The 49,976-nt window shown below is 73.2% G+C and carries 49 protein-coding genes and 1 pseudogene; 29 read left to right on the forward strand and 21 right to left on the reverse strand.

Translation table 11 applies throughout. From position 1 onward, the window contains the following. Nucleotides 1–356: 356 nt before the first annotated feature. The 4 genes from F8279_RS10590 to F8279_RS10605 all read right to left on the reverse strand — a co-directional run bounded on the left by F8279_RS10590 (nucleotide 357) and on the right by F8279_RS10605 (nucleotide 3,774). A complete protein-coding gene (locus F8279_RS10590; protein ID WP_091414281.1) occupies nucleotides 357–1,106 on the reverse strand; it encodes a ZIP family metal transporter in 750 nt (249 codons plus the stop codon). 39 nt (nucleotides 1,107–1,145) lie between these two features. Further along, nucleotides 1,146–2,345: an enhanced intracellular survival protein Eis gene (eis, locus tag F8279_RS10595; protein WP_151499812.1), complete on the reverse strand. Its 1,200-nt coding sequence runs from the start codon at nucleotides 2,343–2,345 to the stop codon at nucleotides 1,146–1,148. 52 nt (nucleotides 2,346–2,397) lie between these two features. After that, a complete protein-coding gene (locus F8279_RS10600) occupies nucleotides 2,398–3,117 on the reverse strand; it encodes a PP2C family serine/threonine-protein phosphatase (protein ID WP_091414285.1) in 720 nt (239 codons plus the stop codon). Between the two features lie 93 nt (nucleotides 3,118–3,210). Then, complete coding sequence (locus F8279_RS10605; RefSeq protein WP_151499813.1) at nucleotides 3,211–3,774, reverse strand: helix-turn-helix domain-containing protein; 564 nt, start codon at nucleotides 3,772–3,774, stop codon at nucleotides 3,211–3,213. Nucleotides 3,775–3,831: 57 nt separating this feature from the next. On the opposite strand from F8279_RS10605, the gene F8279_RS10610 reads away from it, so the two are divergent. Next, nucleotides 3,832–5,034 carry a benzoate/H(+) symporter BenE family transporter gene (locus tag F8279_RS10610; protein WP_151499814.1) on the forward strand — a complete coding sequence of 401 codons (1,203 nt, stop codon included), beginning with the start codon at nucleotides 3,832–3,834 and terminating at the stop codon, nucleotides 5,032–5,034. Between the two features lie 4 nt (nucleotides 5,035–5,038). On the opposite strand, the gene F8279_RS10615 is transcribed toward F8279_RS10610, so the two are convergent. The 4 genes from F8279_RS10615 to F8279_RS10630 all read right to left on the reverse strand — a co-directional run bounded on the left by F8279_RS10615 (nucleotide 5,039) and on the right by F8279_RS10630 (nucleotide 6,954). Continuing rightward, nucleotides 5,039–5,404: a hypothetical protein gene (locus F8279_RS10615; RefSeq protein ID WP_151499815.1), complete on the reverse strand. Its 366-nt coding sequence runs from the start codon at nucleotides 5,402–5,404 to the stop codon at nucleotides 5,039–5,041. A 29-nt stretch (nucleotides 5,405–5,433) separates the two neighbouring features. After that, nucleotides 5,434–5,682, reverse strand: a complete 249-nt coding sequence (locus F8279_RS10620) for a hypothetical protein (RefSeq protein WP_091414293.1) — start codon at nucleotides 5,680–5,682, stop codon at nucleotides 5,434–5,436. Between the two features lie 77 nt (nucleotides 5,683–5,759). Then, entirely contained in the window at nucleotides 5,760–6,230 is a 471-nt protein-coding gene (gene mscL / locus F8279_RS10625) for a large conductance mechanosensitive channel protein MscL (protein WP_091414295.1), read from the reverse strand. Nucleotides 6,231–6,270: 40 nt separating this feature from the next. Then, the gene (locus F8279_RS10630; protein WP_151499816.1) at nucleotides 6,271–6,954 is read right to left on the reverse strand and encodes a FadR/GntR family transcriptional regulator; all 684 of its coding nucleotides are present in this window, start codon (nucleotides 6,952–6,954) and stop codon (nucleotides 6,271–6,273) included. Between the two features lie 163 nt (nucleotides 6,955–7,117). Here F8279_RS10630 and F8279_RS10635 point away from each other — a divergent pair, with 163 nt between their 5' ends. Then, nucleotides 7,118–8,272 (forward strand): MFS transporter, encoded by a 1,155-nt coding sequence (locus F8279_RS10635; RefSeq protein ID WP_192580674.1) that lies wholly within the window; start codon nucleotides 7,118–7,120, stop codon nucleotides 8,270–8,272. A 10-nt stretch (nucleotides 8,273–8,282) separates the two neighbouring features. Here the strand turns inward: F8279_RS10635 and F8279_RS10640 are convergent, their stop codons facing one another. Continuing rightward, on the reverse strand, nucleotides 8,283–8,639 hold the full coding sequence (locus F8279_RS10640; protein ID WP_091414301.1) for an STAS domain-containing protein: 357 nt from the start codon (nucleotides 8,637–8,639) through the stop codon (nucleotides 8,283–8,285). Nucleotides 8,640–8,800: 161 nt separating this feature from the next. Here F8279_RS10640 and F8279_RS10645 point away from each other — a divergent pair, with 161 nt between their 5' ends. From F8279_RS10645 to F8279_RS10685, 9 genes are all read left to right on the forward strand, one after another. Further along, complete coding sequence (locus tag F8279_RS10645) at nucleotides 8,801–9,661, forward strand: STAS domain-containing protein (RefSeq protein WP_151499818.1); 861 nt, start codon at nucleotides 8,801–8,803, stop codon at nucleotides 9,659–9,661. Further along, entirely contained in the window at nucleotides 9,661–10,071 is a 411-nt protein-coding gene (locus F8279_RS10650; RefSeq protein WP_151499819.1) for an STAS domain-containing protein, read from the forward strand. Before F8279_RS10645 ends, F8279_RS10650 begins: the two co-directional genes overlap by 1 nt. After that, nucleotides 10,068–10,487 carry an ATP-binding protein gene (locus F8279_RS10655; RefSeq protein ID WP_151499820.1) on the forward strand — a complete coding sequence of 140 codons (420 nt, stop codon included), beginning with the start codon at nucleotides 10,068–10,070 and terminating at the stop codon, nucleotides 10,485–10,487. The genes F8279_RS10650 and F8279_RS10655 overlap by 4 nt, the downstream gene beginning before the upstream one ends. After that, nucleotides 10,484–11,497 (forward strand): SpoIIE family protein phosphatase, encoded by a 1,014-nt coding sequence (locus F8279_RS10660; protein WP_151499842.1) that lies wholly within the window; start codon nucleotides 10,484–10,486, stop codon nucleotides 11,495–11,497. The genes F8279_RS10655 and F8279_RS10660 overlap by 4 nt, the downstream gene beginning before the upstream one ends. Beyond that, a complete protein-coding gene (locus F8279_RS10665) occupies nucleotides 11,494–12,840 on the forward strand; it encodes a sensor histidine kinase (protein WP_151499821.1) in 1,347 nt (448 codons plus the stop codon). The genes F8279_RS10660 and F8279_RS10665 overlap by 4 nt, the downstream gene beginning before the upstream one ends. 2 nt (nucleotides 12,841–12,842) lie before the next feature. After that, the gene (locus F8279_RS10670) at nucleotides 12,843–14,381 is read left to right on the forward strand and encodes a SpoIIE family protein phosphatase (protein ID WP_151499822.1); all 1,539 of its coding nucleotides are present in this window, start codon (nucleotides 12,843–12,845) and stop codon (nucleotides 14,379–14,381) included. A 131-nt stretch (nucleotides 14,382–14,512) separates the two neighbouring features. After that, complete coding sequence (locus F8279_RS10675; RefSeq protein ID WP_151499823.1) at nucleotides 14,513–15,049, forward strand: PadR family transcriptional regulator; 537 nt, start codon at nucleotides 14,513–14,515, stop codon at nucleotides 15,047–15,049. Then, the gene (locus F8279_RS10680) at nucleotides 15,046–15,747 is read left to right on the forward strand and encodes an ABC transporter ATP-binding protein (protein WP_151499824.1); all 702 of its coding nucleotides are present in this window, start codon (nucleotides 15,046–15,048) and stop codon (nucleotides 15,745–15,747) included. Before F8279_RS10675 ends, F8279_RS10680 begins: the two co-directional genes overlap by 4 nt. Next, a complete protein-coding gene (locus F8279_RS10685) occupies nucleotides 15,744–17,255 on the forward strand; it encodes an FtsX-like permease family protein (protein ID WP_151499825.1) in 1,512 nt (503 codons plus the stop codon). Before F8279_RS10680 ends, F8279_RS10685 begins: the two co-directional genes overlap by 4 nt. 4 nt (nucleotides 17,256–17,259) lie before the next feature. Here F8279_RS10685 and F8279_RS30260 read toward each other — a convergent pair whose 3' ends face one another. Together F8279_RS30260 and F8279_RS10690 are read right to left on the reverse strand one after the other, a co-directional pair. Beyond that, nucleotides 17,260–17,403 (reverse strand): hypothetical protein, encoded by a 144-nt coding sequence (locus F8279_RS30260; RefSeq protein ID WP_192580673.1) that lies wholly within the window; start codon nucleotides 17,401–17,403, stop codon nucleotides 17,260–17,262. Between the two features lie 13 nt (nucleotides 17,404–17,416). Continuing rightward, a complete protein-coding gene (locus tag F8279_RS10690) occupies nucleotides 17,417–19,510 on the reverse strand; it encodes a S9 family peptidase (RefSeq protein WP_151499826.1) in 2,094 nt (697 codons plus the stop codon). 100 nt (nucleotides 19,511–19,610) lie between these two features. Between F8279_RS10690 and F8279_RS10695 the strand changes: the two genes are divergently transcribed. Beyond that, nucleotides 19,611–21,173 (forward strand): FAD-binding oxidoreductase, encoded by a 1,563-nt coding sequence (locus F8279_RS10695; protein ID WP_225853220.1) that lies wholly within the window; start codon nucleotides 19,611–19,613, stop codon nucleotides 21,171–21,173. A 157-nt stretch (nucleotides 21,174–21,330) separates the two neighbouring features. On the opposite strand, the gene F8279_RS10700 is transcribed toward F8279_RS10695, so the two are convergent. Further along, nucleotides 21,331–23,391, reverse strand: coding sequence for a SpoIIE family protein phosphatase (locus tag F8279_RS10700; protein WP_151499828.1), 2,061 nt, complete (start codon nucleotides 23,389–23,391; stop codon nucleotides 21,331–21,333). A gap of 170 nt (nucleotides 23,392–23,561) precedes the next feature. Between F8279_RS10700 and F8279_RS10705 the strand changes: the two genes are divergently transcribed. Beyond that, complete coding sequence (locus F8279_RS10705) at nucleotides 23,562–27,926, forward strand: HAMP domain-containing protein (RefSeq protein ID WP_151499829.1); 4,365 nt, start codon at nucleotides 23,562–23,564, stop codon at nucleotides 27,924–27,926. Further along, complete coding sequence (locus F8279_RS10710; RefSeq protein ID WP_013473514.1) at nucleotides 27,923–28,480, forward strand: two-component system response regulator; 558 nt, start codon at nucleotides 27,923–27,925, stop codon at nucleotides 28,478–28,480. The genes F8279_RS10705 and F8279_RS10710 overlap by 4 nt, the downstream gene beginning before the upstream one ends. A 4-nt stretch (nucleotides 28,481–28,484) precedes the next feature. Here F8279_RS10710 and F8279_RS10715 read toward each other — a convergent pair whose 3' ends face one another. Next, nucleotides 28,485–29,009, reverse strand: a complete 525-nt coding sequence (locus tag F8279_RS10715) for a GbsR/MarR family transcriptional regulator (protein WP_225853221.1) — start codon at nucleotides 29,007–29,009, stop codon at nucleotides 28,485–28,487. A 53-nt stretch (nucleotides 29,010–29,062) separates the two neighbouring features. On the opposite strand from F8279_RS10715, the gene F8279_RS10720 reads away from it, so the two are divergent. After that, nucleotides 29,063–29,956, forward strand: coding sequence for an ABC transporter ATP-binding protein (locus F8279_RS10720; protein WP_151499830.1), 894 nt, complete (start codon nucleotides 29,063–29,065; stop codon nucleotides 29,954–29,956). Continuing rightward, nucleotides 29,953–31,545, forward strand: coding sequence for an ABC transporter permease (locus F8279_RS10725; RefSeq protein WP_151499831.1), 1,593 nt, complete (start codon nucleotides 29,953–29,955; stop codon nucleotides 31,543–31,545). Before F8279_RS10720 ends, F8279_RS10725 begins: the two co-directional genes overlap by 4 nt. A gap of 93 nt (nucleotides 31,546–31,638) precedes the next feature. Here F8279_RS10725 and F8279_RS10730 read toward each other — a convergent pair whose 3' ends face one another. Then, nucleotides 31,639–31,971 (reverse strand): STAS domain-containing protein, encoded by a 333-nt coding sequence (locus tag F8279_RS10730; RefSeq protein ID WP_091414331.1) that lies wholly within the window; start codon nucleotides 31,969–31,971, stop codon nucleotides 31,639–31,641. 146 nt (nucleotides 31,972–32,117) lie between these two features. On the opposite strand from F8279_RS10730, the gene hemL reads away from it, so the two are divergent. The 6 genes from hemL to ccsB are packed head-to-tail and all read left to right on the forward strand — an operon-like array spanning nucleotide 32,118 to nucleotide 38,111. Next, complete coding sequence (hemL, locus tag F8279_RS10735) at nucleotides 32,118–33,455, forward strand: glutamate-1-semialdehyde 2,1-aminomutase (RefSeq protein WP_151499832.1); 1,338 nt, start codon at nucleotides 32,118–32,120, stop codon at nucleotides 33,453–33,455. 4 nt (nucleotides 33,456–33,459) lie between these two features. Continuing rightward, nucleotides 33,460–34,107: a histidine phosphatase family protein gene (locus F8279_RS10740; RefSeq protein ID WP_091414336.1), complete on the forward strand. Its 648-nt coding sequence runs from the start codon at nucleotides 33,460–33,462 to the stop codon at nucleotides 34,105–34,107. Then, the gene (locus F8279_RS10745; RefSeq protein WP_151499833.1) at nucleotides 34,107–34,682 is read left to right on the forward strand and encodes a TlpA disulfide reductase family protein; all 576 of its coding nucleotides are present in this window, start codon (nucleotides 34,107–34,109) and stop codon (nucleotides 34,680–34,682) included. The genes F8279_RS10740 and F8279_RS10745 overlap by 1 nt, the downstream gene beginning before the upstream one ends. Next, nucleotides 34,682–35,518, forward strand: a complete 837-nt coding sequence (locus F8279_RS10750) for a cytochrome c biogenesis CcdA family protein (RefSeq protein WP_151499834.1) — start codon at nucleotides 34,682–34,684, stop codon at nucleotides 35,516–35,518. Before F8279_RS10745 ends, F8279_RS10750 begins: the two co-directional genes overlap by 1 nt. Continuing rightward, a complete protein-coding gene (locus tag F8279_RS10755) occupies nucleotides 35,518–37,137 on the forward strand; it encodes a cytochrome c biogenesis protein ResB (protein ID WP_151499835.1) in 1,620 nt (539 codons plus the stop codon). Before F8279_RS10750 ends, F8279_RS10755 begins: the two co-directional genes overlap by 1 nt. After that, nucleotides 37,137–38,111 (forward strand): c-type cytochrome biogenesis protein CcsB, encoded by a 975-nt coding sequence (gene ccsB / locus F8279_RS10760; RefSeq protein ID WP_091414345.1) that lies wholly within the window; start codon nucleotides 37,137–37,139, stop codon nucleotides 38,109–38,111. Before F8279_RS10755 ends, ccsB begins: the two co-directional genes overlap by 1 nt. Here ccsB and F8279_RS10765 read toward each other — a convergent pair. Both F8279_RS10765 and F8279_RS10770 read right to left on the reverse strand, forming a co-directional pair. Continuing rightward, nucleotides 38,080–38,304, reverse strand: coding sequence for a hypothetical protein (locus F8279_RS10765; protein ID WP_151499836.1), 225 nt, complete (start codon nucleotides 38,302–38,304; stop codon nucleotides 38,080–38,082). The genes ccsB and F8279_RS10765 overlap by 32 nt on opposite strands. Before the next feature lie 44 nt (nucleotides 38,305–38,348). Continuing rightward, nucleotides 38,349–38,819, reverse strand: coding sequence for a MarR family winged helix-turn-helix transcriptional regulator (locus F8279_RS10770; protein WP_151499837.1), 471 nt, complete (start codon nucleotides 38,817–38,819; stop codon nucleotides 38,349–38,351). 63 nt (nucleotides 38,820–38,882) lie between these two features. Between F8279_RS10770 and F8279_RS10775 the strand changes: the two genes are divergently transcribed. From F8279_RS10775 to mqnP, 3 genes are read left to right on the forward strand one after another with little or no spacing between them, the layout of a single operon-like run. Beyond that, a complete protein-coding gene (locus F8279_RS10775) occupies nucleotides 38,883–39,440 on the forward strand; it encodes a carboxymuconolactone decarboxylase family protein (protein ID WP_151499838.1) in 558 nt (185 codons plus the stop codon). 47 nt (nucleotides 39,441–39,487) lie between these two features. Beyond that, on the forward strand, nucleotides 39,488–40,945 hold the full coding sequence (locus F8279_RS10780) for a menaquinone biosynthesis decarboxylase (RefSeq protein WP_091414353.1): 1,458 nt from the start codon (nucleotides 39,488–39,490) through the stop codon (nucleotides 40,943–40,945). Next, nucleotides 40,945–41,850 (forward strand): menaquinone biosynthesis prenyltransferase MqnP, encoded by a 906-nt coding sequence (gene mqnP, locus F8279_RS10785; RefSeq protein WP_091414355.1) that lies wholly within the window; start codon nucleotides 40,945–40,947, stop codon nucleotides 41,848–41,850. Before F8279_RS10780 ends, mqnP begins: the two co-directional genes overlap by 1 nt. 28 nt (nucleotides 41,851–41,878) lie before the next feature. Here mqnP and F8279_RS10790 read toward each other — a convergent pair whose 3' ends face one another. Then, complete coding sequence (locus tag F8279_RS10790) at nucleotides 41,879–42,844, reverse strand: terpene synthase (RefSeq protein ID WP_091414359.1); 966 nt, start codon at nucleotides 42,842–42,844, stop codon at nucleotides 41,879–41,881. 143 nt (nucleotides 42,845–42,987) lie between these two features. Here F8279_RS10790 and F8279_RS10795 point away from each other — a divergent pair, with 143 nt between their 5' ends. Further along, a complete protein-coding gene (locus F8279_RS10795; RefSeq protein WP_091414361.1) occupies nucleotides 42,988–43,632 on the forward strand; it encodes a UbiX family flavin prenyltransferase in 645 nt (214 codons plus the stop codon). A 57-nt stretch (nucleotides 43,633–43,689) separates the two neighbouring features. Here the strand turns inward: F8279_RS10795 and F8279_RS10800 are convergent, their stop codons facing one another. After that, on the reverse strand, nucleotides 43,690–43,956 hold the full coding sequence (locus F8279_RS10800; RefSeq protein ID WP_091414363.1) for a BldC family transcriptional regulator: 267 nt from the start codon (nucleotides 43,954–43,956) through the stop codon (nucleotides 43,690–43,692). A 257-nt stretch (nucleotides 43,957–44,213) separates the two neighbouring features. Between F8279_RS10800 and F8279_RS10805 the strand changes: the two genes are divergently transcribed. From F8279_RS10805 to F8279_RS10815, 3 genes are read left to right on the forward strand one after another with little or no spacing between them, the layout of a single operon-like run. Beyond that, a complete protein-coding gene (locus F8279_RS10805; RefSeq protein ID WP_018787850.1) occupies nucleotides 44,214–44,672 on the forward strand; it encodes an Lrp/AsnC family transcriptional regulator in 459 nt (152 codons plus the stop codon). Between the two features lie 42 nt (nucleotides 44,673–44,714). Then, nucleotides 44,715–45,557 carry an SDR family oxidoreductase gene (locus tag F8279_RS10810; protein WP_151499839.1) on the forward strand — a complete coding sequence of 281 codons (843 nt, stop codon included), beginning with the start codon at nucleotides 44,715–44,717 and terminating at the stop codon, nucleotides 45,555–45,557. 10 nt (nucleotides 45,558–45,567) lie between these two features. Beyond that, nucleotides 45,568–46,662 (forward strand): PLP-dependent cysteine synthase family protein, encoded by a 1,095-nt coding sequence (locus F8279_RS10815; RefSeq protein WP_151499840.1) that lies wholly within the window; start codon nucleotides 45,568–45,570, stop codon nucleotides 46,660–46,662. A gap of 15 nt (nucleotides 46,663–46,677) precedes the next feature. Here the strand turns inward: F8279_RS10815 and F8279_RS10820 are convergent, their stop codons facing one another. The 3 genes and pseudogenes from F8279_RS10820 to F8279_RS30560 form a co-directional block, all read right to left on the reverse strand. After that, nucleotides 46,678–47,298: a putative glycolipid-binding domain-containing protein gene (locus F8279_RS10820; protein WP_091414369.1), complete on the reverse strand. Its 621-nt coding sequence runs from the start codon at nucleotides 47,296–47,298 to the stop codon at nucleotides 46,678–46,680. A 98-nt stretch (nucleotides 47,299–47,396) separates the two neighbouring features. Then, nucleotides 47,397–49,286 carry a DEAD/DEAH box helicase gene (locus F8279_RS10825; protein ID WP_151499841.1) on the reverse strand — a complete coding sequence of 630 codons (1,890 nt, stop codon included), beginning with the start codon at nucleotides 49,284–49,286 and terminating at the stop codon, nucleotides 47,397–47,399. Between the two features lie 189 nt (nucleotides 49,287–49,475). Beyond that, nucleotides 49,476–49,976 (reverse strand): annotated as a pseudogene (locus F8279_RS30560) (hypothetical protein); the annotation flags it as partial.

Consider the following 49,976-nt stretch of genomic DNA (forward strand, 5'->3'; position numbering starts at 1 on the left):
GGCACGCCCGCTCGGGGTGGGCGACGGCGCGGCTGCCGCACTGGTCGACGAGCCGGCGTCGGCGGCGGGCGCGGGGGCGGGATCGTCGCCGCAGGCGGGCAGCGTCGCCGTCGCCAGGGCGAGGACGAGCAGTGTGACAGCCGACTTCACGCGCACCGCCCGATGCTAGGAGGACCGGCCGCCCCGGCACGACTCCACAGGCGATCCTTAACCCACCGCTAAGCCGCAGCCGCAGCCGCAGCCGCAGCCGCAGCCGCAGCCGCAGCCAGCACCGGCACCGGCACCGGCACCGGAGCCGCAGCCGGAGTCGGCGGCCGCGCGGCGGCAGGCAGCACCCTCGGCACCGCGTGCGACGGTCAGGCGTGCGAGAGCGCGAACGCGACCAGGAAACCGAGGACGGTGATCAGCCCGACGAGCAGGTGCGCGTCCGCGAACGCCTCTGGGACCATGGTGTCGGTGATCATCGCCAGGATCGCGCCGGCGGCGAGCGCGGTGATCGTCGCCAGCACCTCGGGCGGCGCGCCGCCGAGCAGCGTGTACCCGGCCAGCGACGCCGCCCCGGAGATCAACGCGATGGCCGTCCACAGCCCGAACACGTAGCGCCGGGTACGCCCGGCCTGCCGCATCCCGGCCGCGCTGGAGAGCCCTTCCGGCACGTTGCTGAGGAACACCGCGATGACAGTGACCAGGCTGACCGGGCCGCCGGCCAGCAGGCTCGCGCCGATCACCACCGATTCGGGTACGCCGTCGAGCAGCGCGCCGACAGCGATGGCCGAACCGGAGCCGGGCTGTTCCCGCTCGGAGGGCTGCTCGTCGCCGGAACGTTTGCGGTGCCGCGCGCCGTGCCGGGCCAGCAGCACGTTCGCCCCGGTGTACAGCAGCGCGCCGGCCGCCGCGCCGATCGCCACCGGCAGCAGACCGCCCTGCTCGTGCGCTTCGTCGATCAGCTCGAACGAGACGGCGGACAGCAGCACGCCCGCCCCGAACGCCATCACCGAGGCGGTCACCCGGCGCGGTACGCGCGCGAAGAACCCGACGGCCGCCCCGATCAGGAGGGCCGACCCGGCGAGCAGGCCCCAGAATCCCGCTTCCAGCCACTCCGGCACGCGCTGGACCCTACCCCCGGATCCGCGCCGCCAACCGGGTCAGAAGTCGGCGAACAGGTGCGGCAACTCGCGGGGGAACAGGCGGCGCAGCTCACCGGCCGCGTCCACCGGCACCTCACCCAGCCCGCGTACGACCACCTCGGCCGGGTCGAGCACGCCGTACGCCAGGGCGGACAGCCCGGCGGCGGTGAGCCGCGCGACCGGAACGCTGCCCTCGGCGGCGGTCTGCGCGGGCAGCACCGCGAGCTTGCCGGTGGTGCCGTCGAGCAGGTGGCGACCGGCGAGCCAGCGGTCACCGACCAGCTCGATGAGCACCCGGCCGACCCCGACCGGCTGCTCGGCCAACGCGTCCAGGCTGAGCAGCCGGGCCATCGGCGCGGTCGGGTCGGGCCGGGCCACCCGCGCCTCCACCTGCACGTCGAGGTCGGTGAGCCACAGCTCGGGCAGTTCGTCGGGGGTCACCTGGACGCTGATCCGGGCCACCTGGTCGACGTGCCGGGCGAGGAACTGGAGCACCGACGCGCGGGCGTACGCGTCGTCGACCAGCAGGTCGTCGACGAACAGCGTGCCGGCGTGGTCGTCGATGCGGTAGGTCACCGCGCCGACCGTCTCGCCGCCGCGCACCACGCTGACCAGCCAGCGGTCGTCCCGGTCGCGCAGCCCGACCGCCCGGAAGTCGGGGAAGACCGCGAAGCCGTGGCGCTCGCGCAGGCACCGCTCGGTGTACGCGCGCCACCGCGCGTACCCAGCGCCGATCCGCTCCCAGGCCAGCTCGTCCGGCAGCTCGGCCCGCAGCAGCGGCGCCAGGTCCGCCGGGTTGAAGATCGCGGTACGCCGCCGGGGCAGCCCGATGTAGCCGAAGCGCTCGTAGAACGAGGCGCGGAACGGGTGCAGCGCGGTGAGCTGGTGCCCCTCGTCGCGCATGCCGTCGAGGAGCTGCTGCATCAGCGTCCGGACGTGGCCGCGCCGGCGGGCCAGCGGATGGGTGGCCACGCCCGCGACACCGGCCATCGGCAGCACCGCTCCGCGCAGGTTCTGCCGCATGGGGATCGCCGAGGCCGCCGCCGCGGTGATCCCGTCCTCCTCGGCCACGAGCGTCGTGTTCCCCGCGTTGTACGGCAGGTAGGCGCGGAACTGGTCGGTCCGGGGGGCCGCCATCGGCGAGGCCTCGAAGGCGTACGCCTGGAGCGGGAAGCTGGTGGTCAGCCGTTCATCGGCGGCCAGCCGGCGGATGTGCATCCGTTCATCCCAACCGCACCGGGCGCGGTCCGCAACCGGAAAGGACGCCCGCTCACGCCTCGGTGACGTCCGAGATGACCACTGTCACGTTGTCCGGCGCGCCGGCCTGGTGGGCCAGTTTCACCAGTTGCTCGCCGCACTGCTGGCGGTCGCCGTAGGTGGCGAGCGCCGCCGCGATGGCGGCGTCCTCCACGTAGTCGGAGAGGCCGTCGCTGCACAGCAGCAACCGGTCGCCGGCGAAGACGGTGAGCGCCCCGACGGCGGGTGGCGCGTCGGAGCCCTGCACCGCGCGGGTGACGAGCGAGCGCTGCGGGTGGTGCCGGGCCTGGTCGCGGGAGAGCGCGCCCTGGTCGACGAGCGCCTGCACGAACGTGTCGTCGCGGGTGAGCTGGGTCAGCTCGTGGTCGCGCAGCAGGTAGCAGCGGGAGTCGCCGACCTGGGCCAGGACCAGGGTGTCGCCGGCGAGCAGGGCGGTGGTGAGCGTCGTGCCCATGCCGTCGCGGGCCGGGTCCACCGTGATGGCCGCGCGGATGCGCTGGTTCGCGGTGCTCACGACGGCGCGCAGCGCGTCGGCCGCCTCGTCGGCGCCGGTGGGCGGCGTCAGCTCGTCGAGGATCCGGATGACGATCTCGCTGGCCACCTCGCCGGCGGGGAGCCCGCCCATGCCGTCGGCCACCGCCACGAGGCGGTCACCGGCGAGGGCGGAGTCCTCGTTGTTGGTCCGGACGAGGCCGACGTCGTTGAGGATGGCCGAGCGGAGGATGAGCGTCATGAGGACAAGCTTGCCAAGAAGAACGGCTCCGCGTCTGCACGCGCTGGCGGGTCTGCTGAAAGAAATGTCATCAGCTTGCATCCTGGGTATGCGTCAACTGTCCAGTGTGGATGGACGAGGATAGCGCAGCAGGAGGCTCGCGTGGACCTCCTCCTCGCCCACGGCCGCGTAGGTGTGCGGCACGTCGGAGGTCCACCGCAGGTAGCCCCCCGGGCCGGCGGTCAGCGGGGCGTCGGCCGGGCCGGCGCGGAGTACGCCGGAGAAGACCGTCACGTGTTCGGTCACGCCGCCGGAGTGGGCGGGGGAGAGCTGCGCCGGGCCCGGACCGACCCACATCCGGTACAGCTCGTAGGTCGCCTCCCGGTCACCGAACACCTCCAGCAGGGTGGCCCCGACCGCGGCCCCGCGTACGGTCGGCGCCTCGCCGGGGGCGGAGAGCACGGCGGTCAGCGGTACGCCGAGCTGCGCGGTGATCGCGTACAGGGTCTCCAGCCGGGGGTTGCGCACACCGTTCTCCAGGCCGGAGAGCGTGGCCTTGCCGACGCCTGCGAGGCGGGCCAGTTCGGACAGGGAGAGGCCCCGCTCGGTGCGGAGCGAGCGGATGCGCCGGCCGACCTCCCGGGCGCCCCGGTCATCGGCTGGTGCGGCGGCTGTCATGGGGCTATGGTGCTACACCGTGCCGTTCCGTAAACGGAACGGTCGGAGGAGGAGGGCATGGGCGGTCGGCTCCAACCCGTTCTGGCCGGCGTGGTGACCGCCCTGGTCGGCTTCGCCAGCTCGTTCACAGTCGTCCTGGCCGGGCTGCGCGCGGTCGGCGCCGAACCGGACCAGGCCGCCTCCGGCCTGCTCGCGCTCTGCGTCGCCAGCGGCGCCTGCGCGGTCTGGCTCGGCCTGCGGCACCGGCTGCCGCTCGCCATCGCCTGGTCCACGCCGGGCGCGGCGCTGCTCGTGGCCACCGGGCCGGTCCCCGGCGGCTGGCCTGCCGCGGTCGGCGCCTTCCTGCTCACCGGGCTGCTGATCGTCGCGGCCGGGCTGATCCCCGCACTCGGTCGCGCGGTCGCCGCGATCCCCGCCCCGATCGCCTCCGCCATGCTCGCCGGGGTGCTGCTGCCGCTGTGTACGGCGCCGGTACGCGCCCTGGTCGAGGTGCCCCGGCTGGCCGGGCCGGTGGTGCTGGTCTGGCTGCTGCTGCACCGGTTCGCCCGCCGCTGGGCGGTGCCGGGCGCGCTCGCCGTCGCAGTGGTCGTGATCGCGCTGACCACGTCCGGGCCCGCCCGGCTGGACGCCGCGCCGGTCGTCGCGTTCACCGCGCCGGCCTGGACGCTGCCCGCCGTCGTCGGGCTCGCGCTGCCGCTGTTCCTGGTCACCATGGCAGCGCAGAACGTGCCCGGCACCGCGGTGCTCGCCGGGTACGGCTACCGGGCCCCACTGGGCTCGGCGCTGCGGGTGACCGGGCTCGCCACCACCCTCGGCGCACCGGCGGGCGCGCACGCGGTGAACCTCGCCGCGATCACCGCCGCGCTCGCCGCCGGCCCGGACGCCCACCCGGACCCGGAACGGCGCTGGATCGCCTCGGTCACCGCCGGGATCGGCCTGGCCCTGCTCGGCCTGGGCGCCGGTGTGGCCACCGCCCTGGTGCTGCTCTCCCCGCCGGTGCTGGTCGAGGCCGTCGCCGGGCTCGCCCTGCTCGGCGCGCTCGCCGGCGCGGTCACGGCAGCGGTCGCCCAGCCGGACGCGCGGGAGGCGGCCGTGGTGACGTTCGTGGTCACCGCCTCCGGGGTGAGCCTGCTCGGGGTGGGCGGCGCGTTCTGGGGGCTGGTCGCGGGCTGGCTGATGCTGCTGCTGTTCCGCCGCCGGGCCGCACCCGCGCCGGTCGAGCCGGATCCCGTCCCGTCCGTTCCCGCCCGGACCGGATGACCCGTCACTCCTCGGCGGGAAGCTCCGCGGCCGGGACGGTGAGGCGTACCGCGCCGTCGTTCACCGCGGCGATCCGGTCGGCGAGCACGTAGACCGCGCCGGTGCGGACCAGTTCGCTGGAGACCTTGAGGTAGCCGTCGCGCAGCAGCCGGGCGGCCAGGTCGGCCGGTACGTCCGGCTCCTCGGCCGCGGCCGACTCGATCAGCTCGTCCAGGCTGCTGCCCGGGTCGACCGGGGCGGGCGCCTGCACGGTCACCGCGGCCGGGTCGCCGCGCTGCACGAGATCGACTGTGCCCACCTCGACGCCTGCGGAGTCGACCACCCGCATGCCGGTGGTGACCCGGGAGACGGTGTCCTGCTGCTGGCTCATGCAGCAGCGGTTCCCGGGCCACGCGGGCGCTAAACGGTGGGGGCCCAGCCGCCCGGCGGCCGGGGGGACAGCTCGCGCCAGGTGTCGGTGCCGTCCAGCAGCGCCCGGACCGTATCCTCGGCCTCCTCGACGCTGGCGTGCTCGTAGAACCGGGAGACCCCTTCGGCGCCGCCGGCCCGCTGCTCCACGTGCCAGCGGTCGCCGTCGACCCGGAGGAAGACGTCACGCCGGGCGAGCCGTCCCCATTTCCCGTTCCACCAGTGCCTGCGCTGCTCCATGCCCGGACTCTATCGAACATGTGTTCGATACACGTCGGCCCCCGCGAGATTGCCGCGGGGGCCGATCGGTTATGGCGTCAGCGCGGCGCGGGCGGCTCCTGCCGGCGGCCGAGTACGTCGTCCAGGGCGCTGCGCTGGCCCGGCGTGCCGTGGTTGCCGGCGAGCAGCGCGTCCCGGATCTCGGTGAGCAGCTTGACCTCCTCGCTCGGGGCGGAGGGTGGCGGCTCCTCGCCGCGCTTGCGCCGCTCGGCGAGCCGGTTCATGGGGTAGACGACCAGGAAGTACAGCGCCGCCGCGGTGAGCGCGAACGTGATCGCCGCGTTGACGAACGCCACCCAGTCGAAGTCGACGCCGCGGAAGGACGGTGTCGAGCCGCCGATCCCGTCCTTGCTGCCGGTGATCAACACGATGACCACGCGTACCAGCGGTTCCAGGAACGACTTGGTGAGCTGGGTCACCACGCCTGTGAAAGCCGCGCCGATGACGACACCGACCGCCAGGTCGACGACGTTGCCGCGCATGATGAAGTCTTTGAAGCCCTTGAGCATCCGTACTCCCGTGCCCTGATGAGTCTGCGTCGGGGACAACCTATGCCCCGGCGGGCCCTTCGAGAAAAGCGCCGGCCTCGATCGCCGCCCGCTGCGGGTCGCCGGCCCGGATCGCCTCGACCAACCGGCCGTGGTCCACGTACCGCTCGGGGGTCAGTGTCTCGCCCATCGCCTGGGCCACGGTGCTGCGCAGCGCGGCGCCGACCGAGGCGTACAGCTCGGCGAGCATGGCGTTGTGCGCGGCCGCCACCACGACCGTGTGCAGCGCGGCGTCCGCCTCGACGAACTCGTCCACCCGGCCGGATCGCCACGCGGCCTCGCGGACCGCGAGCGCGCCGTCGAGCGCCGCCAGGTCCTCGGGGGTACGCCTCAGCGCGGCGAGCCGGGCGGCCTCCACCTCGAACGCGCGCCGGACCTCGATCACCTCGGTCATCCGGTCGTCGGTGAGCCGGCGGGCCACCACCGGCGCCAGCTCGTCGGTCGACACCACGTAGGTGCCGGAGCCCTGCCGGCACTCCAGCACCCCGGCGTGCACGAGCGCCCGGACCGCCTCGCGGACCGTGTTGCGCCCCACGCCGAGGGCGGCGACCAGCTGCGGCTCGGTGGGGATGCGCCCGCCCACCGGCCACTCGCCGCCGAGGATGCGCTCCCGCAGCTGTTCGATGGTCTGGCGGACCCGGTGACCGCGCGGCGGCACGGCGACGGAATCCACGGCGGGTGTCACGGGTTACACCTCGTGCCGAAATTCATCCCATGATTGTAGGTTCGAGGTCATGACTCCGCCACCTGCGCCCGCCGCGACCGTCCCCGCCCCGGGCGTCGCATCCGCGGGCACTCCCACCCCGGCGCCGCGCGCGGTGCGGGGTGGCCTGCTCGTCCTGGCCGGGATGCTGCTGGTCGCGCTGAACCTGCGGGCGGCGGTGACCAGCCTCGGCGCGCTGCTCGACGAGATCCGGGTCGGGCTGGGGCTGTCCGGCGCGATGGCCGGCCTGGTCACCACGCTGCCCACCATCGCGTTCGCCGGGCTGGGCGCGCTCACCCCGTGGCTGGTCCGCCGCTGGGCCGCGCCGCGGGTGCTGGTGCTGGCCATGCTGGCGCTCACCGTCGGGCAGGTGCTGCGCGCGGTCACCGGCTCGGCGGCGATCTTCGTGCTCACCAGCGCGCTCGCGCTCGCCGGCATCGCGGTGGCGAACATCCTGCTGCCGATGCTCGTCAAGCAGCACTTCCCGCACCGCACCGGACTGGTCACCGGGGCGTACACGATGGCCCTGACGGTGGGCACGACGGTGGCCGCCGCGGCCGCCGTGCCGGTGGCGCACGCGTTCGGCTCCTGGCGGGCCGGGCTCGGCATCTGGGCCGGGCTGGCCGCGCTGGCCGTACTCCCGTGGGTGCCGCTGGCGCTGCGGGCCCGCGCCGCGCGACGAGCCGCGCCCCCGGCGGTGGCGGTCGCCGCCCCGGCGCGGGTGCGGCCGGGCCGGACCCGGCTCGGCTGGGCCATGGCGGTCTACTTCGGGGCACAGTCGCTCAGCGGGTACGCGATCATGGGCTGGCTGGCGCAGCTCTTCCGGGACGCCGGATACCGGCCGGAGGCGGCCGGGCTGCTGCTCGCCGGCGTGACCGCGCTCGGGGTGCCGGTGGCGCTGATGATGCCGGCGCTGGCCGGCCGGCTGGCCACGCTCCGACCACTGGTGCTGTCACTCACCGTGTTCTCCGCTGCCGCGTACACCGGTCTGGCGCTGGCCCCGCGCGGCCTGGCGCCGCTGTGGGTGCTGCTGCTGGCGCTCGGCCAGGGCGCGTTCCCGCTCATCCTGACCACGATCGGGCTGCGCGCCCGGACCGCCGAGGGCACCGTGGCGTTGTCCGCGTTCGCGCAGAGCACCGGGTACGTGATCGCGGCGCTCGGGCCGCTGCTGGTGGGCATCCTCTACGAGGCGACCGGTGGCTGGACCGCACCGATCGGCTTCCTGCTGGTGGCGCTGGCCGTGCAGACGGCCGCGGGCATGGTGATCGCCCGTCCCCGCTACATCGAGGACGAGCGCTGAGCGGGACCGGTCAGGAGGAGGCCGGGGTGGGGTCGCCCGCGACGGCCTGCTCCACGGTCGGGTACGTGTGCAGCACCTCGACCAGTCCGCTGACCTCGAGGATGCGCAGCACGCCGCGCTGCGGGGCGGCCAGCCGGACGACGCCGCCGGCCTCGTCGCAGTTGTTCTTCGCCCGGACGAACACGGACAGGCCGGTGGAGTCGCAGAACGACACCTCGGCCAGGTCGAAGACCAGGCGGTTGCGCCCCTTGTCCAGCAGATCCGTGATCTGGTCCTGCAGTTGCGGTGCCGTGGCCATGTCCAGCTCGCCCGCGACCGACACGACGACCACGTCGCCGCGCTGTTCCGTGTGCACCGTCAAGGACATTCGTCGACCTCCTGTGTTCGGTGGAAACGGTATCCCACGTCGGGCCCGCCGCGCAGAACGGGAGCGGTCACAGGTGCGGGCGATCATTTCTTTGCTCCGCGACAAGTAGTCCGCCAGCCTCCGGTGATAGAGTCCGCCCGTCCAAATCAGGGAGGTCAACCATGGCGTTGAGCGCCGAACAGGGTGGTCGGCTCGCCCACCTGCTCACTGAGCACGCGGAGCGGTTGACCAGTCGCTGGACCGAGATCGTCGCCGGTTCGCTGCGCGGTCGTCTGAGCCGGGCCGAGCTGGCCCGCCAGGTGCAGGAGTTGCACCGCGCGCTGATCGACGCCGGCCGGCAGGGTGTCTCCGACCTGGCCGGCGAGCACGGCGGTGAGCTGCGCGCGGTGCTGTCCGAGCTGTCCACCAACCGGGCCCGGCAAGGGTTCTCCGCGACCGAGACCGCGATCAGCGTGTTCGCGTTGAAGGACTCGCTGCTGGAGCTGATGGAGGACGAGAAGGGCGACAACACCCTTCGTGACTTCGTCGCCTACTCCGCGCTCATCGACCAGATGGGCCTGTTCACCTTCGAGACGTTCGTCCGGGCTCGCGAGAGCCTGATCGCCGACCAGGCGGAGCAGTTGCTGGAGCTCTCCACCCCGGTGGTCAAGCTCTGGGAGGGCGTGGTCGCCGTCCCGCTGGTCGGGACGCTGGACTCGGCCCGTGCCCAGGTCGTGATGGAGCGGCTGCTCCAGACCCTGGTCGACACCGGGTCGCCGTACGCGATCATCGACATCACCGGCGTGCCGGCGGTGGACACGCAGGTCGCGCAGCACATCCTCAAGACCGTGGTGGCTGCCCGGCTGATGGGTGCCGACTGCATCATCTCCGGCATCCGCCCGCAGATCGCCCAGACGATCGTGGCCCTCGGCATCGAGTTCGGCGACATCGCCACCAAGGCGAGCCTCGCCGACGCGCTGCGCCACGTGCTGCGCATGACCGGGGTCGAGACCCCCGCTCGCCGCCCGCGCCGGGAGTCCTGATGGAACGGGTACCGATCCTCAAGATCGGCGACATCCTGCTGGTCTCCATCCAGGTCGACATGTCCGACCAGACGGCGATCCAGTTGCAGGAGGACCTGGCCGAGCGGATCGTCGCCACCGGCTGCCACGGCGTGATCATCGACATCACGGCGCTGGACATCGTCGACTCGTTCGTCGGCCGGATGCTCTCCACCATCGCGTCCATCTCCAAGGTGCTGGACGCCGAGACGGTGGTGGTCGGCATGCGTCCGGCCGTCGCCATCACGCTCGTCGAGCTGGGGCTGTCGCTCAACGGCATCCGTACCGCGCTGAACGTCGAGCGCGGCATGGAGCTGATCGCCGCGAGCCGCGCCGACGACTGGGACGAGGCGGCCGACGACGAGGGCACCGAGACGACGGCGACGGCATGACCACGGGCGTCGACCTGGGCGTGCCGTCGACGCAGGCGATCCGCAGCGACGAGGACGTGGTGCGGGTCCGGCAGTTGGTGCGTACCACCGCCGTCGCGGTCCGGCTCTCCCTGGTCGACCAGACGAAGCTGGTGACCGCCGCCAGCGAGCTGGCCCGCAACACCCTGATCTACGGCGGTGGGGGCAGCGCCGAGGTGAGCACCGTCTCCGACGGCCGGCGCCGCGGCGTGCGGATCGTCTTCGCCGACGAGGGACCGGGCATCCCCGACCTCGACCTGGCGCTGACCGACGGCTACACCACCGGGGGCGGGCTTGGCCTGGGACTGAGCGGCGCCCGCCGGCTCGTCGACGACTTCGACATCCGGACGGCTGTCGGCGAGGGGACGCGGATCACCGTCACCAAGTGGTCCCGATGATCGGCGACGTGGTCCCCGACCACGGGATGTGGTTCCGGGTCGACAACGGCGCGACCGCCGGCGGCGTACGCCGGGCGGCCGAGCGTCTGGGCCGGCAGCTCGAACTGAGCACGGAACGCGTCGCGGACCTGGCCATCGTCACCGCCGAGGTCACCAGCAACCTGGTCAAGCACGCCCGCGAGGGCGCGCTCCTGCTGCGCCCGGCGCGCCGGGCCGGGCGGGCCGGGGTGGAACTGGTGGCCATCGACTCGGGCCCCGGCATGGCCGACCTCACGCTCTCGGCGGTCGACGGCCACTCCACGGCCGGCACGCTCGGCATCGGCCTCGGCGCGATCGTCCGGCAGGCGAGCCGGTTCGACGGCTACTCGACGCCGGCCCGGGGCACGGTCCTGGCCGTCCAGGTCTGGGACGGGGCGCTGCCGGAGCCGGACTGGGCCGCCGGGCTGACCCGGCCGATCACCGGCGAGCAGAGCAGCGGCGACGGGTACGCGGTCCGCGAGGTCGACGGTCGCCGGCAGGTGCTGGTCTCCGACGGTCTCGGCCACGGGCCGCTCGCCGCCGCCGCGACCGGGGCCGCCGTGTCCGCGTTCCGCTCGGCGCCGGACGGGCCGCCGGACGTGGTGGTGCGGCACCTGCACGCCGCCATCTCGCACACCCGGGGCGCCGCGCTCGCGGTGGCCGAGCCGGATCCCGCCGCCGGGCTGCTCCGCTACGCCGGCCTGGGCAACATCGCCGCGATGATCGTCGCGCCGGGCGAGCGGCGGCGCGGGCTGGTCTCGCTGCCGGGCATCGCCGGGCACCAGCGTCCGACGATCCGCGGGTACGACTACCCCTTCTCGCGCGACGCGACCCTGGTCATGCACAGTGACGGGGTGGTGGATCGCTGGGACCTGGACGACTATCCCGGGCTGGCCGGGCGCAACCCGTTGCTGGCCGCCGCGACGCTGCTGCGTGACGCCGGCACCCGCCGCGACGACGCCTGCGTCCTGGTGGCCCGGGAGGCGGCATGAGCGAGCCGCTCCTGCACCTCGCGCTCCGGGTCGAGCAGGACATCTTCCTGGTCCGGCAGCGTGGCCGCGAGGTGGCCGCGGCGGTCGGGCTGGAACACCAGGACCAGGTGCGGATCGCGACCGCGCTGAGCGAGGTGGCCCGGGAGCTGTTGCGCGGGGCCGACGGCGCGGACGTCACGTTCGCTCTCGACCGCGACGCCGTGGGCCGCAGGGTGCTCCAGGTGGACCTGTCACCGCTGCGTCCGTTGCCCGGCGGACGGTACGAGCCGCAGTCCGGCGCCGTCGCGCGTCTTGTGGACACGTTGCGGGTGGTGGCCGTCGAGGGCGATACCGTCGTGAGGATGTCCAGACGGGTGCCCGACCACGCCGAGGAGCTGACGCCGGAACGCGCCGGCCGGCTCCGGGCCGAGCTGGCCGAGCGCGCTCCGGGCTCCGCGCTGGACGAGTTGGCCGCGCAGAACTCCCAGCTCATCGCCGCTCTCGACGAGGTACGCAGCCAGCGCGACGAGTTGGAGGTGCTCAACTCCGAACTCCAGGAGACCAACCAGGGCGTGATGGCGCTCTACAACCAGCTCACCGAGGAGCTGGAGGAGACCAACCGCGGTGTGGTGGCGCTCTACGCCGAGCTGGAGGAGAAGTCCGCGCAACTGCGGGCGGCGAGCGAGTCGAAGAGCCGGTTCCTGGCCAACGTCAGCCATGAGCTGCGTGCGCCGGTCACCGCGATCATCGGCCTGGCCCGGCTGCTTGCCGACTCCGCCTCCGACCCGCTCACCGGCGAGCAGGCCCGCCAGGTTGGGCTGATCCGGTCCTCGGCGGGTGACCTGCTGGGGCTGGTCAACGAGCTGCTCGACCTGGCCAAGGCGGAGTCGGGCCGGATCGAGCCGGACTGGTCCGAGGTAGACCTGCGCGCGGTGTTCGGGCAGCTGCGCGGCACGCTGCGGGCACTCACCACGCGCTCCGAGGTGGAGCTGGTGGTCGAGGAGCCGCCGGCCCCGGCGACGCTCCGCTCGGACGAGGTGCTGCTCGCCCAGGTGCTGCGCAACCTGCTGCACAACGGCCTGAAGTTCACCGAGCGCGGCGAGGTACGCCTGCGCGCCGAGCGCCGCGGCGAGCGGTGGACGCTCTCGGTCACCGACACCGGCGTCGGCATCCCGCCCGAACTGCACGAGCGGATCTTCGAGGAGTTCTACCAGGTGCCGGGCACGACGCGGGTCGGTGGCACCGGACTCGGCCTGCCGTACGCGCGCCGGCTGGTCACGCTGCTCGGCGGGACGCTGGAGCTGACAAGCGAAACCGGCCGGGGCAGCAAATTCACCGTGGTCCTCCCCGCGGGCGGAGCGTGACGGTGGACAGCGGGGCGGTGACCGTGCTTGTGGTCGACGACAGCGGCCCCAAGCGATACCTGCTGGTCAACTGGCTGACCCGGGCCGGCTTCGTCACGGTCGAGGCCGAGAACGGCACGGCGGCGCTGGACCGGGTGGCCCGGGAGCACGTCGATCTCGTGGTGCTCGACGTGCGGCTGCCCGACATGAGCGGCTTCGAGGTGTGCGAGCGGATCAAGGAGGAGTACCCGTACATCCCGGTCATCCACGTCTCCGCGCACGCTGTCGACGTGGTCGACCGGGCGCAGGGTCTCACCCGGGGCGCGGACGCCTACCTGGCCGAGCCGATCGAACCGGAGGAACTGGTCGCCACCGCGCACGCGGTGTTGCGCTACTACCAGGCCCGGCTGCGTGCCGAGCAGCTCGCCGAGCGGCTCGCCGCGCTCGCCGACGCCACGGTGGAGATGCACGCGACGCCGAACTTCGTCCGGCTGCTGGAGGCGGCCGCGAGCGGCGCGGCGCGGATCTTCAAGGCCCCGGCGGCGGTGGTCGCGGAGACGTTCGACGGGGACTGCCTGGCCGGGGTGGCGGCGGACCCGCACACGCCGGCCACCATCGTGCCGTGGGTGGTGGACGACACCGGAGTGCCGATCGGCACCCGGGTACGCGTCGACGACCCGGGCAACTGGGCGGTGGCGGGCTGGCCGGACGGCGACACCGTGACGGTGGCCGCGTCCCGGCTGCGCGAGGACCGGGCCCCGCTCTACGTGGTGGTGCCGACCGCCACCCAGACCGTACGCACGCCGGTGCTGGTGCAGCTCGCCCAGGCGGTCGCCTCGGCGGTGGAGGCGCAGCGGTCCTTCGACGAGGAGCACCGGATCGCGGTGACGTTGCAGCGCAGCCTGCTGCCGCAGCGGCTGCCCGACGTCGTCGGCCTGGACCTGGCCGTCCGGTACGAGCCGGCGAGCGCGCAGACCGAGGTGGGCGGCGACTTCTACGAGCTGGTGATGCTCGACGGGCACCTGCTGGTGGCGATCGGCGACGTGGCCGGGCACTCGTTGCACGCCGCCACCGTGATGGCCGAGCTGCGGCATGCGGTGCGGGCGTACGCGGTGGAGGGCCATCAGCCCGCGGTGATCCTGGACCGGGTCAACGAGCTGATGCGAACCCTGCTGCCGAACGAGCTGGCCACCATCTGCGTACTGCTGCTCCACCCGCCGACCGGCCTGGTCCGGATGGCCAGCGCCGGGCATCTGCCCGCGTTGCTGAGCCGGGACGGGCGGGTCGAGTTCGTGACGCAGTCCGCGCCGTTGCTCGGCGTGCGCGCACCGCGCCCGCCGGACCTGGAGTTCGTGCTGCCCGCCGGGGCGACCCTCGTGCTCTACACCGACGGGCTGATCGAGCGGCGGGACGCCACGATCGACGACGGCATGGCGGCACTCGGCGTGGCCGCCACCCGGGTGGACGACGACCTGGACGATTTCTGCCGGCGGCTGCTCGTCGAGCTGGCGCCGCCGGAGATCCAGGACGACGTGGCGGTGGTGGCGGTCCGCCGCCGCTGAACCGCAGGGCGTCTTCCGTCGCGCTGCGCCACCTCCGCTGAGCGGGCGCCTGTGCGCGGCATCTCCGACCGAGCAGCTTGTTCACGCGGGCCGTCCTTGACACTGCTATTCACTCAGCGAATAGTAGGGGCGTGTCCACTTCGCACGTTCTGCTCGGACTGCTCGCCGCCGGCCCACGCCACGGCTACGAGCTGAAGCGCGCGCACGACGAGCGGCTGCCCCGCGCCCGTCCGCTCGCCTTCGGGCAGGTCTACGCGACGCTTGCCCGCCTGTGCCGCGACGGCCTCGTGGCCACGGCCGGCCAGACGCGCGAGGGCGGCCCGGACCGCACCTCGTACGCGCTCACCGACGACGGGCGGGCGGCGCTGGACCACTGGCTCGGCACCGTCGAGCCGCCGATGCCGTACGTGGCCGGCACGCTCTTCGCGAAGGTGGTGGTCGCGCTCCTGGTGGCCGACGTCGACCAGGCCCGCGCCTACCTGATCGCGCAGCGGCAGGCGCACACGCAACGGCTGCGCGAACTGACCGCGCTCAAGACGGCCCCCGGCGCCCGCCTCGACGAGGTGGTCGCCGCCGACTTCGCCATCGCCCACCTCGACGCCGATCTCCGGTGGCTGCACACCACCCTGGACCGGGTCGCCGACTGGCACCGGGAGGTGCGCTCGTGACGTTCCTGCAAGCGCGCGGAGTCGTCCGCGCATACGGTCACACACCCGCGCTGCGGGGTGTGACGCTCGACGTGGCCGAAGGCGAGATCCTCGCGGTCACCGGCCCGAGCGGCTGTGGCAAGTCCACGCTGCTGCACTGCCTCGCCGGCATCCTGCGTCCCGACGCCGGTCAGGTCACCTGGCGCGGGGAACGGATCGACACGTGGTCGGAGGCGGCCCGCTCGCGGCTGCGCCGTACCGAATTCGGGGTGCTGTTCCAGTTCGGTCAGCTCGTCGCCGAGCTGACCGCCGCGGAGAACGTCGCACTTCCGCTGTTGCTCGCCGGCACGGGGCGGCGAGCGGCACGGACCGCGGCGCTGGCCTGGCTGGACCGGCTCGGCGTGGCCGACGTCGCCGACGCCCGGCCCGGTGAGATGTCCGGCGGGCAGCAGCAACGCTGCGCGATGTCCCGGGCGCTCGTCACCGAACCACGGGTGATCTTCGCCGACGAGCCGACCGGCGCGCTCGACACGCTGGCCGGCGAGCAGGTGCTCACCCAACTGGTCCGGCTGGCCCGCGACCAGCGCACCACAGTCGTGCTGGTGACCCACGAGCCGCGCATCGCCGCGTACGCGGACCGGGAGGTGAGCCTGCGCGACGGCATGGTCGACCACACCGGGCTCGGGCTCGACCCGGCGCTGCCGGGCGGGTCACGGTGAGGCCGGGGACGCTGCTGCGACTCGTGCTGGCGGGCACCCGCACCGACATCGCACGGGTGGCGCTCACGGCGGTGAGCGCCGCGCTCGCGACGCTGGCCGGGCTGGCCGCGCTGACCGTGCTGTCGGTGGTCGAGCCGTCCGGCGACGAGGGGCTCAACTCCGACCAGTACACCAACGCCCTGCTGCGGGAACCCGGCCTGCGCCCCGGCGTCGCGTTCGCGTTGCTGCTGCTCTGCGTACCGGTGCTGGGGCTGGCCGGGCAGTGCGCCCGCCTCGGCGCGCCCGGCCGGGACCGGCGGCTGGCCGCGCTCCGGCTGGCCGGTGCCACCCCCGGGCAGGTCACCCGGGTCGCGGTCGCCGAAACCGGCGCGGCGAGCCTGATCGGCACCCTCGTCGGCCTGGCCGTCTTCCTGGCCGGGCGCGGCCTGCTGCACCGGCCCGACACGGACGGGCGGCTGCCGCTGCCCACCGACGTGCATCCGGCCCCGGTGGCGGTGGCCGCCGTCGTGCTCGGCCTGCCGCTGGCCGCCGCGCTGGTGAGCGCGTTGCTGCTGCGGCGGGTCGCCACCACCCCGTTCGGCGTCGTGCGCAGGGTCCGCACCCGGGCGCCCTGGCCGTGGCCGGGTGTGCTCATCCTCGCCGCGCTGGCGATGTTCGCCGCGATCCGCCCGCTCCTGCTCTGGTACGAACGGCGTGGCGCCGTGGCACCCGACTGGCAGGTGCCGACGTTGCTCGTCGTCGGCGGGCTGACCGCGATGATCGGCGTCGTCTCGGGTACCGGCTGGATCTCGTACCACACCGGGCGGCTGCTGCACCGGCACGGACGCGGCCCGGCCGCCCTGCTCGCCGCCCGTCGGCTGGCCGCCGACCCGTGGGCCGGCAGCCGCACCTTCGCCGCGTTGCTGGCCGCGCTGATCTTCGGCGCCGGTGCCGCGGCGCTGCGCGCCGACTTCCAGGCCCAGGCCGAGGTGACCCGCCGCACCGGCTCCGGACCGGCCGACCCGGACTTCTTCCTCGGCGCGATGGATCTGGTCGACCTCGCGGTCGGGGTGGCGATGGCGATCGCCGGCGGTGGGCTGCTCGTGGCTGTGGTCGAGGGGATCACCAGCCGGCGGCGGGCGTATGCGGCGCAGGTGGCGACCGGCGTGCCACGGGCCACCATCGGCCGGTCGCTGCTCTGGGCCGCGCTCGCCCCCGCCGTACCCGCGATCGGGCTCGCGTTGACGGTCGGCTACCTGCTGGTCCGGGGCGTCATGCCGGCACCGAGCAACGGTGGCTTCGCGCGAACCGTCTGCGACGCCGGTACGGAGCTGTGCGGCGATCCGGCCACCGCGGCCCGGTACACCCGTATTGAATGGGTGCCGAAGACGACCGTCCCGCCGGACGTACCGTGGGATCAGCTGGCCTGGCTCGCGGCGGGCGGGCTGGCGGCGGTGCTGTGCACGGTCGTGGCCGGCCTGCTGTTCCTGCGCGCGGCGACCTCGGTGGAGGAACTGCGCAGCACCTGACCGGTCAGCGGCCGAGCAGGCCGGCGGAACCGGCGACGGCCAGGCCGATCACCGTCGAACAACAGCAGACGACGAGTGCGGCGGCGACCACCACGAGGAGCAGCCAGGCCGGCGCACGTCGCGCCGCCGGCTGCTCCTCGTCGCCCATCTGATCGGAACGGTCAGGCCCGGCCGACGCGGTCGAGGATCCAGGCGTTGACGAACGCCTCCTCGCGCCAGGAGTCGTACCGGCCGCTGGGGCCGCCGTGGCCCGCGCCCATCTCGGTCTTGAGCAGGTAGTCGCCGGCCGGCGCCAGCGACCGCAGCCGGGCGATCCACTTGGCCGGCTCGTGGTAGAGCACGCGGGTGTCGTTGAGGCTGGTCACCGCCAGGATCGCCGGGTAGTCGGCGGTCACCACGTTCTCGTACGGCGTGTACGACTTCATGTACGCGTAGACCTCGGGGTCGTCGAGCGGGTTGCCCCACTCCTCCCACTCGGTGACCGTCAACGGCAGCGACGGGTCGAGGATCGAGGTGAGCGCGTCCACGAACGGCACCTGCGCGACGATCCCGGTGAACGCGTCCGGGGCGAGGTTCGCCACCGCGCCCATCAGCAGGCCACCGGCCGAGGCGCCCCGGGCGACCAGCCGGTCGCCGGCCGTCCAGCCCGCCTTGACCAGGTGCCGGGCGCACGCCACGAAATCGGTGAACGTGTTCTTCTTGGCCAGCAGCTTGCCCTCGTCGTACCAGCGACGGCCCAGCTCACCGCCGCCCCGGATGTGCGCCACCGCGAAGATCACGCCGCGGTCGAGCAGGCTCAGCCGGGCGATCGAGAACCACGGGTCCATGCTCGCCTCGTACGAGCCGTAGCCGTAGATGACGGCCGGCGCCGAACCGTCGCGCGGGGTGTCGCGGCGGCACACGAGCGAGATCGGTACGCGGGTGCCGTCGTCGGCGAGCGCCCAGTCCCGGTGCTGCTCGTAGTCGGCCGGGTCGTACGCGCGCCCGTCCGGCCCGGGGCGGACCGGCTTCTGCCGGCGCAGCGTCAGCTCGCGGGTCACCAGGTCGTAGTCGTAGACCGAGTCCGGGGTGACGAGCGAGGTGTAGCGCAGCCGGACCTCGTTCGTGCGGTACTCCGGGTTGGCGTCGAGCCCCACGCTGTAGATCGGCTCGGGAAAGTCGATGTCCCAGCTGTCGTCGCTGCCCACCGGCAGCACCCGCAGGCCGGTCAGGCCGTTGGCGCGCAACGACACCACGAGGTGGTTCTCGAACGCGTCGACCGCCTCCAGCCGGGTGCCCGGCGTGTGCGGGATCAGCGGCTCCCACTCGCCCGGCGCGTCCGCCGAGGTGTACGCCAGCGCGAAGTCCTCCGCGCCGTCGTTGTGCAGGATCAGGAAGCGGTGGCCGTGGTGCTCCACCGCGTACTCGATGCCCTGGCGCCGCGGGGCCACGACGGCGGGCTCGCCGGTCGGGTTGGACGCCGGGATCACCCACACCTCGCTGGTGATCTTGCTGTGGATGTCGATGACCACGAAGCGCTCCGAGCGGGTCAGCTCGACGCCGACCCAGAACCGCTCGTCGTCCTCGGAGTAGACCACCACGTCCTCGGTGGACGCCGTGCCGGCGGTGTGCCGCCAGACCCGGTTCGGTCGCCACGCCTCGTCCACCGTCACGTAGAACAACGTGGACGCGTCGCTGGACCAGGCCGTGCCGTAGAACGTGTCCGGCACCTCGTCCGGCAGCGACTCGCCGGTGGTCAGATCCTTGATCCGCAGCGTGAACCGCTCGTCGCCGGAGAAGTCGGTGGAGTAGGCCAGCCAGCGCCCGTCCGGGCTGACGTCGAACGCGCCGAGCGAGAAGAAGTCGTGCCCCTCGGCGAGCTGGTTGCCGTCGAGCAGCACCTCCTCGCCGTCGAGCGGGGCGCCGTCCGCGCTGACCGGGGGTGCCGTCTCGCCCGGCCGGACCGCGCGCCGGCAGTGCACGCCGTACTGCTGACCCTCGACCGTGCGGGTGTAGTGCCAGTAGCCGTCCTTGCGGGTCGGCACCGACAGGTCGGTCTCCTGGGTGCGCCGGCGCGTCTCCTCGAACAGCTCCGCGCGCAGCCCGGCCAGGTGGGCGGTGCGCGCCTCGGTGTACGCGTTCTCGGCGTCCAGGTACGCGATCGTGTCCGGCTCGTCCTTGGCGGCGAGCCAGGCGTACTCGTCGAGGACTGTGTCACCGTGATGGACGCGCTCGGTCGGGACGCGCTTGGCGACGGGCGGCGGGGTTTCGGTCACGGCGCCACGTTACCGGTCGCCGGGCCGCCGCCGGGCTCGCCCGTCGACCGAATCCCGCGACTCGCCGCCAGGTCTTTCGAACATGTGTACGATAACCGCCATGGCGGATGCGGCACGTTCCACCGACCGACTCGAAGCCCTCGACATCACCCGGAAGCTGGCCGCGATCTGCGGTGCCCCGTTCGCCCGCTTCGCCGGCCCGGCCGACGAGGTGGCCGGCCGTACCGCCCGATGGGTGGCCGTGCCGGGCGGCCCGCACGCCGCGGCGGAGGTGTTGCGGCTGGCCGCCGCGCACGACCTGACAGTGGTGCCCCGCGGCGCCGGCACGAAGATCGACTGGGGCGCCGCACCGGCGCAGGTGGACATCATGCTCGACACCGGCCGCCTCGCCGGGGTCTGGCACGAGCCGCGTGGGGCGGCGGTGGCCGAGATCGGCGCCGGTACGCCGCTGCGCGCGGTCCAGGCCACGCTCGCGCGCACCAACCGGCGGCTGCCGGTCGACGCGCCCTCGCCGGGCGCGACGCTCGGCGGGGTGCTCGCCGCCGACGAGTCCGGTCCGCTGCGTCACCGGCACGGCAGCCCGTGCGCCCAGCTCGTCGGGGTGCGCTACCTCGACGCCGACGGCGAGTTGGTGAGCGTCGGCGAGTCCGGCACGGAGGCGCTGGGCCGGGCCACTCCGGGCGGTGGCGGTGGCCGACCGGGCGGGCGCGGCCCGGCGGGCGACGGTGGCGGCGGTGCTGCCGGTGGTGGCGTGGGTGGCGCCGGGTGGGGTGCCGGCGGTTCGGCGGGTGGCGCGGGCTGGGGTGCCGGTGGTGCGTTCGGCGACGATCCGGGTGGCGGCGACGCGATCCTCGGGCGGGGCGAGGTGCCCGGGCTCGACGTGGCCCGGCTGCTCTGCGGCTCGCAGGGCGGGCTCGGCGTGCTGGTCTCGGCCACGATGCGGGTGCACGCCGTGCCGGCCGGCCGGCTCTGGGTGTCCCGTCCGGTCTGGACGCCACTGGAGGTGCACGACCTGGTCCGGGCCGTCCTGGCCGCGGGCGTCGATCCGGCCGCCGTCGAACTGGACCTGCCGGTGCCGGTGCCGCTGCCCCGGCGTCGCATCCCGCCGACGCACCCGTCGGTGATCAACCGTCCCGACCATCCGGCCGTGACCGGCCGGCCCGCGGCGGGCAGCCTGGTGGTGCTGCTGGAGGGCGGCCCGGCCGATGTGACCGAGCGGGCCGAGCGCCTTACCGCCGTCCTCGGCGCCGAGGCGATGGTCAGCCATCACGCGCCGGAATGGTGGGGCCGTTACCCGTTCGCGCCAGGCGACACGGCACTGCGTATCGAGGTGCCGATAGGCGACCTGCACGCGGCCGTCTACGCGTTGCGCGACGCCACCGGCGGCCCGGTGCCGGTACGCGGCTCGGCCGGCTCGGGCACCGTGCACGCCGCCCTGTCCGGCGCGCTGCCGCCCGAGCGGGTCGCCTCGATCCTCAACGCGGTCCGCAGTGTGCTGATCGCCCGGCGGGGCCGGTGCGTCGTGGTGGCCGCGCCCGCGGCGGTACGCCGTGCCGTCGACCTCTGGGGTGAGCTGCCCGCGTTGCCGCGCCTGCGCAGCGCCAAGGCCCACCTGGACCCGCACCACCGCCTGGCCCCCGGCCGCCTCCCCGGAGGTCTCTGACGGTCCTGCCCTCCCACGACGGGCGACCTGAGGCGTCCGTGGGCGTGCCGGAGTGGGTTGACCATGAAGTTGACGGGGAGGAACCGGGCGAATTGAGCGGCCAACTTCATGATCGACGGGGCGCCCGCCCTCGCGCGGGGGCGGGACTGGGCGGAGGTTAGGGGGTGTCGTTGCGGAGGACGAGGATGGCTATGTCGTCGCGTGGGGGCTCCACCGAGAAGGCGATGGTGGCGGCGCGCAGCCGGGCGGCCACCACGTCGGCCGAGTACCCGGCCAGCGGCGCCGCCGACTCGCGCAGCCGGTCGGTGCCGAACAGCTCCCGTCCGCGCCGCCGCTCGGTGACCCCGTCGGTGTAGAAGATCAGCGCGTCGCCGGGCTTGAGCGTCAGCTCGGCGGTCGGGGTGGTGATCGTGTCGAGCAGGCCCAGCGCCGTGCCGCCGGTGCCGACGAACGTCGCGCCGCCACCTCCGTGCAGCAGGACCGGGCGGTCGTGGCCGGCCAGGTGCAGCGAGACGTCGAGCTGGTCGCCGTCGCCGGGTGCGACAGCCGCCAGCGCCAGCGTGCAGTAGCGTCCGCCGCCGCGCTCGACGAGGGTCTCGTTGAGCCGGCCGAGCACCTCGGGCAGCGGTTTGCCGTCGCCGACGAGCACCCGGATCACGTCCCGGACCAGCCCGGTCACGGCGGCGGCCTGCACGCCCTTGCCGGACACGTCGCCGACCACCACGAGCCAGCGGCCGTCCGGCAGCGGGAGCACGTCGTAGAAGTCGCCGCCGACCTCCGCGTCGTCGCCGGTCGGGACGTACTCGGCGGCGAAGCCGATGCCTTCGACCACCGGGAGCACCGGCGGCAGCAGCGACTGCTGGAGCGTCTGGGCCACCCGGCGGCGCTCGGCGTGGATGCGGGCGTTCTCGATGGCGAGGGCGGCGCGGCGGGCCACGTCCTCCAGCACCGACACCTCGTCCGGGTCGTGCCGGTGCCGCTGGTGCCGGCCCACGGCGAGGGTGCCGAGCCGCTGACCACGGGCGATCAGCGGTACGGCGAAGCCCTCCATCGGCCCGCCGAGCGGCACCTGGGCGGCGTTGCGGGACGCCTCGCGCAGCCGGGACTGGATCGAGTCGGGGCCGGTCTCCTGGAGGATCCGGTGCAGCTGCGGCAGCATCGCCTCGTCCGCGTGGCTCGACGCGGCGAGGCGCAGCCGGCCCCACTCGTCGGTGGTGTGCACGGCGCACCACTGGCCGAGCCGGGGCACCACGAGCTGCGGGACGAGCGCCATGGTCAGCTCGACGTCGAGCGACTGGGCGAGCAGTTCACTGGCCTCGGCCAGGAACGTCAGCCAGGTGGAGCGACGTACGTCGGCGCGGCGCAGCCGGTCGTTCTCCAGGTGCAGCGACAGCCGCTCGGCGGCCAGTACGGCGAGCGGCCGGGCGTACGCCGAGGGCGCCGCGTCCAGCTCCAGCTCGCCGGCGTACGGGCGGTGCACGGCGAGCGGTACGCGCAGCAGTTCGTTGCCCTCGCGCGGCGGCCGGCCGTACCGGGCGAAGACCTGGGTGCCGAGGCCGTCGCCCCGGTCCAGCCGGATCGAGCCACCGGCGGCGCCCACCATCTCGGCGACCCGGGTCAGCAGCCCGGTGGCGAACTCGGGCAGCGGCTCGTCGGCGTACGCGTCGGGAGTGAGCTGCATCAGGTCGCTCATCGCCGCGGCGCTCGGCGTACCGTCGCCGGTCCGTTCCGGTGCGGCGACCCGCAGCGGGCCGGCCGACGGCCGGGCGAACCCACCGGGGCCGGGCCGGTCCAGGCGGAACCAGACTCCCTTGCCGGTGGGCAGGTAGGTAGTGCCCCACCGGCTGGAGAAGTGGTCGACCAGCAGCAGCCCGCGCCCTCGGGTGGCCACCTCGGTGATGTCGGACGTGGTGTTGCGCACGCCCACCATCAGCTCGTCGACCGGGCCGGAGGCGAAGTCGGTGACGGTCACGGTGAGGCCCTCGCGGTCGGTGTCGACCTCGATGTCCAGTTCGGTACGCGCGTGTTCGACGGCGTTGGTGGTCAGCTCGGTGGTGAGCAGCAGCGCCTCGTTCAGCAGTTCGGGCAGCCGCGCTTCGAGCAGCATGGTGCGGACCAGCGCCCGGGCCGCCGCGGGGGTGCGGCGGTCGGCGGGGAGGCGGACCCGGCGGACGCGCTCGTCCGCGCCTCCGCTGGCCGGCCCTGCCTCCGCTGACACCTTCGTATCCTCCACCGAGCCCACCCCGGGTGCCAAGCGTCCCGGCGAACCCACCACCCGGGTTGATACCGCACGTGACGCGCGATCACACGCGGTGACCTCGACGGATCGCGCGGCACAATGATGGGATGGCCCGTGTGACCGCACGAGCCCGAGCGGAGCGAGGAACGATGGCCACGGTGAATCAGTCGCTGACCGCGGACCCGTCCGCGTCCGACCACGAGGTGCTCCTCGGCGAGCTGGTCGACGCGTTGCGCCGGGTGGCGCACGGTGACCTGCGGGTACGCCTGCCCCGGCGGGCGGGCCTGCCCGGTGAGGTCGCCGACGCTTTCAACGACGTGGTGTCGTTGCAGGAGCGGCAGCACCTGGACCTGCGTCGGATCAGCCGGATCGTCGGCCGCGACGGCCGGCTCACCGAGCGCCTGGACGACGAGGGCCTGGACGGCTCCTGGGCGGAGGGGCAGCGGGCGGTCAACTCGCTCATCGACGACCTGGGCCGGCCGACCACCGAGATCGCCCGGGTCATCGTGGCGGTGGCCGACGGCGACCTCTCCCAGCACATGGCGCTGGAGATCGACGGTCGTCCGCTGCGCGGTGAGTACCTGCGCATCGGCCGGACCGTGAACACGATGGTGGACCAGCTCTCCTCGTTCGCGGACGAGGTGACCCGGGTGGCCCGCGAGGTGGGCACCGAGGGCAAGCTGGGCGGCCAGGCCGACGTGCGCGGGGTGGCCGGCACCTGGAAGGACCTCACCGACTCGGTGAACACCATGGCGTCGAACCTCACCGGGCAGGTGCGGTCGATCTCCCAGGTGGCCACAGCGGTCGCGAAGGGCGACCTGTCGCAGAAGATCACGGTCGGGGCGCGCGGCGAGGTGGCCGAGCTGGCCGACACGATGAACTCGCTCACCGACACGCTGCGGCTGTTCGCCGAGCAGGTGACCCGGGTGGCCCGTGAGGTGGGCACCGAGGGCAAGCTGGGTGGCCAGGCCGAGGTGCCGGGCGTGGCGGGCACCTGGAAGGACCTGACCGACAACGTCAACTCGATGGCGTCGAACCTGACCGCGCAGGTGCGCAACATCGCCCAGGTGTCGACGGCTGTGGCGAAGGGTGACCTGTCGCAGAAGATCACGGTGGCCGCCCAGGGCGAGATCCTGGAGCTGAAGGACACCGTGAACACGATGGTGGACCAGCTCTCGTCGTTCGCCGACGAGGTGACCCGGGTGGCCCGTGAGGTGGGCATCGAGGGCAAGCTGGGCGGCCAGGCGCAGGTGCGCGGCGTGTCCGGCACCTGGCGCGACCTCACCGAGAACGTCAACCAGCTCGCCGGCAACCTGACCAGCCAGGTCCGCAACATCTCCCAGGTCTCCACCGCCGTCGCCAAGGGCGACCTGGGTCAGAAGATCACCGTGGACGCGCAGGGCGAGATCCTGGAGCTGAAGAACACCGTCAACACGATGGTGGACCAGCTCTCGTCGTTCGCCGACGAGGTGACGCGGGTGGCCCGTGAGGTGGGTACCGAGGGCAAGCTGGGTGGTCAGGCCCAGGTCAAGGGCGTATCCGGTACGTGGCGGGATCTCACCGACAACGTGAACTCGATGGCGTCGAACCTGACCAGCCAGGTCCGCAACATCGCCTCCGTCACCACGGCCGTGGCGAAGGGTGATCTGTCGCAGAAGATCACCGTGGACGCCCGGGGCGAGATCCTGGAGCTGAAGTCCACCGTCAACACGATGGTGGACCAGCTCTCGTCGTTCGCCGACGAGGTGACGCGCGTGGCGCGCGAGGTGGGCACCGAGGGCAAGCTCGGCGGCCAGGCCCAGGTGCGCGGCGTCGCCGGCACCTGGCGCGACCTGACCGACAACGTGAACTCGATGGCGTCGAACCTGACCGCGCAGGTGCGCAACATCGCCCAGGTGTCGACGGCTGTGGCGAAGGGTGACCTGTCGCAGAAGATCACCGTGGACGCCCGGGGCGAGATCCTGGAGCTGAAGTCCACCGTCAACACGATGGTGGACCAGCTCTCGTCGTTCGCCGACGAGGTGACGCGGGTGGCCCGTGAGGTGGGTACCGAGGGCAAGCTGGGTGGTCAGGCCCAGGTCAAGGGTGTCTCCGGTACGTGGCGTGACCTGACCGACAACGTGAACTCGATGGCGTCGAACCTGACCAGCCAGGTCCGGAACATCGCCTCCGTCACCACCGCCGTGGCGAACGGCGACCTCGGTCAGAAGATCACCGTGGACGCGCAGGGCGAGATCCTGGAACTGAAGAACACCGTCAACACGATGGTCGACCAGCTCTCGTCGTTCGCCGACGAGGTGACGCGGGTGGCCCGTGAGGTGGGTACCGAGGGCAAGCTGGGTGGTCAGGCCCAGGTCAAGGGCGTCTCCGGTACGTGGCGCGACCTCACCGAGAACGTCAACCAGCTCGCCTCCACCCTGACGACACAGTTGCGCGCGATCGCGCAGGTCTCCACGTCGGTGACCCGCGGCGACCTGACCCAGCGGATCAACGTGAAGGCGCAGGGCGAGGTCGCCGAGCTGAAGGACAACATCAACCAGATGATCGTCACCCTCCGGGAGACGACCAAGAAGAACGCCGAGCAGGGCTGGCTGGACTCGAACCTGGCCCGCATCGGCGGTCTGCTCCAGGGTCAGCGCGACCTGGGCGAGGTCTGCCGCATGATCATGCAGGAGGTGACCCCGCTGGTGGACGCGCAGCTCGGCGCGTTCTTCCTGGCGGACAGCTCCGAGGGCAGCATGCGGCTGCGGCTCACCGCCTCCTACGGGTACGTGGCGCGCGGCCACGACGTCACGTTCGGCCCGGGTGAAGGGCTGGTCGGGCAGGCCGCGCTGTCCCGCCGGACGATCCGGGTCAAGGCGCAGCCGGACGGGCGGCTCGTCGTACGGTCCGGGCTGGCCGACACGCCCCCGGCCGACCTGGTGGTGCTGCCGGTCCAGTTCGAGGGCGAGCTGCTCGGCGTGATCGAGTTCGCCGGCGTGGCCACGTTCTCCGAGCTGCACCTGGCGTTCCTGGAGCGGCTGGTGCTCACCATCGGCGTCGCGGTCAACACGATCCAGGCCAACCGGCGTACGGAGGAGCTGCTGGCGCAGTCGCAGCGGCTGGCGCACGAGATGCAGGACCAGTCGGCCGAGTTGCAGCGCACCAACGCCGAGCTGGAGGACAAGGCGAAGCTGCTGTCCGAGCAGAAGGCCAACATCGAGACGCAGAACCGGGAGATCGAGCTGGCCCGCCTCGGCCTGGAGGAGAAGGCGCAGCAGCTCACCCGCGCGTCGGCGTACAAGTCGGAGTTCCTGGCGAACATGAGCCACGAGCTGCGTACGCCGCTGAACTCGCTGCTCCTGCTGGCCCGGCTGCTGGCCGAGAACCCGGAGCGCAACCTCAGCGCGAAGCAGATCGAGTTCGCCCGGACCATCCACGGCGCCGGGTCGGACCTGCTGTCGCTGATCGACGACATCCTCGACCTGTCCAAGATCGAGGCGGGCCGGATGGACGTGGAGCCCACCGAGATCCAGTTCGCCGAGATCCGGAGCTACGTGGAGCAGGCGTTCGCGCCGCAGGCCGAGGAGAAGGGCCTGGACTTCCAGGTACGGGTCAGCAGCGATCTGCCGCCCGCGCTGGTCACCGACGCCCAGCGGTTGCAGCAGATCCTGCGCAACCTGTTGTCCAACGCGGTGAAGTTCACCGACAACGGCGCGGTGACGCTGCGCATCGGCCCGGCGGCTGAGAACGCCGTCTTCGACGTGCCGGCGCTGACGAACGCGCAGCGGGTGATCGCGTTCACCGTGATAGACACCGGGATCGGGGTCTCCGACGACAAGCTGTCGCTGATCTTCGAGGCGTTCCAGCAGGCGGACGGCACCACCAGCCGGCGCTACGGCGGCACCGGCCTCGGGCTGTCCATCAGCCGGGATCTTGCCCGCCTGCTCGGCGGCACGATCACCGTCTCGTCCGCGCCCGGTCAGGGTTCGACGTTCACTCTCTTCGTACCCGATGTGCTGGCGCCGGACGCGGTGGTGGCGCCGGCGCCGCCGTCGCCGAGCCGCGCGGGCCTGCCGTCTTCGCTGCTCATGCCGATGGAGCTGCCGCAGCCCCAGGAGACGCCCGCGACCCGGCGCCTGGACGGCGTGACCGTGCTCATCATCGACGACGACGTGCGGAACGTGTTCGCGCTGACGTCCGCGTTGGAACTGCACGGGATGACCGTGTTGTACTCGGACAACGGGGCGGACGGAGTCCGCCAGCTCGCCGAGCACCCGGAGGTGGACATCGTCCTGATGGACGCCATGATGCCGGACCAGGACGGGTACGAGACGACCGCGCAGATCCGCCGCAACCACCGGTTCGCGGACCTGCCGGTCGTGTTCCTGACCGCGAAGGCGATGCCCGGCGACCGGGAGTCGGCGCTCGGCGCCGGCGGCAGCGACTACATCACCAAGCCGGTGGACCTGGACGAGCTGATCGAACTGATGGCGTCCTGGATCGGCCGGAGCCGAGGCGAGGAGAACGCGTGACGCAGACGGCCAAGGCCCTGCTGGTGGACGACCGGCGGGAGAACCTGATGGCGCTGGAGGCGATCCTCCAGGGTCTCCCGGTGCAGTCGGTCGCGGTGGAGAGCGGCGAGGCGGCGCTCAAGCAGCTCCTGGTGGACGACTTCGCGGTGATCCTGCTGGACGCCCAGATGCCGGACATGGACGGCTTCGAGACCGCCACCCACATCAAGCGGCGTGAGCGCACCCGGCACGTACCGATCATCTTCCTGACCGCTGCGGACAAGGACGCCCAGCTCGCGCTGCGCGGCTACGCGGCCGGCGCGGTCGACTACCTGACCAAGCCGTTCGACCCGTGGGTGCTGCGGGCCAAGGTGACCGTCTTCGTCGACCTGTGGGTGAAGACGCGGCAGCTCGCCGCCCAGTCGGACCTGGTGCGGGAGCGGGATCTGCAGTGGCGGCACCTGACCGACGCGGTGGACGAGGCGACAGCGCTGCTGCGCGCCGACGACGACCCGTCGGCCCGGGACCGCGCGGTGGAACTGCTGGAGCAGGCGCGCTGGGGCAACACCCGCTGACGGTTCAGCCGACGGCCGGGTCGCCGTGCCCGGTCGCGGCCCGCCGGGCCCGCCAGCGGTCGCCGAGCGATTCCAGCTCCTCCTGTACGAAGAGGAAGAAGTCGCGCATCTCGGCGACCCGCTCACCGGCCGGCGTGCTGCGGCCGTGCAGCGCGTCGACCCCGCCGGCGGCGATGTCGATGAAGTTCTTGTAGATCGTGGTCTTGGTGATCGTCGCCTCGTACCACGGGTTGTCGGGCATCCGGTAGCGGTCGCTCCGGGAGCCCTTGACCGGCTCGCGGACCAGCATGGCGAACTGGGTCAGGTAGCGCACCGCGCCGCTGACGGCCGCCGCGCTGACGCCGAGCCGCTCGGCGATCTCGCCCGCGGTGAGCGGGCCGTCGGCGCTCATCACCGTGAACAGGACCCGGGCGGCCATCCGGGGGAAGCCCACGTCGGCGAAGGCCATCGCCATCCGCTCGATGAAGAGGTGGACCTCTTCCTCGTCGTGGTGGGGCGGCACGTTCATGGTCGGCTCCTCGACGCTCACCCCGTGACCCTACAGTCTTCACAAGTTTGTGAAACAAGCGTAGCTTCTGAAATATGGAAACGGCAATCGATGTGTCCGGCCTGGTGAAGAACTTCGGCCGCACCCGGGCCCTCGACGGGCTCGACCTCACCGTCCGCACCGGTGAGGTGCACGGCTTCCTGGGCCCGAACGGCTCCGGCAAGTCGACCACCATCCGGGTGCTGCTCGGTCTGCTGCGGGCGGACGCGGGGGCCGTCCGACTGCTGGGCGGCGACCCCTGGCGGGACGCGGTGGCGCTGCACCGCCGTCTCGCGTACGTGCCCGGAGACGTCACGCTCTGGCCCAACCTCAGCGGCGGCGAGGTCATCGACCTGCTCGGCCGGCTGCGCGGCGGCCTCGACCCGAAGCGCCGCGCCGAGCTGCTGGAGTCGTTCGAGCTGGACCCGCGCAAGAAGGGGCGCACCTACTCCAAGGGCAACCGCCAGAAGGTCGGCCTGGTCGCCGCGCTCGCCTCCGACGTCGAGCTGCTCATCCTCGACGAGCCGACCTCCGGGCTCGACCCGCTGATGGAGGAGGTCTTCCAGCACTGGGTCCGCCGGGCCCGGCAGGACGGGCGCACAGTGCTGCTGTCCAGCCACATCCTGGCCGAGGTGGAGGCGCTCTGCGACCGGGTGACGATCATCCGCGCCGGCCGGACGGTGGAGTCCGGCACCCTCGGCGACCTGCGCCACCTGCACCGCACCGCGATCGACGCCGAGGTCACCGCGCCGCTGGACGGCCTGGCCGACCTGCCCGGCGTGCACGACCTGCGGGTGGACGGGCAGCGGGTCCGCTTCGACGTGGACACCGCGTCGCTCGACGCCGCGCTGCGCCGGCTCACCGAACTCGGCGTACGCAGCCTGGTCAGCACGCCGCCCACGCTTGAGGAACTGTTCCTGCGGCACTACGAGACGGCGGACCGGTCATGAGTGCGCTCACCGGCACGCGCCACCTGGTCCGGCTGACCCTGCGCCGGGACCGCCTCCTGCTGCCGCTGTGGGTGCTGGTCCTCGCGGTGCTGCCGATGACGTACGCGGCCAGCTTCTTCGAGCTGTTCCCGACCGCCGCCGAGCGGGCCGCGTACCTGGAGGGCACCGCCCGCAACCCGTCGATCGTCGCGCTGCTCGGCCCGGCGTACGGCGACAGCGTCGGCGGGCTGACCGCCCAGCGCAGCGGCTTCCTACTGCTCATCGTCGCGCTGGCGAGCCTGCTCACCGTCATCCGGCACACCCGCACCGAGGAGGAGGCCGGGCGGCGGGAACTACTCGGTGGCAGCGTGCTCGGGCGGCACGCCGGGCTGACCGCCGCGCTGCTCGTCACGTACGCGGCAGACGTGGTGCTCGGGCTGCTCACCGCCGCCGGGCTGGTGTCGACCGGGCTGCCGGTCGGCGGCTCGGTCGCGTACGGGCTGGTCACCGTGCTGACCGGCGTGGTCTTCGCGACGCTCGGCGGCCTGGCCGCCCAGCTCACCGAGACCGCGGGCGGAGCACGGGGCATCGGCCTCGCCGGTCTCGGCGCCGCGTTCGGCCTGCGCCTGGCCGGGGACACCGCCGGCAACGACTGGCCGAGCTGGCTGTCCCCGCTGGGCTGGGGCGCCCGAGTCCGGCCGTACGAGGGGGAGCGGTGGTGGGTGCTGCTGCTGCCGCTGGCGGCGACGGTGCTGCTCGCCGCGCTCGCGTACCCCATCTCGGTCCGCCGCGACCTGGGCGCCGGCGTGCTGCCGCCCCGGTTCGGCCCGGCCACTGCGGGCGGCACCCTGTCCGGTCCGTTCGGGCTGGCCTGGCGGCTGCACCGGGGGCAGATCCTCTGGTGGTCGGTCGGGTTCGGTCTGCTCGGGCTGATCCTCGGGGGCGCGGCCGAGGCGGCCGGCCGGTCGGTCGAGGGGAGCCCGCGGATGGAGGAGATCGTGGCCCGGCTCGGCGGGGCGTCCGGGATGGCCGACGCGTACCTGGGGGTCACGCTGAGCCTGGCCGGGCTGGCCGCCGCCGGGTACGGCATCCAGGCCGCGCTGCGGATGCGCGCGGAGGAGTCCGCCGGGCACGCGGAGCCGGTGCTCGCCACCGGTACGCGGCGCTCGACCTGGCTGCTCTCGCACGTGGCGTTCGCGCTGCTCGGCCCGATCGTCGTGCTTGCGGTGACCGGGCTGACGACCGGCCTGACGTACGGCCTGAGCACCGGCGACGTGCCCCGCCAGCTGGGCCGGATGCTCGCCGCCGGCCTGGCCCAGGTGCCTGCCGCGTGGGTGCTGGCCGGGCTCGCCGTGCTGCTCTACGGCCTGTTGCCCCGGCTCGCGTCGGCCGCGTGGGTGGTGCTGGCGGTCTGCGTGCTGCTCGGTCAGCTCGGCGCGGTGCTGGAGCTGGACCAGTGGCTGCTGGACGTGTCCCCGTTCACGCACACCCCGCAGGTGCTGCGAGACGCCTGGACCCCCACCCCGCTGTACGTGCTGACGGCCCTGGCGGTGACGCTGGCCACAGCAGGCCTGCTCACCTTCCGCCGCCGCGACATCCCTGTCCTCTGAAGGCGTCGATCTTGCACTTGCGGCCCCGGCGAAAGGGGCAAATCACCCCGGTTGAGGGCCGCAAGTGCAAGATCGCGGGGAGAACCCCGAGGGCTACGGGGTGGCTCCGTTGCGGATCATCAGGGCGCTGCGGAGGCCGGTGATGTCCAGTACGCGGATCAGGAAGTCACCGACGTTGGTGAGGATCAGCAGGCACTGGGTGTGACTGGCCTTGCGGCTGAGCACCACGAGCGTGCCGAGGCCCTGCGAGTCGCAGAACGTGACCCCGGCCAGGTCGAGCACGATGCGCGGGGGCGGATCCGCCAGCACCTCGTTGACCACCGTCGAGAGCTGGGCGGCCGTGAGCATGTCGATCTCACCGGCCAGGCGAAGCACTGCTTCGTCACCCGTCCGGTGTACGGTGATGGACAGTTCGGCACGATCCACCCGGTCAGCCTATCGCGATCTCGACCAGCGGGCCTGTCGAGCGGATCGCTGTCGGCCCGCCGCGCCGCTCAGGCGGGTGAGCCTGGTAACCCCCGTCGCGGGGTGCCTGCCAGGCAGCACTCCGGCGCTGACACAATGGCCCCATCGTGACCGAGACGCATTCCGCCGGATCCGGCCGCTACCCGGCCGACGCCCCGGCCTCCGAGGCCCTGTTCGACCGCGCCAAGGCCGTCGTGCCCGGCGGGGTCAACTCTCCCGTGCGCGCGTTCCGTGCCGTCGGCGGCACCCCGCGCTTCATGGTCCGGGGGGAGGGTCCGTGGCTCTTCGACGCCGACGGTCGTCGCTACGTCGACCTGGTCTGCTCCTGGGGTCCGCTGATCCTCGGCCACGCGCACCCGGCCGTGGTGGAGGCGCTGCGTGAGGCGGCGGCGCTCGGCACCAGCTTCGGCACGCCGACGCCGGGTGAGGTCGACCTGGCCGACGAGATCGTCGCGCGGACGCCGGTGGAGCAGGTGCGCCTGGTCAACTCCGGCACCGAGGCGACCATGTCGGCGATCCGGCTGGCTCGCGGCTTCACCGGCCGCTCCAAGATCATCAAGTTCTCCGGCTGCTACCACGGCCACTCGGACGCGCTGCTCGCCGCCGCCGGCTCCGGCGTGGCCACGTTCGGCCTGCCCGACTCGCCCGGCGTGACCGGCGCGGCGGCCGGCGACACCATCGTGCTGCCGTACAACGACCTGCGCGCGGTCGAGGAGGCGTTCGCCGCCGAGGGGCCGCACATCGCCGCGATCATCACCGAGGCCGCCGCCGGCAACATGGGCGTGATCGCCCCGCGCGACGGCTTCAACTCCGAGCTGGCCCGGATCGCGCACGCGAACGGCGCGCTGCTCATCGTCGACGAGGTGATGACCGGGTTCCGGGTGTCCCGCGCCGGATGGCACGGCCTCGACCCGTCGGACGCGGACCTGTGGACGTACGGGAAGGTCATGGGCGGCGGCCTGCCGGCCGCGGCGTTCGGCGGGCGCGCGGAGATCATGGCGAAACTCGCCCCGGTCGGCCCGGTCTACCAGGCCGGCACGCTGTCCGGTAACCCGCTGGCCTGCGCGGCCGGGCTGGCCACGCTGCGGCTGGCCGACGACGCGCTCTACCGGCGGCTCGACGAGACGGCCGCCGCGCTGGGCAAGCTCACCACCGAGGCACTGTCCGCGGCCGGCGTGCCGCACCGCCTCTCCACCGCGGGCAACATGTTCTCGGTCTTCTTCACCGACGCGGACGTGCACGACTACGACAGCGCCCGCACCCAGGTGGTGCCGGCGTTCAAGGCGTTCTTCCACGCGATGCTCGCCGGTGGCGTCTACCTGCCGCCGAGCGCGTTCGAGTCGTGGTTCGTCTCGACCGCGGTCGACGACGCCGCGTGGGAGCAGATCGCCGCCGCCCTTCCGGTGGCGGCGCGGGCGGCGGCAGCGGCAGGACACGGGGGGTAACCAAATGGCGGAGACCGTGGTGCACGTGCTGCGGCACGGTGAGGTGCACAACCCGGACGGCATCCTCTACGGCCGCCTGCCCGGGTTCCGCCTCTCCGAGCTGGGCGTGCAGATGGCCAAGGCGGCGGCGCAGGCGCTCGCCGACCGGACCGTGGTGCACGTGGTGGCCAGCCCGCTGGAGCGCGCCCAGCAGACCGCCGAGCCGATCGCGGCGCAGTTCGGCCTCTCCGTCGGCGTCGACGAGCGGCTGATCGAGAGCGCGAACTGGTTCGAGGGCAAGAAGGTCTCGCCGGGTGACGGCTCGTTCCGCGACCCGCGCAACTGGTGGGTGCTGCGCGACCCGGTGACCCCGTCCTGGGGCGAGGCGTACCGGGCCATCGCCGAGCGCATGTTCGCCGCGCTGCACGCCGCCCGGGTCGCCGCCGAGGGGCGGGAGGCGGTGCTCGTGTCGCACCAGCTCCCGATCTGGACGCTGCGCCGGCACGTCGAGCGCAAGCGCCTCTGGCACGACCCGCGCCGCCGCCAGTGCGGCCTGGCCAGCCTCACCTCGTTCCACTTCGACGGTGCCAAGATCGCCGGCATCGGGTACTCCGAGCCGGCGGCCCACCTCGTCTCGATCTCGCCGACCGCCCGGACGGCCAAGGGGGCCTGATGCTCACCCGGAGGCTCGCCGCCGCCCTGCTCGCCGCCGTGACCGCCGGTACGGCGCTGGTCGGCTGTTCCTCCGGCAGCCAGGAGAGCCGGTGCGCGGCCGACGGCTCGACCGTCACCTGTGCCCCCGACCAGCGCTCCAAGACGCCGAAGGTGAGCGGCGAACTGCTCACCGGTGGCGGCTACGACATCTCCCGCGACCGCGGGCAGGTCGTCGTGGTCAACTTCTGGGGCTCCTGGTGCGCGCCCTGCCGGGCCGAGGCGGACGACCTGGAGGCCACATACCAGGCCACCAAGGGCTCCGGCGTGACGTTCCTCGGCATCAACGTGCAGGACAGCAAGGACAAGGCGATCGCCTTCGAGGAGGGCCGGGTCACATACCCGAGCATCTTCGACCCGGCCAGCCGGCAGGCGCTGAACTTCGACATCCCGCCGAACACCACCCCGGCCACCGTCGTGCTGGACCGCGAGGGCCGGATCGCCGTGGTGATCCGCCGGGCTGTCACCCGCGACGAGCTGCGGCCGATCGTCGAGGAGATCGCCGCCGAGTCGCCGCCGCCGAACGGCTCCCGCTGATGGGCGAGACGTTCCGCCAGCTCGCCGAGTCCGGCCCGCTGCTGCTCGCGGTCGGCGCGGCCGCCCTGGCCGGACTGGTCAGCTTCCTGTCCCCGTGCGTGCTCCCACTCATGCCCGGCTACCTGTCGTACGTGACCGGCCTGGCCGGCACCGACCTGGAGGGCCGCCGTCCGGGCGCCCCGCCGCCGCAGGACCCACCGCCGAGCGGGGGCGGCGTCGGTGTGGTGGAACGGACGCAGGCCCGGACCACCGCCGCCGTCAAGGGCCGGGTGCTCGCCGGCACGCTGCTGTTCATCGCCGGCTTCACAGTCGTGTTCGTCGCCACCGCGATCCTCTTCTCCGGCGTCGGCAAGCTCTTCTTCCGGTACGAGCGCACGCTGGAGATCGTCATCGGCGCGCTCGTGGTGGTGCTCGGCCTCGGCTACCTCGGTGTGATCCCCGGCATGCAGCGGGAGTTCCGCATCCGCTGGCTGCCCGCCGCCGGGCTGCTCGGCGCACCGGTGCTCGGCGCGGTCTTCGCGCTCAGCTGGCTGCCCTGCACCGGCCCGACGCTCGGCGCGGTGCTCGGCATGGCGGCCACCGAGGGCGGGACCGACCGGGCCGTGCTGCTCGCCGTGGCGTACTGCCTCGGGCTGGGGATACCGTTCGTCGTCTTCGGGCTGGGCTTCCAGCGCCTGCTCGGGGTGTTCCGCGCCGTCCGGCGCAACAGCCGCTGGGTCACCCGGATCGGCGGCGCGCTGCTGATCGCGATCGGCCTGGCGCTGATCACCGGCGGCTGGGTGAACGTGGTGATCTGGTTGCAGACGAACGTGGGCGTGGGCGAGGTGAGCATCTGATGACGACAGTCGACGACCGGCCGTCGACCCCACCGGCGCAGGCGCCCCGGCGGCGGGTCAACCCGGTGCTGGCCCTGCTGCGCAACTCGTGGCGGCAGCTCACCAGCATGCGTACCGCGCTGATCCTGTTGTTCCTGCTCGCCATCGCGGCCATCCCCGGCTCGGTGCTGCCCCAGCGCGGTGTCAACCCGGAACGCGTCAACCAGTGGTTCGTCGACCACCCCGACCTCGCGCCCCGGCTGAACCAGATCGGCGCGTTCGAGGTCTTCGGCTCGGTCTGGTTCTCCGCGATCTACCTGCTGCTGTTCACCTCGCTGATCGGCTGCATCCTGCCCCGCGCCCGCGACCACGTCCGCGCGCTGCGGATGAGGCCACCGGCCGCGCCGAGACGGTTCGACCGGCTGCCGCAGCACGCGGTGCTGGAGACCCCGGCCGCCGCCGACCCCGAGGCGATCGCGGCGGTGCTGCGTCGCCGCCGGTGGCGGGTCACGGTGCGCGGCAACGAGGTCTCCGCCGAGAAGGGCTACCTCAAGGAGACCGGCAACCTGCTCTTCCACGTGTCGCTGGTCGCCGTCCTGCTCGGGGTGGCGCTCGGTTCCTGGTACGGCTGGCACGGCAACCGCATCCTGGTGGCGGGCGAGGACAACGCGTTCTGCAACACCCGCCAGCAGTACGCCGAGGCGTCGCTCGGCCCGCGCGTGGACAGCTCCGACCTGCCGCCGTTCTGCCTGACGCTGGAGAAGTTCGAGGCCGACTACCTGCCGTCCGGGCTGGCGTCCCGCTACTGGGCCACGGTGACCGTGGACGAGCCGGGCGGCGCGGAACGGACCGCCGGCTTCTCGGTCAACTCGCCGCTGCGGCTCGGCTCGGCGAACGTCTACCTGCTCGGCAACGGCTACGCGCCGCTGCTGAAGTACACCGACAAGTACGGCCGCAGCCAGACCAGCGAGGCGCCGTTCCTGCGTACCGGCGACTCCAACGCGACCGAGGAGGGCGTGGCGATCTTCCCGGACGCCAACGTCGACCCGAAGACCGGCGCGCGTGCCCCGGACCAGCAGATCGCCTTCGACGGGCTCTACCTGCCGACCGCGCCGGAGAGCGCGCCGTACGTTTCGTCGCAGTACCCGGCCGAGCGGAACCCGGCGGTGAACCTGACCGCGTACCGGGGCAACCTCGGGCTGGACGCGGGCATCCCCGGCTCGGTCTACGCGCTGGACCGGCGGCAGATCGACGACGGCAAGCTCAAGGAGATCGGCACCAAGCTGCTGCGGCCGGGGGAGAAGTGGACCCTCGACGACGGCAGCACGCTGGAGTTCGTCGGCACCAAGCCGTACATCACGATCTCGGTCCGTGAGGCGCCCGGGCAGACGTTGCTGCTGGTGGCGAGCGGCACGCTGCTGCTGGGCCTGATGGGCTCGCTGTTCGCCCGGCGGCGCCGGGTCTGGTTCCGGGTTTCGCCCCCCGAGGGCGGATCTCCGACGAGCGGTAGTAGTTTGGTGGAGGCCGGTGGGCTGCCGCGCACCGAGCACCCTGGGTTCGCCGACGAGTTCGCGCAGCTCGTCGCCGCCGTGAGCGGCGACGCGCCGGACGCGCGGCGGGCGCGAGAAGGAGACGACTGATGTCCGCACTCTCCGACCAGCTGGTCGCGTTCGCGATCCTGGCGTACCTGATCGCGATGATCAGCCACGCCGTGGAGTTCGCGCTGGGCAACGCGCGGAAGGTGCCCGCGGCCGCGCCGGCGCGGGAGCTGGTCGGCGCGGGCGTCGGCGGAGCCGGCGGCACGATCGACGAGCCGGCCGTCGCGGCGACGCCGCCGCACCCGGACCGCACCGGCGCGCGGGCCGTGCTGGCCGGCCGGATCGCCGCCTGGCTCACCGTGCTCGCCGCCGCCGTGCACCTGGGCGCCGTGGTCACCCGGGGCCTCGCCGCGGACCGGATGCCCTGGGGCAACATGTACGAGTTCGTGCTGACCGGCACCTGGATCGGGGTGGCGGCCTGGCTCGTGGTGCTCTGGAAGCAGCCGTGGCTGCGCCGGCTCGGGCTGTTCCTGACGCTGGTCATGGTGCTGCTGCTGGCGTTCGCCGAGCTGAAGCTCTACGTGCCGATCGAGCCGCTGATGCCGGCGCTGCAGTCGTGGTGGTTCATCATCCACGTCTCGACGATCATCTTCGCCTCGGGCATCTTCCTGCTGGGTGTGGTGCCCGCCGCCGCGTACCTGATGCGGTCCGGCTGGGAGCAGGGGCGGCGCAGCTTCCCGTACACCCTGGCCCGCCGCCTCCCGGAGGCGGCCGGGCTGGAGCGGCTGACCTTCATGCTGCACGCCTTCTCGTTCCCGATCTTCACCTTCGCGGTGATCGCGGGAGCGATCTGGGCCGAGGCGGCCTGGGGCCGCCCCTGGGCCTGGGACCCGAAGGAGACCTGGGCGTTCATCTCCTGGGTGGTGTACGCGGGCTACCTGCACGCGCGGGCCACGCCGAGCGTGAAGCGCAACGTGGCCACCTGGATCGCCGTCGTGGGCTTCCTGACCGTGATGATGAACCTGTTCGGCGTGAACTTCTTCTTCACCGGTCTGCACTCGTACGCCGGGGTGTAGCGGCCGGGCGTGCGCTCAGCACCTCGTCCACCCGGCGCGTGACCTGGTAGGCCACCTCCGGCAGGTCGGCCAGTTCGAGGCGGTCGGCCCGGAGCGCGAACTGGGCGTGCAGCTCGCGCGCCACCGCGTCGCGGATCTCTGCTCGGAGCGGGCTGAGGCCGTCCGGGTCGCCCATGACGTATGCGTCGTCCATCCGCCGATGATGAACCGCCGACGGCGAAGCTGTCAGTGACGAATTCATCCGCCGAACCAGCCGGGGACGTCGAGGCGGAACACGTCGGCGGGAACCATCCGGCGCAGGTCGTCCTCGATGGCGTCGACCCGGTCCGCGCCGAGCGTCGCCGCCCAGCGGTCCCGTAACTCGTCGAAGACGACTGCCGAGCGGTGCAGGCCGTCGCGGCCCTTCGCGGTCATCCGGACCAGCTTGCGGCGGGCGTCGGCGGGGTCGTCCACGCGTTCCAGGTAGCCGAGCGCGACCAGCCGGTCCACCGTCTTGCCCGCGGCCTGCTTGGAGACGCCGAGGCGTTGCCCGAGGTCGGAGGCGGTGGTGCCGGCCGGGCCGACGGCCTGGAGGACGAAGCCGTGGGCCGGGCGCAGCTCGGGGTGCCCCTGGTGGGCCAGCTCGGCGTGCAGGTCGTCGACGAGCGTGCGGAAGCCGGCGAGCAGGAGTAGCGGAAGCGCGAAGCCGGGGCGGTCAGGCGTTGCCATGTTCGACAACCAGGTTTACTATTTCGTCAACCACGTTGACCATCTTACGAGAGGGGCACTGTCATGTCCCGCTTCACCGCGTACGAGCCGGACACCGCGCCCGCCGCCGCCCGCCCGGTCATGGCCGGGGTGCGCCGCACACTGGGTCACCTGCCCGCCGCCGTCGGCTTGATGGCCGGCTCGCCCGAGCTGCTCAAGGGCTTCCTCGCCGCCAACGCCGCGTTCGAGGCCACCGACCTCGACCCGGTCGCCCGGGAGGTGGTCGTGCTGACCGTCGCCACCCGCAACGGCTGCCACCTCTGCGTGGCCATGCACACCGCCGCGCTCGTCCGGCACGCCGCCGCGCCCGAGCTGATCGAGGCGCTGCGGACCGGTGCGACGCTGCCCGACTCCCGGCTGGAGGCGCTGCGCCGGTTCACCGTGGCCGTGCTCGACCAGCGGGGCGCGGTCCCCGACGCCGACCTGGACGCGCTGCTCGCCGCCGGATGGCAGCCCCGGCACGCGCTGGACGTGGTGCTCGGCGTCGGCACGTACACGATCTCCACGTTCGCCAACCGGCTCACCGACGCGCCGCTCGACGCGTCACTGGCCGCGTACGCCTGGACTCCCGCCCCCTGTTGACCGGGGGCGCGCCCGGCCCGAGGAACGGGGTGCGGGAGGATGGGGATATGGCGGCTCGCTTCCCGTACACCGATCTCAAGGATTTCCTCGCGGCGCTGGAGCGTGCGGGCGAGCTGCGGCGGGTGAGCGCGCCGGTCGACCCCACGCTGGAGATCAGCGAGATCGTCACCCGCACCGTCCGGGCCGGCGGGCCGGCGCTGCTGTTCGAGCGCCCCACCCGGGGCGAGATGCCGGTGGCGATCAACCTGTTCGGCACCGAGAAGCGGATGGCGATGGCGCTCGGGGTGGAGCACCTCGACGAGATCGGCGAGCGGATCGGCGACATGCTCAAGCCGGAGCTGCCGCAGGGCTTCTCCGGGATGATGGGCGGCCTGGGTAAGGTCATGCAGCTCAAGTCGATGCCGCCGAAGAAGGTCAAGACCGCCCCCTGCCAGCAGGTCGTCTACCGCGGCGACGACGTCGACCTGAACCGGCTGCCCGGGTTGCAGGTGTGGCCCGGTGACGGCGGGATCTTCCACAACTTCGGGCTGACCCACACCAAGCACCCGGAGACCGGCAAGCGCAACCTCGGGCTCTACCGGCTCCAGCAGCACAGCCACAACACGATCGGCATGCACTGGCAGATCCACAAGAACTCCACCGCGCACCACGCGGTCGCCGAGCGGCTCGGCCAGCGGCTGCCGGTGGCGATCGCGATCGGCGCGGACCCGGTGGTGGCGTACTCGGCCAGCGCGCCGCTACCGGCCGACATCGACGAGTACCTGTTCGCCGGGTTCCTCGCCGGTGAGCGGGTCGAGATGGTGGACTGCCTGACCGTCCCGTTGCAGGTGCCGGCGCACGCGCAGATCGTGCTGGAGGGCTACATCGAGCCGGGCGAGCGGCTGCCCGAGGGGCCGTTCGGCGACCACACCGGCTTCTACACGCCGGTCGAGCCGTTCCCGGTCATGCACATCGAGTGCATGACCATGCAGCGCGACCCGGTCTACCACTCGATCGTCACGTCCCAGCCGCCGCAGGAGGACCACGGCCTCGGCAAGGCCACCGAGCGGATCTTCGCGCCGCTGCTGCGCTTCCTGATCCCGGACATCGTCGACTACGACCTGCCCGCCGCCGGGGTGTTCCACAACTGCGCGATCGTGTCGATCCGCAAGCGCTACCCGAAGCACGCGCAGAAGGTCATGAACGCGATCTGGGGCGCGCACATGATGTCGCTGACCAAGCTGATCGTGATCGTCGACGAGGACTGCGACGTGCACGACTACAACGAGGTCGCGTTCCGCGCCTTCGGCAACGTCGACTACGCCCGTGACCTGATGGTCACCGAAGGGCCGGTGGACCACCTCGACCACGCCTCGTACCAGCAGTTCTGGGGTGGCAAGGCGGGCATCGACGCGACCCGCAAGCTGCCCGAGGAGGGCTACAGCCGGGGCTGGCCGGAGGAGATGCGCATGTCGCCCGAGGTGGTCTCGCTCGTCGAGAAGCGCTGGAAGGAATACGGGATCTGATGACGGCGGCAGTACAGGAACGGCCCGGCCGGGTCTCGTCCTTCCTCAAGCTCGTCGCCATCGAGCACTCGGTCTTCGCGCTGCCGTTCGCGTACCTGTCGGCGCTGACCGCCATGCAGCTCGACGGCGGCCGGGTGCGCTGGCTCGACCTGCTGCTGATCACCGTGGCGATGGTCGGCGCGCGGACGTTCGCCATGGCCGCGAACCGGATCCTCGACCGGCGGATCGACGCGCGGAACCCGCGTACCGCGAACCGGGAACTGGTCACCGGCGCGGTGAGCGTGCGGACGGCCTGGACCGGCGCGGCCGTCGCGCTCGTGGTGTTCCTGGCCGCCGCCGCCCTGCTCAACCCGCTCTGCCTGGTGCTCGCGCCGCTCGCCGTGGTGCCGCTCGTGGTCTACCCGTACGGCAAGCGGTTCACGAACTGGCCGCACGCCATCCTCGGGGTGGCCCAGGCGGTCGGCCCGGTCGGCGCCTGGCTGGCGGTCACCGGCACGCTCGACGGCTCCGGCCCGGCCTGGCTGCTCGGTGCCGCGGTCGGGCTCTGGATCGGCGGCTTCGACCTGATCTACGCCTGCCAGGACGCCGACGTGGACCGCGAGATCGGGGTGCACAGCGTCCCCGCCCGGTACGGGCTGCGCTTCGCGCTGCACGCCTCCACGGTCGCGCACGTGGTGACGTTCGCGCTGTTCATCTGGTTCGGCGCGTGGGTCGGCTTCGGCTGGCTGTGGTGGATCGGGCTGGCGCTCACCGCTGTCGCCTTCACCTACCAGCACATGGTGGTCAGCCCCACCGACCTGAGCAAGGTCAACCGGGCGTTCTTCACCGCCAACGGATTCGTCGGCATCGCGTTGTTCGTCCTCGCGCTGCTCGACCTGGTGATCCGGCTCGGCCTGCGGCCGTAACGGCGACGACCGGGCCGCCGCACCCCGGTCAGGACGCCGCGGCGACCGGATAGCGGGCGCTCTCCAGCGTCCAGTCGACTGTGCCGCGCACGGCGGCGGCCAGGCCGTCGAGGTGGATGGCGACCGCGTCGTCGAGCGTCGGACCGAACGACGGCGCCGCCGCCAGGAGCGCCGCGAACCGGTCCATCTCGGCACGCCAGTGCGCGGCGACCAGGTCGACCGCCGCCGGCACCGGCACGCCCCGCTCGGCGGCCGTCGCCAGCACCAGGTTGTGCCCGCCGCCGGTGGCCCGGTCGCGCTCCAGCGAGGCGACGTCGTTGAACCAGGAGAGCAGGTCGTTGGCGAGGCCGGCGAGCCGCCGCAGCGCCGGATGGTGGTAGACCGCGTCGGGCAGCGGACGCCCGGACGCGAACTCGATCAGCGGGTACGACACGTACGCCGCCGACGTGGCCCGGCGCAGCCGCACGTACTCGGCGATGCCCGGTGGGCGGCCGGACGTGGTGGCGGTGGCCTCCCGGTACACCCCGTCGAGGTGGTCGGCGACCGCGTCGGCGAAGCGCAGCCGCCACCGGGCCGGCATCCGGCGGCGCGGCTCGCGCCACGCCTGCACCAGCAGACGGCGCAGCGGGCCGGAGAAGCCCGGATGGCGGGCGCGTGGACCCTCGCGCAGCAACGCGAGCGCGCCGTCACGCAACGCCCGGATCTGCGGCGGGGTCAGCCCGTCCCGCCCGTCGCAGGCGTCGTCGACGAGGAAGAACCAGGTGAACAACGCGGTCAGCACCCGCAGGTCGGGCTCGGTGGCGTCCGGGTAGAGGCGGCCGGCGTACCGGGCGAAGCCGGCCCGCGCCAGCCGTCGCCGGGTGGCCGGGTCAGCCGGCAGGCCGAGCCGGTCGACCTGCTCCACCAGCCAGCCCTGCACGTCGTCGGCGTACGGGGAGAGGCGGGGCGGGATGGGGCAGTCGGAACGGAGCGCCCGCAGCACCGCCGCCGTCATCACCGGCCCCTCCGTGGAAGTGGATCGCCGATCGAAGAATTTCACGTCGCGGGAAGTTCCGTGAACCCTCTGGACATCCCGGGCGGACCGACCGAACGGGGGTCGCCGCCCGCCGTCCCCGGCGACCAGGCACGCTTGGGGGCATGCGCGAACCATGGGTGGTGGGTGTCTCCGGCGCGTCCGGGACGCCGTACGCGGCGGCTGTCGTCCGGGGCCTGCTCGACGCCGGCCAGTCCGTGGACCTGATCGTCTCCCGGGCGGCCCGGCTGACAGTGCTGGACGAGACCGGCCGGCCCTTCCGGGACGCGCACTGGGCCGAGGACCTGGCCGCCTGGCTCGACCGCGACCTCACCGGCGCGGACCTGCGGCACTGGCCCGCCGGTGACCTGGCCGCCGGCCCGAGCAGCGGCTCCTACCCGGTACGCGGCATGGCGGTGGTGCCGGCGAGCACCGCCGCGTGCGCGGGCATCGCCATCGGGCTGTCGAAGGATCTGCTCCAGCGCGCCGCCGAGGTGAACCTCAAGGAACGCCGCCCGGTCGTCGTGGTGCCCCGGGAGACGCCGGTGACCCGCAGTCACCTGGAACATCTCATCGCGCTGCACGACGCCGGCGCGGTGGTGCTGCCGGCCAGTCCGGGCTTCTACGGCGCAGGCGCGGCGGCGTCCGCCGGGCAGCTCGTGGACTTCGTGGCCGGGAAGGTGCTCGACGCGCTCGGTGTCGAGCACACGCTGTTCCGGCGGTGGTCCGGCGAACTGGCCGCCGGTCGCCGGGAGGCGGATCCGGACTGATCGGCCCGGTTGCCGACGTGCGGGGCGCGGCCCTCGGCCGGACCGCGCCCCGCACGTTCAGTACATGCCGGCGTTCGCCGGTCCGGGGCCGGTGGAAGCGGCCGGGCCCATGTTGCGGGCCTTGCCCATGTCCTCCGCCTCGTCCAGCATGCCCTCCCCCTCGAGCAGGGCCCGCACCTCGGATTCCCGAAACCGGCGGTGCCCTCCTGGAGTCCGGATACTGCCGATCCGGCCGGCCGCTGCCCATCTGGTCACGGTCTTCGGGTCCACCCGAAACAGCGCAGCGACCTCACCCGGTGTCAGCAGGCGATCTCCAGTGTCCACAGCCCCCTCCTCGCGTCGACGAAGCCCCCGGCTGAACACACTGCCCCCGGCCGGTGCGAGCCCAGAGCCGTCATGAGGGACGTATGGCAATTACAGCACCGGCTACCGGACGTGTCCGCCAAACGCGAAAAACGCACACACTGGGAAGGATAGGAAATGGTACCGGTGGAGAACCCCCGTGATCGTACGTTTGTGAGGGGTTGATCCACGGGTACCGGCAGTGTTCCATGGTCGCCGAACGGATAGGGTCACTCTCCGTGGACACGATCGACCTGAGCCTCGTGGAGCTGTTGCGGGGCAACGCCCGTCTGTCGTACGCCGAGCTGGCCCGTCAGGTCGGCCTCTCCGCCCCGGCCGTGCACGAGCGGGTCGGCAAGCTGGAGTCCAGCGGCGTGATCCGGGCGTACCGGGCCGAGGTCGAGCCGGAGTCGATCGGGCTCGGCGTGACAGCGCTCATCGGCATCATCGAGGACTCCGACGCGGACACCGACGACGTGCTGGAGTCGTTCCGCCGCATCCCCGAGATCGAGTCCTGCTACTTCATGGCCGGCGTCGAGTCCTTCCTGCTGAAGGCGCGGGTCGGCACGATCGCCGAGCTGGAGCAGTTGATCGTCCGGCTGAACCGGACGGCGGGTGTGGCGTCCACCCGCACCAGCATCGCCCTGTCGACCAAGTGGGAGAACCGCCCGCAGCCGCTGGAGCCGCCCACCGCCTGACGCCTCTGGCCCCGGGCCGCCGGTTGCGGTTACCGTGCGCCGATGACGAGCTCGGGACGCGGTGCCGCAGTGGTGACCGGAGCGGCCGGCGGGCTGGGGCGGGCCATCGCCGCCGCGCTGCACGCCGACGGCTGGAACGTGCTGCTCACCGACACCGACGCCAGGGCCGCGTCGGCCGCCGCCGCGTCGCTGGGTGGCTGGTCCCGCCCCCTCGACGTACGCGACGAGTCCGCCTGCGCGGAGGTCGCCGCCGAGGCGGCGGCCGCGCCCGGCGGCCTCGGGCTCTGGGTGAACAACGCCGGCATCCTGGTCACCGGCCCGTCCTGGGGCCACGACGCCCGGACCCGCCGCGCCGTGGTCGAGGTGAACGCGCTCGGCGCGATGAACGGCACGCTCGCCGCCGTCGCGGTGATGCGCGAGCAGGGCCACGGCCACGTGCTCAACGTCGTCTCGCTGGCCGGGCTGATCGCCGCGCCGGGCGAGACGGTGTACGCGGCCAGCAAGCACGCTCTGCTCGCGTTCAGCCTCGGCACGGCGAGCGACCTGCGGATGGCGGGCGTCCGGGGCGTACACGTGTCGTGCCTGTGCCCGGACGGGATCTGGACGCCGATGCTGCACGACAAGCTGGACGACCCGGGGGCGCTGGCGTCCTTCACCGGCTCGCTGCTCACGCCGGAGCGGGTGGCCGCACGGGCCGTCCGGCTGGCCCGCCGGCCCCGGCCGGTGGTCAGCCTGCCGCGCTGGCGCGGCGCCCAGGTGCGGCTCCTGGACGCCTTCCCCCGGCTCGCCCTGGCCCTCACGCCGGTGATCCGGGCCACCGGACGGGCGGGGCAACGGCGGCAGGCCCGCCGGGTCCGGGAAAACCCGAGCCCACCTCGCTTGTAACGTTGCCGACGTGACTCACTTCGACCGGTGCGACGAGGCCAGCCGGCGCTGGGTGACCGAGGCGATCGCCACTGTCGAGGCGGACGCCAACCGCTCCGCCGACACCCACCTGCTGCCGTTCCCGCTGCCCCGCGAGTGGGGGATCGACCTCTACCTCAAGGACGAGTCGGTGCACCCCACCGGCTCGCTGAAGCACCGGCTGGCCCGCTCGCTGTTCCTCTACGGGCTCTGCAACGGCTGGATCGGCCCGGACACCACCATCGTCGAGGCGTCGTCCGGCTCGACGGCCGTCTCCGAGGCGTACTTCGCCCGGATGCTCGGGCTGCCCTTCATCGCGGTCATGCCCGCCTCCACGTCGCCGGAGAAGATCACCCAGATCGAGTTCCAGGGCGGACGCTGCCACCTGGTGCAGGACCCGTCCAAGGTCGTCGTGGAGGCGCGCTGGCTCGCCGAGGACAGCGGCGGCCGGTTCATGGACCAGTTCACCTACGCCGAGCGGGCCACCGACTGGCGGGGCAACAACAACATCGCCGAGTCGATCTACGCCCAGCTCGCGCTGGAACGGCACCCGGTGCCCGCCTGGATCGTGGTCGGCGCCGGCACCGGCGGCACCAGCGCCACCATCGGCCGGTACGCCCGGTATCGGCGGCTGCCCACCAAGCTCTGCGTGGTGGACCCGGAGAACTCCGCCTTCTACCCCGCCTGGCAGGCCGGCGACTGGTCGGTGCGCACCGACCGCGGCTCCCGGATCGAGGGCATCGGGCGGCCCACCGTCGAGGCGTCGTTCCTGCCCAGCGTGGTGGACCGGATGGTGCAGGTGCCGGACGCCGCGTCGCTCGCGGCGATGCGGGCCGGCTCGGCGGTGCTCGGCCGCCTCGTGGGCGGCTCCACCGGCACCAACCTGTGGGGCGCGTTCGGGCTGATCGCGCAGATGCGCGCGGCCGGGCGTACCGGCTCGGTGGTCACGCTGATCTGCGACCCGGGCGACCGGTACGGCGACACCTACTACTCCGACGAGTGGGTGGCCGCGCAGGGCCTCGACCTCGCGCCGCACCTCGCCACCATCGACCGGTTCCTGACCGACGGCACCTGGCCGGCGGCCTGAACCGGACCCGGACGGTCAGCGCGGGTCGACCCGCTCGGCCAGCCCCGGGTAGCGCACCACGAAACCGTCCGGGTCGACCTCCAGGTCGGCTGTGAACGTGTCACTGGAATACCGCACCCGGCCCGGGCCCAGCGAGGTGTAGACCTGCTCGGCGGGCACCACGGCCAGGCCGGGCAGCAGCACCCAGGCCACCGACACGGCGGTCGCCAGGTCGGCGGGCAGCCGGCCCAGCCCGACCCGGCGGATCGGCAGCGTGTTCGTCAGCGGCGAGCCGCCCAGATCCACGTCGAGCGCCTCGGCGAGCCGGCCCGGGTCGTCGGTGCCCGGCAGGCCCGCCGGTGGGTGGCCCGCCGCGCTCAGCGCCGCGTCCAGGTCACCCTCCTCGCCGGTACGCACGCGCCACCCGTCCCGGCCCCGCTCCAGGCGTACGCTCCGCGACCAGCCCGCGCCCTCGGACTCGACCTCCAGCCGGTTCGTCGACCAGTCCGGCCCGACGGCGAGGCGGTACCGGCACGTGTACGGGATCGGATCCACGGCGAGCGCCACACCCTGCGCGGTCAGCCCCTGGCCGTCGTCGAGCACGACGTGCTCGCAGCCGGCGGTGTCGGTCCGGGCCCAGAAGAGCGACTTCGGCATGGTCCGGACGTTACGCGACCCGGCGGTCGGCGGCAGCGGATGCGCGAACGCCGCCGCCGAGCAGGTGCTCGACGACGGCGTCAGTGGGTGCGCTCAGATCAGTGGGTACGTGCCGGCGGGCGCCCGCCGAAGCCGCGCCTGTCGTCCCGGCCCCGCCCCTCGGCCCGGAAACCGCCGGCCCGGCGCTCGGCCGGACGCGCGTCGCCCCGGTCACCGAAACGCCGCTCGGCGTGCGGGCGGTCCTCCTGGCGCCGGTCGCCGAAGCCGCGCGAGCCACTCGGCCGGTCGTCGTACCGCCGCTCGTCCCGGTCGTACCCGCGTCCGGCCGTCGGCCGCTGCCGGTCCCCGTACGGCCGGTCGGCCCGCTCGCCGAAGCGCCGGTCGTCGCCGCGCGGGCCGCGGTCGTCGGACCGCTGCTCGCCGAAGCTCCGGCCGTCGGACCCCCGGTCGCCGAAGCTGCGGTCGTCGCGACGCTCCGGCCGCCCGAAGCGGCGCTCACCGCCGCCGGACCGCTCGCCCGAGTAGCGCTCGCCGGTCGGCCGGTCGCCGAACCGGCGGTCACCGCCCCGGTCCGCGAACCGGTCGCTCGACCGCTCGCCCGCAGGCCGGTCGCCGAACCGGCGCTCGCCCCGGCCGTCACGGTCGCCGAACCGGCGCTCGCCACGGTCGGAGAAGCTCCGGCCGCCACGGTCGAAGCCCCGGCCGTCCCGGTCGCCGAAGCGGCGCGAGCCGCCGCCGCGTCGCGGCTCCGGCTCGTCCCGGACCGGTACGCCGCTGGGCTCACGCGCGCCGGTCAGCTCGGCCAGCGCCTCGTCGCCCGCCCGGACCCGGGTCTCGGCCGGCTCGACGCCCGCCTTCTCCATCATGGCCAGCGTGGTGCGGCGCTGCTTCGGCAGCACCAGCGTCGCCACCGCGCCCGACTCGCCGGCCCGGGCCGTACGCCCGGCCCGGTGCAGGTAGTCCTTGGGGTCCTTCGGCGGGTCCACGTGCAGCACCAGCGAGACGCCGTCGACGTGGATGCCCCGGGCCGCCACGTCGGTCGCGACCAGCACGGGCGTCCGGCCCTCGCGGAACTCGGCGAGCGTCTTGGTGCGCATGCGCTGGGTCTTGCCGCCGTGCAGCCCACCGGCCCGCACACCGACGGCGGCGAGCTGCTCGACCAGCCGGTCGACGCCGAGCTGCGTACGGGCGAACAGCATGGTGCGGCCCTCACGGGCGGCGATAGACGCCGCGACAGCGAACTTGTCGTGCGGCGGGATCAGCAGCAGGTGGTGATCCATGGTGGACACGGCCGCGGTGGCCGGTGCGGTCGAGTGGGTGACCGGGTCGGTCATGAACCGCTTGACGAGCGTGTCGACGTCGTTGTCCAGAGTGGCCGAGAACAGCAGCCGCTGCGCGTCCGCCGGGGTCTTCGCCAGCAGCCGGGTGACCTCGGGCAGGAAGCCCATGTCCGCCATCTGGTCGGCCTCGTCCAGCACGGTGATCTCGACGTCGTCGAGCCGGCACACGCCCCGCTCGATCAGGTCGCCGAGCCGGCCCGGGGTGGCCACGACGATCTCCACGCCGCGGCGCAGCGCGTCGATCTGCCGGTCGTACGGCACCCCGCCGACGGCGGTCTTCAGGAACACGCCGACCGACTTGCCGAGCGGCACCAGGGCGTCGTTGACCTGCATGGCAAGTTCACGGGTGGGGACCATGATCAGGGCGCGGGGGTGAAGCGGCCGGGCCCGGTTGCGGTCGGCGACCCGGGCGATCACCGGCAGGCCGAAGGCGAGCGTCTTGCCCGAGCCGGTCTGGCCCCGGCCGAGGACGTCGCGGCCCGCGAGCGAGTCGGGCAGCGTGGCCCGCTGGATCTCGAACGGGGTGGTGATGCCCTGCCGGGCGAGCGTCTCGACGATCTGCCGGGGCAGGCCGAGCGAGGCGAAGTCGACGGTGTCGGGCGTCGGGTCGACGGACGGGGACGTGCTGGATTCAGCGAACGTGGTCAAGAAATGCCTCTCGAGCGGGGCGCATCTTCGCGATGGCCCGCCGCGGCCTGTCACGCCGCCGAATCGCCCGCAAGATCGCCCATGGGCGCGCAGTCGGGGCGCGCCGGGTCAGTGATCGCACACAAGTGTACGGCGGATCGGCGAGTCCGCCAGGGCAACGCGAGGCCGTAGTGGGCGGGCTCACCCCTGTCACTCGATGAGCATGGTCCCGGTCAGGCTGCTCAGCGCGTCGTTGGCCAGGAAGACCACGAGCAGGCTGATCGCGACGAGCATGATCAGCGCGATCCCCAGCACGACGACCACCTTGGTGGTGCCGCCCCGCGCCGCCGGGCTCTCCTCGGACCAGCCCTGGGCCAGGATGTGCCCGGTCAGCGATCCGGAGTTCTCCAGCGGGTTGCCCTGCGGGAACGTCACGGTGGCGAAACCGGGCCCGTCGGTCCCGCCGTACACGGTGGCGGCGAGATCCGGCCCGCCGGGCTGCGGACGTACCGGACGGGTCGTGTCGCCGTCGCGGGCGGGCGTGGCCGGCGGCGGCCAGGTCGGCAGCGCCGGGGCCGTCACCACGGGCGGCGGCGGTGCCGACACGGGGGCGGCGGCCCACGACGGCAGCGCAGCGTCCGGCGTGCCGGGCGTGGCCGGCGGCGCGATGGGCGTGGTCGGCGGCGACAGGGGCGCGGCCGGCGGGCCCGG

Source organism: Micromonospora sp. AMSO1212t (assembly GCF_008868145.1).
Lineage (GTDB): Bacteria > Actinomycetota > Actinomycetes > Mycobacteriales > Micromonosporaceae > Micromonospora > Micromonospora tulbaghiae.

What these genes read in the sequence shown, in the direction of transcription:
- eis (WP_151499812.1), bottom strand. Translation starts at nt 2,345, where the DNA reads ATGCACATCCGCCGGCTGGCCGCCGATGAACGGCTGACCACCAGCTTC.
- F8279_RS10600 (WP_091414285.1), bottom strand. Translation starts at nt 3,117, where the DNA reads ATGACGCTCATCCTCCGCTCGGCCATCCTCAACGACGTCGGCCTCGTC.
- F8279_RS10605 (WP_151499813.1), bottom strand. Translation starts at nt 3,774, where the DNA reads ATGACAGCCGCCGCACCAGCCGATGACCGGGGCGCCCGGGAGGTCGGC.
- F8279_RS10610 (WP_151499814.1), top strand. Translation starts at nt 3,832, where the DNA reads ATGGGCGGTCGGCTCCAACCCGTTCTGGCCGGCGTGGTGACCGCCCTG.
- F8279_RS10615 (WP_151499815.1), bottom strand. Translation starts at nt 5,404, where the DNA reads ATGAGCCAGCAGCAGGACACCGTCTCCCGGGTCACCACCGGCATGCGG.
- F8279_RS10620 (WP_091414293.1), bottom strand. Translation starts at nt 5,682, where the DNA reads ATGGAGCAGCGCAGGCACTGGTGGAACGGGAAATGGGGACGGCTCGCC.
- mscL (WP_091414295.1), bottom strand. Translation starts at nt 6,230, where the DNA reads ATGCTCAAGGGCTTCAAAGACTTCATCATGCGCGGCAACGTCGTCGAC.
- F8279_RS10635 (WP_192580674.1), top strand. Translation starts at nt 7,118, where the DNA reads ATGCTGCTGGTCGCGCTGAACCTGCGGGCGGCGGTGACCAGCCTCGGC.
- F8279_RS10640 (WP_091414301.1), bottom strand. Translation starts at nt 8,639, where the DNA reads ATGTCCTTGACGGTGCACACGGAACAGCGCGGCGACGTGGTCGTCGTG.
- F8279_RS10645 (WP_151499818.1), top strand. Translation starts at nt 8,801, where the DNA reads ATGGCGTTGAGCGCCGAACAGGGTGGTCGGCTCGCCCACCTGCTCACT.
- F8279_RS10650 (WP_151499819.1), top strand. Translation starts at nt 9,661, where the DNA reads ATGGAACGGGTACCGATCCTCAAGATCGGCGACATCCTGCTGGTCTCC.
- F8279_RS10655 (WP_151499820.1), top strand. Translation starts at nt 10,068, where the DNA reads ATGACCACGGGCGTCGACCTGGGCGTGCCGTCGACGCAGGCGATCCGC.
- F8279_RS10660 (WP_151499842.1), top strand. Translation starts at nt 10,484, where the DNA reads ATGATCGGCGACGTGGTCCCCGACCACGGGATGTGGTTCCGGGTCGAC.
- F8279_RS10665 (WP_151499821.1), top strand. Translation starts at nt 11,494, where the DNA reads ATGAGCGAGCCGCTCCTGCACCTCGCGCTCCGGGTCGAGCAGGACATC.
- F8279_RS30260 (WP_192580673.1), bottom strand. Translation starts at nt 17,403, where the DNA reads ATGGGCGACGAGGAGCAGCCGGCGGCGCGACGTGCGCCGGCCTGGCTG.
- F8279_RS10695 (WP_225853220.1), top strand. Translation starts at nt 19,611, where the DNA reads ATGGCGGATGCGGCACGTTCCACCGACCGACTCGAAGCCCTCGACATC.
- F8279_RS10705 (WP_151499829.1), top strand. Translation starts at nt 23,562, where the DNA reads ATGGCCACGGTGAATCAGTCGCTGACCGCGGACCCGTCCGCGTCCGAC.
- F8279_RS10720 (WP_151499830.1), top strand. Translation starts at nt 29,063, where the DNA reads ATGGAAACGGCAATCGATGTGTCCGGCCTGGTGAAGAACTTCGGCCGC.
- F8279_RS10725 (WP_151499831.1), top strand. Translation starts at nt 29,953, where the DNA reads ATGAGTGCGCTCACCGGCACGCGCCACCTGGTCCGGCTGACCCTGCGC.
- F8279_RS10740 (WP_091414336.1), top strand. Translation starts at nt 33,460, where the DNA reads ATGGCGGAGACCGTGGTGCACGTGCTGCGGCACGGTGAGGTGCACAAC.
- F8279_RS10745 (WP_151499833.1), top strand. Translation starts at nt 34,107, where the DNA reads ATGCTCACCCGGAGGCTCGCCGCCGCCCTGCTCGCCGCCGTGACCGCC.
- F8279_RS10750 (WP_151499834.1), top strand. Translation starts at nt 34,682, where the DNA reads ATGGGCGAGACGTTCCGCCAGCTCGCCGAGTCCGGCCCGCTGCTGCTC.
- F8279_RS10755 (WP_151499835.1), top strand. Translation starts at nt 35,518, where the DNA reads ATGACGACAGTCGACGACCGGCCGTCGACCCCACCGGCGCAGGCGCCC.
- ccsB (WP_091414345.1), top strand. Translation starts at nt 37,137, where the DNA reads ATGTCCGCACTCTCCGACCAGCTGGTCGCGTTCGCGATCCTGGCGTAC.
- F8279_RS10765 (WP_151499836.1), bottom strand. Translation starts at nt 38,304, where the DNA reads ATGGACGACGCATACGTCATGGGCGACCCGGACGGCCTCAGCCCGCTC.
- F8279_RS10770 (WP_151499837.1), bottom strand. Translation starts at nt 38,819, where the DNA reads ATGGCAACGCCTGACCGCCCCGGCTTCGCGCTTCCGCTACTCCTGCTC.
- F8279_RS10775 (WP_151499838.1), top strand. Translation starts at nt 38,883, where the DNA reads ATGTCCCGCTTCACCGCGTACGAGCCGGACACCGCGCCCGCCGCCGCC.
- F8279_RS10780 (WP_091414353.1), top strand. Translation starts at nt 39,488, where the DNA reads ATGGCGGCTCGCTTCCCGTACACCGATCTCAAGGATTTCCTCGCGGCG.
- mqnP (WP_091414355.1), top strand. Translation starts at nt 40,945, where the DNA reads ATGACGGCGGCAGTACAGGAACGGCCCGGCCGGGTCTCGTCCTTCCTC.
- F8279_RS10790 (WP_091414359.1), bottom strand. Translation starts at nt 42,844, where the DNA reads ATGACGGCGGCGGTGCTGCGGGCGCTCCGTTCCGACTGCCCCATCCCG.
- F8279_RS10795 (WP_091414361.1), top strand. Translation starts at nt 42,988, where the DNA reads ATGCGCGAACCATGGGTGGTGGGTGTCTCCGGCGCGTCCGGGACGCCG.
- F8279_RS10810 (WP_151499839.1), top strand. Translation starts at nt 44,715, where the DNA reads ATGACGAGCTCGGGACGCGGTGCCGCAGTGGTGACCGGAGCGGCCGGC.
- F8279_RS10820 (WP_091414369.1), bottom strand. Translation starts at nt 47,298, where the DNA reads ATGCCGAAGTCGCTCTTCTGGGCCCGGACCGACACCGCCGGCTGCGAG.